Below are 57,671 nucleotides of genomic sequence, written 5' to 3' on the forward strand. Positions count from 1 at the left end.
AAGGCATTGTGATTATTTTCTGACAAACTAGTGGCATTTGTTCTTAGTCTTTGAAATGCCAACGGAAAATCGAGCTTATTTTTTGCAAAAACAGGGTTTACTGATGCATTAAATGCGTTTGCATTGCCTGCTAATTGAATATAACTACTTGCCTGATAATCGTTTTCTGGTGTAATACGAATAGGTGTTGGTGCGTTTTGAGGATCTGCATACCAAGCATTACTGCCATTTGCATGTCCTATTTGAGCATATTGTGTAGCATTACGTAAGTTTAAAATTCCTGTATTGTAATTTACTTTACCATCTACCAACAAACCCAATGCATTGCCATTTACTTGATAACAACCACAATCTTGCAAAGCCAATTCGTAATCACCATTAATCGTAACATCGCCACCTGCAGCCAAACTTCCGTTTGTAGTGCCTTGACTTAAGGTTACATCATGCTCTACAAAAACCGTAAAACATTCAGCAGGAGTAATAGGACTGTAAGGGTTTGTACAAACTTGAGCTAGTATAGTATCATCTAAACTTGTACCTATTGTTTGGCTAATACCTACTGCCACTAAAGGGATTCCATTGGCGTTTACCCCACCTTTTAATCTTCCATTAGCATCTGTAACTGTAAAATTATGACTCCCTTCTAACGCATCAGGACAGCCATCATTATCAGAATCAGTATCAAATTGATTAGGTATCGCATCATTATCTGCATCTTTTGCAAAAGGATAGGTACACAATTCGTTTACAAATCGTATACGTTGACTATTTCTTTGTCCTCCTGTAGAAGCTGTAAACCCAAAATGCGCATTGGTTTCTCCGTTAAAAACATTTGCAATCAAATCGTCTGTATAATTGGTAATTTGTGTTCCATCAAAAGAATAGCTCAAGGTTTTTGTGCTTGCCACCCAGCTAAAGTTAACCAAATGCCAGTTGCCATCTTCTATATTTCCTAAATCGGTTGCTGATGTTAAACCTTGCCAAGTGCTCGTACTTTTTATTTGTGTGTGATCGTTAACCAATTCTCCGTAATTACTGTAAGTATCAAACTCTATAGAAATACCGTTTTTAATATGTTTTGCACCTATACCTTGCCCATTTATACCCACAGTATGAATACCATCTGGGTCTGTATGAAAAACAATAGCAATACCATCAGCACCAATATCTTTAGTACCAAGATTAATTTCTATAGAAAAATTAAAATCACTTGTAAAATCAACCTTACCAAAAGACATACTAGAACCTGCTTGATTGTTAACATCAGGGGTAAGTTCTATTTCATTTGAATTTACAAAAGTTGCATCGCCAGCAATGGTAAACAAATCACTTAATGAGTTGTTGTTTAATCCGTTTTCAACGCAATCTAAAATACCATCATTGTCATCATCTAAATCTATGGCATTTTGAATTCCATCGCCATCGCAATCTGTAGCACTTACACATTGTGCGTTTGATGAAAAAATATTCATCAGTATAAATATAAGTAAAACAATAGCACTTTTTAAAAAATTAGTGTCGAAGTTTTTGGAAGGTTGTTGCAAGGTTTTCATAATTAAATATTTGAGGGTATTTTTAAAACTACCTAGTTTAAAGGGCGTTAACTACATCAAAGGTAAAAATCTAACCGTCCTTTTTAATCTTTGCTTCGAGCATCGTAAAATTAGTTAAGCTGAATGGTAATTATCTTTCGTTTTAATTGGCTTAGTACATTTCAACGATACTAATTGGGTAAGATGAACTGCATTTAACGTTACTAAAACTGTATTTTTTTGCGTATCATGACATGATATTGATGGCTATACTTTAAAAACCTGACTTATAACGATTGGCTTATGTTAAAATCATTAAAAAAAAACTGCCAAAGCGCTTTAACGTGATAGCTGACATTTGGTCAACTCGTTTAGAACATTAAAAAATTTAATTTTTTAGCTACAACTTATTAGTATCTTTGTGGCTGATTTGCTTTAAAATGAGATTACACAGAAATTTAACGTTTGCAGTAATAGACAGCATACGAGACATATTTAATGAAGGCGTTTATGCAGATAAAGCTGTAGAAAAAGCTTTAAAACGAGACAAACGCTGGGGGGCTAGAGACCGAAAGTTTGTTGCAGAAACCATTTACGAAATTACGAGATGGAATAGGCTTTACGCAGAAATTGCAGAGGTTAAAACTCCTTACCAAAGAGATGATATTTGGCGTATTTTTTCGGTATGGTGTATTTTAAGAGGTATTGCCTTACCTGATTGGAATCAAATCGGAGATGTACCTGTACGTAGAATTAAAGGTCGTTTTGATGAGCTATCAAAAATAAGAAAATACAGAGAATCGATACCAGATTGGATGGATGCGCTTTGTGTATCTGAATTGGGTGAAACCATTTGGACCAAAGAAATTGCTGCTTTAAATGAACAAGCCAAAGTTATTCTTAGAACCAATACCTTAAATATTTCTAGAGAAATTCTTCAGAAAAAACTAAGATCAGAAAATGTAATTACCGAAATTTTACCCAAGCATCCAGATGCTTTAATTTTACCAGAAAGAGCCAACGTGTTTAAAACAGAAGCTTTTCATAACGGATATTTTGAAGTGCAAGACGCTTCATCTCAATTAGTAGCAGCGTATTGCGATGTAAAACCAGGGATGAAAGTGGTAGATGCTTGTGCTGGTGCTGGTGGTAAAACGTTGCATTTATCTGCCTTAATGGAAAATAAAGGGCAAATTATTGCCATGGACATTTACGAAAGTAAATTAAAAAAATTAAAGGTTAGAGCGCGACGCAACAAAGCACATAATATTGATATGCGCGTTATCGATTCTACAAAACCAATAAAAAAACTGTATGGAAAAGCTGATCGTGTTTTAATAGATGCGCCTTGTTCTGGATTGGGGGTTATTCGTAGAAACCCAGATTCTAAATGGAAATTACAACCAGAATTTATCGACAACATTAAAAAAGTACAGCAAGATGTTTTACAACAATATTCTAAAATGGTAAAATCGGGTGGTAAAATGGTCTATGCTACTTGTTCTATTTTGCCTTCCGAAAATCAAGAACAAGTTGATAAATTCTTAACATCGGAATCAGGAAAAGAATTTACTTTTGTAAAAGATAAAAAAGTATTGGCTCATAAATCTGGTTTCGACGGATTTTATATGGCACTTTTAGAAAAAAAGTAATTTTACAGACTTGCTATTTGTAAAATTTAAAAATGCTTGAAAAAGAAACTGTAAAAAAAACAATTTATGTACAAAAAAATTACGTTTCTACTTACCTTAACTTTCACAACATTTTTATACAGCCAACAAGCCTATTATAATGATGTTAATTTAAACCTCACAGGACTAGCTTTAAAAGAAGCTTTGGCCACAAAAATTATTAGTACACACACTCAATTTTTGTTTTACGACCAAGTTTGGGATGCTAGTAAAGTTACAGACGTTAATCCAAACAATACGCAAGAAGTATTGTTAATTTATGGTTTTGAAAACGGTTCTGATGGTGATGTTACCAATGATAGAACAAGAGGAATTGATAATAATGGTGGCAGTTCTGGCAATTGGAATAGAGAACATGTGTATTCGCAATCTTTAGGAACTCCAGCACTTTCCGATTCTGGGCCAGGTTCTGATGCCCACCATTTAAGACCTGCAGATGCGCAACGAAACTCTTCTAGAAATAATAGAAAATTTACAGAGGGTACAGGAAATTCTGGTGCGCAAGCAAATGCTGGTTGGTATCCTGGTGATGAATGGAAAGGTGATGTAGCCAGAATGATGATGTATATGTATGTACGTTATGATGATAGGTGTTTGCCTACCAACATCGGTATTGGCGATAACTCCTCTACTCCAGATGACATGATTGATTTATTTCTAAAATGGAATGCAGAAGATCCTGTTTCTGATTTTGAAAAACAAAGAAATACGTATCATGAAAACACAACCAATCTAAATGCACAAGGAAATCGTAATCCGTTTATAGACAACCCCATTTTAGCCACAAGAATTTGGGGAGGTACAAAAGCAGAAGATACTTGGGGTATTTACACTAGTTCAGATACAGAAGCGCCTACTGCTCCAACAAACTTATCAGCAACCAATGTTACTACTTTTTCTGTAGATTTATCTTGGGATGCTGCAACTGATAACATTGCAGTAACTAGTTATGATGTTTATGTTGATGGCAATTTAGTTACGGTAACTTCAAATACATCTGTTACTATATCTAACTTAACATCGAATACGAATTATAGTTTTACAGTTTTAGCGAAAGACATTGTAAATAATTCATCTGACTTTAGTACAGCATTAAATGTTTCTACTTTAGCTGATAACGAAGCACCTACAGTACCTACAAACATTACAATAAGCAACGAAACTGAAACTACTTTTATCGTTTCTTGGTCTGCATCAACAGATAATACAAAAGTAGATGTATATAAGGTTTATATTGATGATGTTTTTGTAGATGCTATCGAAAACGAAATGTTTACAGCTACAAATTTAACACCTTCTACAACATATAAAGTTCAGGTTTTGGCGGTTGATGAAGTTGGCAATGAATCAAATTTATCGAACGTAGTTAACGCATCTACAACAAATGGTAGTGCCGCAGCAAACGAATTGTTTTTCTCTGAATACGTAGAAGGCTCTAGTAACAATAAAGCATTAGAAATTGTAAATTTAACACCAAACGACATAGATTTAAGTTCTTATAGTATAAAAAGACAATCAAATGGAGGTATAAACGGCAATGGATGGGAAGAAATAGGCGTACTTACTTTAACTGACTATACAATTCTATCTAATACTACTTTTGTTATTGTTAATGAAAAAGCAAATGAGGAATTGATATCAAAAGCAGACCACATTCAACCAAATGCAAGCGAGACAAATTGGGGAGCTCCAATACATTTTAATGGTGATGATCCCGTAGGTTTATTTAAAGATAATGTTTTAATAGATGTTATTGGAACCTACAACAGTGGTGGTGGTAATTTTGCAAAAGACAAAACCATCCGCAGAAAAAGTGGTGTTTCTCAACCAAATACTACTTTCGATTTAGATAATGAATGGGATGTTTACGCCAAAGACAATGTAGAAAATATTGGTTTGCACAGTGCAATTGTACTTTCTACAAATCAGTTTTATTTAGAAGGCATTAAGTTTTATCCTAACCCTGTAAGTGATATCATCCATATTCAGAATTCTTCTAACACAAAAATTTATAATTTAAAAATTATTGATACGTTGGGCAAAGAAGTAATCTCCGTACCAAATCCTTCTAAAGAAATTAACATACAACATCTTTCTAAAGGAATTTATATTATTAAATTTGCCCTTGATAACTCTTATTATTCCTCTAAATTTATCAAAAAATAAATGAATCTAAAATTATTTATTGTTCTTAACATTTCCTCTATTTTTTACGCTTATTCTCAAGCACCAACTGATTATTACAATACTGCAACAGCAAGTGGCTACACTTTAAAAACACAACTAAAAAACATCATTTCTAATGGGCATATTGATCAAGGTTATGGTGCTTTGTATGATGCTTACGAAACCTCAGATACCGATAGTTTTTATGAAAACGACAATTCGGTTTTAGACATGTATTCAGAAAACCCTAATGGCACAGATTCTTACAACTATCAACATGGCTCTAGAAATTGTGGAAACTACAATTCAGAGAATGATTGTTACAATAGAGAGCATATTTTTCCGCAAGGTTTTTTTAATAGTCAAAGTCCGATGAAAACAGATATACATCATGTAGTACCTTCTGATGGCTATGTAAATGGGCGAAGAAGTAATTATCCTTTTGGTGAAGTTGCCAATGCAAGTTGGACATCTAACAATGGTTCTAAAGTTGGTTCTAATACTTTTGGTTCTTTTACTGGAACTGTTTTTGAACCTATTGATGAATTTAAGGGTGATATTGCAAGAATGCTATTTTATTTTGCTACACGATATGAAGATGAAGTAACACATAGTTCTTGGGATAACCCTAATTCTTCCAATAGCAATCCTTTAAATGGAACAAACAATCAAGTATATGAAGACTGGTATCTTAAACTATTGTACAAGTGGCATACTAATGACCCTGTAAGCAACAGAGAAATTGTTAGAAATGATGAAGCTTTTAAATTTCAAGGAAACAGAAACCCGTTTATAGATCATCCAGAATTTGTATCTCAAATTTGGGGTAATATATTATCTACAAACAATATAGCTTTGTTAACGCATGTGAAAATTTATCCAAATCCATCCTCAACAAAAAAAATAACGATTAACATACCTCATGGATTAGAAATCACTTCCGTTAAGTTGTATTCTATAATTGGCTCTAAAATTTACGAGGCTAAAAACCCTACTTTACATCATCAAAAGATTGCAATTACAGATTTAAAAAGTGGGGTGTATTTATTAAAAGTGAATAGTAACTCTGCTAATCTTACTAAAAAAGTAATCATCAATTAGTAATGTTGATAACGTTCTTAAAAAACTCTCAAATTTTGAGAGTTTTTTTTTGCTTCAAATTAAAATCAAAAAAGTAAATTTGCATTTTTACAACAATTTGCAAACACCACTTATAATGATTCATTTCTTTGGAAACAAAAACAGTACAGTATTTGCTGTTCAAACCACAAAAGAATTATCTACAGAAACTATTTCTAGATTAACTTGGTTATTTGGGAATCAACCTAAAATAAATGCAGCGTCTTTAGACGCTTTTTTTATTGGCCCAAGAGCTGCAATGATTACTCCTTGGAGTACAAATGCTGTAGAAATAACCCAAAACATGGGCATTTCTGGCATTATAAGAATTGAAGAATTTATTTCAGTTTCTGAAGAATTCACTGATTTCGATCCTATGATTTCGGAAAAATTCAACAAATTAGATCAAGAATCATTTACAATTGACATTCAACCAGAAGCCATTTTAGAGATTGATGATATTGCAGCTTATAATAATCAAGAAGGTTTGTCTTTAAGTGATGAAGAAGTTGCTTATTTAGAAAGTGTTGCAACAAAAATCGGAAGAAAATTAACAGATTCTGAAGTTTTTGGTTTTAGCCAAGTAAACTCAGAACACTGTAGACATAAAATATTTAACGGAACTTTTGTAATTGATGGAGAAGAAATGCCAACTTCTTTATTTAAATTGATAAAAGAAACCTCTCAAAAAAATCCAAACGAAATTGTTTCTGCATACAAAGACAATGTTGCTTTTATAAAAGGACCAAAAGTGGAACAGTTTGCACCTAAAACAGCAGACAAACCAGACTTTTACGAAACTAAAGAATTTGAATCTGTAATTTCATTAAAGGCAGAAACACATAATTTCCCTACAACTGTAGAGCCTTTTAATGGCGCTGCAACTGGTTCTGGAGGAGAAATTAGAGATAGATTGGCTGGTGGAAAAGGTTCTTTACCTTTAGCAGGTACAGCTGTTTATATGACTTCGTATTCTAGATTAGAAGAAAACAGACCTTGGGAACAAAAATTTGAAGCAAGAGATTGGTTGTACCAAACTCCTATGGATATTTTAATTAAAGCATCTAATGGAGCCTCAGATTTTGGAAACAAATTCGGGCAACCTTTAATTGTTGGTTCTGTTTTAACTTTTGAGCACGAAGAAAATGCTGCTTCTAGTGATGCTGCTGCAAGAAAATTAGGTTTCGATAAAGTAATAATGCAAGCTGGAGGAATTGGATATGGAAAAGCAGCACAAGCATTAAAAGACACCCCTAAAGAAGGTGATAAAATTGTAATTCTGGGTGGAGAAAACTATAGAATTGGAATGGGTGGTGCTGCAGTTTCTTCTGCTGATACAGGAGAATTTGCATCAGGAATTGAGTTAAATGCAGTACAACGTTCTAACCCAGAAATGCAAAAACGTGCTGCAAATGCTGTTCGTGGAATGGTAGAAAGTGATGAAAACTTTATTGTTTCTATTCACGATCATGGTGCAGGTGGACACTTAAATTGTTTGTCTGAATTGGTAGAAGATACAGGTGGTAACATCGATTTAGATAAATTACCAGTTGGAGATCCTACCCTATCAGCAAAAGAAATTATTGGTAATGAATCTCAAGAAAGAATGGGATTAGTTATAGCTGACAAACATCTAGAAACTTTACATAAAATTGCAGATAGAGAACGTTCTCCTATTTACGATGTTGGTGAAGTTACAGGTAATGATCGTTTTACTTTTGAGTCTAAAACTACTGGCGAAAAACCAATGGATTTGGCTTTAGAGGATATGTTTGGTTCATCACCAAAAACAATAATGACAGATAAAACTGTCATCAGAAAATATAAAAACCCGCGTTATAAAACCAAGAATTTAAGAATCTATTTAGAGCAGGTTTTACAGTTAGAGGCTGTGGCTTGTAAAGATTGGTTAACAAATAAAGTAGACAGATGTGTGGGGGGTAAAGTTGCCAAACAACAATGTGTTGGGCCTTTGCAAATTCCGTTAAATAACGTTGGTGTAATGGCCTTAGATTATAATGGAAAAGAAGGAATTGCTACTTCAATTGGTCACGCTCCTATCTCTGCATTAATCAATCCAGAAGCTGGAAGTAGAAATGCAATTACTGAGAGTTTAACCAACATTATTTGGGCGCCTTTAAAAGATAATTTAGATTCAATTTCTTTATCAGCAAATTGGATGTGGCCTTGTAAAAATGAAGGTGAAGATGCACGTTTATACAAAGCTGTTAAAGCAGTTTCAGAGTTTTCTATTGATTTAGGAATCAACGTTCCAACAGGGAAAGATTCGTTATCTATGAAACAAAAATATCCTGATGGAGATGTAATTTCTCCAGGAACTGTAATTATTTCTGCAGCAGGAAACTGTAACGAAATAACTAAAGTTGTTGAACCAGTTTTACAAGTTGATGGAGGAAATATTTACTATATCAACATTTCTCAAGACGAATATAAATTAGGAGGTAGTTCTTTTAACCAAGCTTTAAACGCAATTGGTAACGAAACTCCAGACGTTACAAATACGGCATTTGTAAAGAATAGTTTTAATACAATTCAAGGATTAATAAAAGCTGATAAAATTACTGCTGGTCATGATGTTGCTTCTGGAGGATTGATTACAACATTACTAGAAATGTGTTTTGCTGATGTAAATTTAGGAGCGGATTTTGATATCTCTTCTTTACATGAAGAAGATTCTATAAAAGTATTGTTCTCAGAAAATGCAGGAATTGTTTTTCAAGCAGATGCTTCTGTAGAAACAATTTTATCAGAAAATAACATTGAATTTTTTACTATTGGAACTGCAAATAATTCAGGAACTATAAACATCAAAAACAATGAAGATGATTTCTCTTTTGATGTTGCAGAACTGAGAGATGTTTGGTACAAAACTTCTTTTTTATTAGATCAAAAACAAACTGCTAATAATTTAGCTCAAGATCGTTTTGATAATTATAAAAATCAGCCTTTAACCTATAAATTCCCTAAGAATTTTACGGGTAAATTAGAAGATATTGTTGATTCTTGTCATTCTGAGCGAAGTGAAACGAAGTCGAAGAATCTCAACAAAAATGAGATTTCTCCACAAGGTCGAAATGACAAGCAAAACGTTCGCCCAAAAGCTGCAATCATCAGAGAAAAAGGTTCTAACTCAGAACGTGAAATGGCAAATGCCATGTATTTAGCTGGTTTTGATGTAAAAGATGTTCATATGACCGATTTAATTTCTGGTCGTGAAACTTTAGAAGACATTCAGTTTATTGGTGCTGTTGGAGGTTTTTCGAATTCGGATGTTTTAGGCTCTGCAAAAGGTTGGGCTGGTGCTTTTAAATACAACGAAAAAGCAAATACGGCATTAAAAAACTTCTTTAAAAGAGAAGATACTTTGTCTGTTGGTATTTGTAATGGTTGTCAACTTTGGATGGAATTAGACCTAATCAATCCAGAACACGAAATTCATGGAAAAATGGTACATAATGATTCTCAAAAGCACGAAAGTTCTTTTACATCCGTAAAAATTCAAGAGAACAATTCTGTAATGCTATCTTCTTTAGCAGGTACAGAATTAGGAGTTTGGATTTCTCATGGAGAAGGAAAATTCAGTTTACCAGAAACTGAAGAAAACTATAATATTGTAGCAAAATATGGTTATGAAGGGTATCCTAATAATCCAAATGGTTCTGATTATAATACTGCAATGCTATGCGATAAAACTGGTAGACATTTAGTTACAATGCCACATATTGAGCGTTCTACTTTTCAGTGGAATTGGGCAAACTACCCAGCCAACAGAAAAGATGAAGTTACGCCTTGGTTAGAAGCATTTGTTAATGCACGACTTTGGCTTGAAAATAAATATTAGGTAAGTAACTAAACCTCTAACAAAACGTACATTTCGTCTACAAATACCTATATTTCAGCGATATTGGCTGATTATTATGTTCATATTTCAATATATTTAGATTGCATAATCCCCTATAGACATGGATTTTAAATATTTTGATATAAATGACAAAAATAATTTGGTTAACAAGTTATATGAACTTTCTTGTTCTAAAGAAGACTTACCCTTTACATCTATTATTTTACCTCTAGGCTTTTCAAGAATATCCTATATTTCTAACAACCAGAAAATTTCAATATTTAAAAGCGCTGAAGAAGAATACGAAGGCTTAATAATAACAGGACAGCATTATCGTGCTTACGATATTATCATGAAATCTGAAGGGGTAATTTATGGTATAGAATTTCATCCTACAGCATTATACAAGATTTTTAAAACAGACATATCAACTCTAACAAATAAGCACCTCAACTTATGTTTATTTGACAAAAAAAAGTCTAAAAAGTTTATGGATATTTTTTTACAGTCTAATGGTAATGAAAAGGTGTTTATTGATAATACTTTAGAATTTTTAAATAGCTTAACGTTAACACAGGATAAAGATATTGAACAAATAGACAAAGCTGTTGACTTTATTTTTGAGAAAGAGGGCATGTTGCAAATAAGTGATTTATTAAAAGTGATTCCTTTTAGTCAAAAAACACTGGAAACTAAATTCAAAAAAATTATTGGTTTTACACCAGGAAAATACATCAGATTGATTCGTTTTAGTTCTTTAATGAGAAAATATGAGGCTCACAATACAGAAGTTAAAGCTTTAATGTATGATTATAATTACTATGATGAATCTCACTTTAAAAAAGAATTTAAACGGTTTTTAAACAAAACCCCCAGTGCCTTTTTTAGAGAAGACTACCCACGCATTAAAAAATATTTAAAATAATATGCTATCAACAGTAAAATTGGCATCTAATTGATTTTTAAAGTGCTATCTTTGAAAGAATCATAAAAAAAACACTATTAATTTTAATAAATATAATTTTTTTTACAAAAATAACAGTATCTGTAAAATGAAAACTTTGTTTGAAAACTTACGATTTTTTACCTTTTTAATTCTGTTTTATAATACTATTTTTGTAGTGTAATTATATAAGTTTTGGGGGAAACTAATAATTAATTTAGAGAGCTAATTTTATATTAGCTCTTTTTTTTTTTAGAAATGTGTCACATTTGTATTTTTAAATTGTCTTTATTACAACACTTAAATTTACAAAATGAAATCTAAAATTATATTCGCAACTTGTTTTTTTTTAACGCTTAGTTTTTTTGCTCAAAAAACAATTGAAGCCTCAGATGTAATGAAAAACATTAAAGAAGGTAAAGATATCTCTTACCAAAACACCACAATTGTTGGTACTTTAGACTTTACTTACATGGATGAAACTTTGGAAAAACTACCTAAAAAAAAGAAAAATAGTTGGTGGAATAACAATACTAGTAATCTTATAAAAAAAGTGATTAAAGCGAATATCTCTTTTACAAATTGTGTTTTTAAAGACGATGTTTTAGCATATATACCCGATGAAGATTCTGGTTATACATTTACGGCTGATTTTGATAATAACATCATTTTTAAGCACTGTACTTTTCAAGGAAAAGCAATGTTTAAATACTCTCATTTTAAAGAATACACCGATTTTACGGGTACTATTTTTAATGATGATAACACGTTTAAAAGGGCTGAGTTTAAAAAAGCTATAAGTTTTAAAAGCACAAAATTTACTGAAAGAGCTACATTTAAATATGCAAAATTTAGCAAAAATGTAAGCTTTGCAAATTCAATTTTTGAAGATTCAGCCGTGTTTAAATATACAAAATTTAATAATGGTGTTTCTTTTAACCATGCTAATTTTGAAGAGGATTTGAATATTAAATATATGGAAGTTTTAGGTGAATTCGATATTACAAAAATGAATGTTGGTTATGATATTGACTCTAAATACACCAAAATTAATGGTAAAAGCTTTAACAAATATCTTTTAATAAGTAAAAACTGATTGCATTTAAAGCCTATACTTTAAAGATAAATTTTATGTTGTGTAACTCGTTTTAACTTTTTTGGTACAATTACTTACTAGCAAATAATTTTACATCATTTCCAGAAACCTGTTTTTCTCCCAAAATAATTAAGCGTTCAACAACATTTCTTAATTCACGTATATTTCCTGTCCAATCATATTTCTGAAGCAATTGAATTGCATCGTCAGAAAATGTTTTTTTAGGCATGCCTTGTTCTTCAGATATTTTTGTGGCAAAGAAGTTTACTAATAAAGGAATATCTTCTCTTCTATCATTTAACGCAGGTACTTTAATTAAAATTACTGCCAATCTATGATATAAATCCTCTCTAAATCTTCCTTCTGCAATTTCTGTTTTCAAATTTTTATTTGTTGCAGCTATCACTCTTACATTTACTTTAATATCCTTATCAGAACCTACACGAGATATTCTATTTTCTTGTAAAGCACGCAACACTTTTGCCTGTGCAGAAAGACTCATATCACCTATTTCATCTAAAAAAATAGTACCCCCATTTGCCGCTTCAAATTTTCCAGCTCTGTCCTTATTTGCGCCTGTAAATGAACCTTTTACGTGACCAAATAATTCGCTTTCTATCAATTCTGATGGAATTGCAGCACAATTCACCTCAATCATTGGTGCTTTTACTCTATCTGATTTTTCGTGTAACCAATGTGCCACCAACTCTTTACCTGTTCCATTTGGTCCAGTAATTAAAACTCTAGCATCTGTAGCTGCAACTTTTTCTATAATTTCTTTAATGTGATTGATGCTCTCACTCTCACCAATCATTTCGTAATTTTTGCTTACTTTTTTCTTGAGTCTTTTATTTTCTACCACCAATACTTTTCTGTCTAAAGCATTACGAACCGTATTTAATAAACGATTTAAATCTGGTGGTTTAGAAATATAATCAAAAGCACCTAAACGCATTGTGTTTACAGCTGTATCTAAATCTCCATGACCAGAAATCATAACAATAGGCACCTCTGGTTTAATTTTTTTAGCCTTTTCTAAAACCTCAACACCATCCATCTTAGGCATTTTTATGTCGCACAACACTAAGTCGTAATCATTGTTTTTAATCATTTCAATACCCAACAACCCATCTTCTGCTTGTTCTACGTTATAGGTATCATTTTCCTCAGAAATAATTTTAGTTAATACTCTTCTAATTGCAGCTTCGTCTTCTATGATTAAAATTTTACTCATTTTTTAAATTTAAAAATTCAAACGTTTTAAAGTTTACTATTCAGGGTTGGTATTCACTTAAAAACCTTAAAACTATACGTGATTATTTTTTCTTTTCTTTTTTTATTTGTGCTCAAAAAGATGTACATCTCTTTGTGGAAATGGTATTGTGATATTATTTTCTCTAAATGCTTTATCAATTTCAAAGCGGATATTACTTTGTGTAAAACGTGCTTCAAAACTATTATTTAATGTAAATACTACTCTAAAGTTTAAAGAACTATCTGCAAAATCAGTAAACAACACTGTTGGTTCAGGTTTTGTTAACACTGCTGGTTGTGCTTTTGCAATGTCTAGTAAAATTTTCTTTACCAACACAACATCAGAACCATACGCTACTCCAACATCAACAACTTCTCTTGTTTCTGTTCCATTTTCTGTCCAATTGAATAAAATATTAGTAAGATATAAATGATTTGGTATCACTAAAACTTTATTATCTATAGTTACAGCTCTTGTTGTTCTTAACCGTATATCCAAAACCCTGCCAACTTTTCCTTCAAGTTCAATAATATCACCTACATGTACAGATTGATCTACTAAAATAAAAATACCCGATAAAATATCTTGAAAAAGGGTTTGTAGTGCCAAACCTACACCAATTAACAAAGCTGCAGAAGCCGCAAATACTGCTGTTACATCTACCCCAGAGGTATTCATGGTGATTAAAAAAATAACCAAAAACACAAACCACCTTACGTAACCAAAAACTGTTGCAAATTTCTGCTTGTCGTTAGCGGGCATTTTTCTGGTGATAAACTTTCTAATCAGTTTTAATACATAAGAAGTTACCAATAATGCAACCACAACAAAGATTAATCCTCTTACTGTGATTCCTATTTCTTGACTAAAAACAAATTTATAATCTAAAATAGATGTGGCTTCATCTACAATTGTGTCTTTAACAGCATTAATTGTGTCTTGCATTTATCCTTTGTATTTTAACCACTTGTATAAATCTTTGTAACTTGGTTTTTTTCCGTACATCAAAATTCCTACTCTGTAAATTTTAGCTGCCAACCACACCATAAAAATAAATGTTAGCACTAACAATGTCATAGAAATTGCCAATTCGTACCAAGAAACTCCGAAAGGTACTCGCATTAACATCACTATAGGGCTTGTTAATGGTATGTATGAAAATGCCACCGAAATTGGTCCATGTGGATCATTAATTACTGTTGCAAAACCAACATATACTCCTAATATTAAAGGTATCATAATTGGTAACATAAATTGCTGTGTATCTGTTTCATTATCAACAGCTGCTCCCACTGCTGCAAATAAGGAACTGTATAACATATACCCTCCTAAAAAGTAAAAAATGAATAATAAAAACATTTTTAAAATAGGTAACCTTAAAATTTCTTGAATAACCAATTGCATTTTATCGCCTCCAGCAGCCTGTTTTGCAGCCTCTAATTGTTCTGCTGGCAATTTAGCGGTTTGCATTTCTACAATATCAATTCCAAAAATAGAAGAAGCTACAGTTGCAATAATAAATATTAAAAAACCCCAAATTAAAAATTGTAACAAACCTGCAGAAGCATTACCAATAATTTTACCTAGCATCAACTGAAAAGGTTTTACTGATGATACTATAACCTCTATAATTCTACTTGTTTTTTCTTCTATTACACTTCGCATTACAGAAGATCCGTAAATAATTACAAACATCATTAATAAATACCCAGCAATGGCACCAACTCCTATTTTTAAACCATTGATTAATTTAGATGATTTTTCGCCAGAAAAGTTATACATTTTAATATCAGACTGAATTTTTGATGCGTTAATTTTATCGACATCAATACCAAAATTATTCAATTTTTGATTTCTTATTTTGCGTTCAATCTTATTTTCAAGTGTGTTCATTACAGATAAACCCGGAGAATCTTTAGAGTAAAACTCAATAGATTTTGCCAAAATCTCTAAACTATCTTGTTTCGGAATAATTAAAGCTCCATAATGGTTTCCTTCTTCTACTTTTTGTTTGGTTTCTGCTACTCCTAAAGCTGTAAAATCTTGATAATGTATGGTTTTTGTGTTTTTAAAATCTTCTTTAGAGAACAAGCCTGAATGGTCTACATAAACAATTTCTTTTACTTTTTCGTCATTTTTTTTCATCAAAAAATAAACCAAAGCCCCCATTCCTACCATGATTAATGGACTTAAAAAAGTCATCACTATAAACGATTTATTACGAACCTTTGCAATAAATTCTCTTTGTATTATTAGTTTTAACTTGCTCATTGCTTAATTGTTTTTATGTACGGCTTGAATAAAAATATCGTTTGCACTTGGTATCAATTCTACAAAATGTTGCACTTCTCCTCTACTGGTTAAAAAAGACAACAAATCGTTGGCAGAATTTGTTTCATTTAGTTTTACATTGATCGTCATTTCATTACCAAGTAATTTAAAATCCGCAGCAAAAACCTCGAAACTTTCTTTTAATTGTGCTTTAACTTCATTCGGATTTGCTGTATTTAAGCCCACTTGAAACGTATTGGTTCTAAACTCACGTTTAATATCTGCCAATTTACCATCAAGTATTTTATTCGATTTGTTGATTAAAGCAATTTCATCGCACATTTCTTCTACAGATTCCATTCTGTGTGTAGAAAAAATAATTGTAGCACCTTCATCTCTCAACTGTAAAATTTCTTTGGCAATTAATTGTGCGTTTATAGGATCGAAACCCGAAAAAGGTTCATCGAAAATTAATAATTTAGGATTGTGCATTACAGTTACAATAAACTGTACTTTTTGTGCCATTCCTTTAGAAAGTTCTTCAATTTTTTTACCCCACCAAGCAGAAATATCAAATTTATCGAACCAATACTTTAACCGTTTTTTGGCTTCTGATTTAGACAATCCTTTTAATTGAGCTAAATACAAAGCTTGCTCACCAACTTTCATAGATTTATACAACCCTCTTTCTTCTGGTAAATAACCAATATCTGCTGTATGTTTTGGTGCTAAAGATTCTCCATCTAACACAACAGAGCCTGCATCTGCCATCGTTATTTGATTAATTATCCTTATTAATGATGTTTTTCCTGCACCATTTGGACCTAACAACCCATACACACTGCCTTTTGGAATGTGAATGGACACATCGTTTAAAGCTATAAAATCTCCATATTTTTTTGAAACATTATTAATTTCTAGTAAGTTACTCATTGGTTTTTTGGTTATTTTCTAATATCAACAAATTTAACTATTTAACAATAACACAAAAAAAAACTCTCAATTAATTTGAGAGTTTTTAATTTAGATAAAATTTATATTATACTTTTTTCTTATATTCTAAGTAATACAAATAAACCATATAAAAAAATAAAAGGAATAAAACTGTTAGTGAAAACACACTAACAGTTTCAAAACCTTTATTTACGAAACCTGCTACTCTTGTTGCTAGATATGCAAGTATTACATATTTAGTTACCTTATTTATTTTTTCTTGTTTGATCATATTTTCCTATTAAACATTATCTAAATTATCACAACCATTTAAACACTCTACTAAAGCAATTGCGGCAATAATATCAGCAATCGGTGCCGGACCATCAGATACAACCATTAAAGTAAAAATGCTATAACAAGCTACTTTACACCAAGGTCCTTTTGCATCTGACTCACTAACTAAACTGTAAAAAACTTCTCCATCAACATTTTTATTATCTAGAGTATTATTTTTTACCATTTTATATTCATACTCAACGTTATTGATATCTATAACATAAAACTTTTTAGAATTAATAGAAAATTTAATGCTACTTATTTCATTATCTATCTCTAAGGTATGAGGAATCTATAGCAGCAATTTCTATAAAGTTTTCAGTTGTAGATTTACTTTGATCTAAATTTAATTTAGAAGCCACTAAATCATATTCACTTAAAGTCTCTGTTTTTGTATCAAATATATTAACTTTATTTGATTGGCTTTGATTTTCTAATATAACACTATCTTTTTCGCAAGCAAAAGCTAAAAATAAAATAGCAACAATCGAGAAAACTCCAAAATTTTTAATTTTTTTCATAATATTTTTTTTTAAGATTAGATGCAATAATAATAACAATAACAAAATAAAAAAGTAAATATTTCAAATGAAAGCTTAAAATATTTCTTGAATCTTAATATATTAACAGATATATAGAATTATTTTCAACAATTTAAATTTACACATAAAATGTTAAAAATTACTATGCATGCATAACTTTTTTTAATTTACTATGCATGCATAGTAATATTTTAATATCTTTGGCATAATGGATAAAAGTATTTCAATTGATCATCAATTAAGAGCCACTTGGCAAGCGGTTGCTAAAATGTATAATGAACAAGCTGCAAAACATGATAGTACTATGGCTACCGCTTTTGTTTTATTAACTATTGATAAAGTAAATGGAACACCATCTACAGCGTTAGGCCCGTTAATGGGTATGGAACCTACAAGCCTATCTAGAATCTTAAAAAATATGGAAGAAAAAGGAGCTATTAGTAGAGAAAAAAATCCGGATGATGGAAGAAGCGTAATTATTAAATTGACAGATTATGGAAAGGAAATGCGTAAAATTTCTAAAGGACACGTTTATCAGTTTAACAATATTGTTAGAGAACATGTCAATCAAAACGAATTGGATTCATTTTTTAAAGTGATGAACACAATAAACACATTAATTACTGAAAAGAAAATTTTTGACACAATTGATGAAGATAAATAAAAAGTACAAAAAACTATAAACAAATGACAAGAAGAATTAAAAAAGTAGCAATCATAGGATCCGGAATTATGGGTTCTGGTATTGCATGTCACTTTGCTAATATTGGTGTTGAAGTTCTTTTATTGGATATTGTTCCAAGAGAATTAAACGACAAAGAAAAAGCAAAAGGACTCACATTAGAAGATAAAGTAGTTCGTAATCGTTTGGTAAATGATGCTTTAGCCACTTCTTTAAAATCGAAACCATCTCCTATTTATAGTCAACAATTTGCAAGTAGAATTACTACTGGTAATTTAGAAGATGATATTGCAAAAGTAGCAGATGTAGATTGGATTATGGAAGTTGTTGTAGAACGATTAGACATTAAAAAAATCGTTTTCGAAAAATTAGAGAAATATAGAACTCCTGGTACTATTATTTCTTCAAATACTTCTGGAATTCCGATTCAATTTATGAACGAAGGCAGAAGCGAAGATTTTCAGCAACATTTTGCAGTAACTCACTTTTTTAATCCACCAAGATATTTAAAACTTTTTGAAGTTGTTCCAGGACCAAATTGTAAACAAGAAGTTACAGATTTCTTAATGATGTATGGTGACAAGTTTTTAGGTAAAACGTCAGTTTTAGCAAAAGATACTCCTGCATTTATTGGAAATAGAATTGGTATTTTCGGAATTCAATCTTTATTTCATCAAGTAAAAGAATTAGGTTTAACTGTAGAGGAAGTAGATAAATTAACAGGCCCTGTAATTGGTCGTCCAAAATCGGCTACATTTAGAACTGTAGATGTTGTTGGGCTAGATACTTTGGTACACGTTGCTAATGGTATTTATGAAAATTGTCCTAATGATGAAGCGCATGAGTTGTTTAAATTGCCAGGTTTCATCAACACAATGATGGAAAACAAATGGTTAGGAAGCAAAACTGGTCAAGGATTTTACAAAAAAGTAAAAAATGCTGATGGTAAAAGTGAAATCTTAACCTTAGACTTAGACACCTTAGAATATCGTTCTAAAAAACGTGCAAAATTTGCCACTTTAGAACTTACGAAAACGATTGATAAACCAATTGATCGATTTAAAGTTTTAGTAGGTGGTAAAGATAAAGCTGGCGAGTTTTACAGAAAGAACTTTGCTGCAATGTTTGCTTATGTACAAAATAGAATTCCAGAAATTTCTGATGAGCTTTATAAGATTGATGATGCCATGAAAGCTGGGTTTGGTTGGGAAAATGGTCCTTTCGAAATTTGGGATGCTGTTGGTGTAGAAAAAGGAATCGAATTAATGAAAGCAGAAGGACATGAACCTGCAACTTGGGTAACAGAAATGTTAGCTACTGGTTCTACCTCTTTTTATTCTGTTAAAGAAGGTGCTACTTATTTCTATGATATTCCTGCTAAATCTCAAACTAAAAAACCAGGTCAGGATTCTTTTATCATTCTAGATAATATTAGAAAATCAAACGAAGTTTGGAAAAACTCTGGAGCTGTAATTGAAGATTTAGGAGATGGAATTTTAAATCTAGAATTCCAATCGAAAATGAATACTATTGGTGGTGATGTTTTAGCTGCAATTAATAAAGCAATTGATTTAGCAGAGAAAAATCACCAAGGATTAATTATTGGTAATCAAGCTGCAAACTTTTCTGTAGGTGCCAATATTGGTATGATTTTTATGATGGCTGTAGAGCAAGAATATGATGAATTAAATTATGCCATTAAATATTTTCAAGATACCATGATGCGTATGCGTTATTCTGCAATACCTACAATTTCTGCTCCTCATGGAATGGCTTTAGGTGGTGGTTGCGAAATATCACTACATGCAGATAAAGTTGTTGCAGCAGCAGAAACTTATATAGGTTTGGTAGAATTTGGAGTTGGTGTAATTCCTGGTGGTGGTGGTTCTAAAGAAATGGCGTTAAGAGCATCAGATTTGTTTCATAAAGGTGATGTTCAATTGAATGTTTTACAAGAACATTTCTTAACCATTGGTATGGCAAAAGTTGCAACTTCTGCTTACGAAGCTTTCGATTTAGGTTTATTACAAAAAGGAAAAGATGTAGTTGTTGTTAATAAAGACAGACAAATTGCACAAGCTAAAAAGCATGCCTTATTAATGGCAGATGCTGGTTACACACAGCCTGTAAAACGAAATGATGTTTTAGTGTTAGGGAAACAAGCATTAGGAATGTTTTTAGTAGGTACAGATTCTATGGAAGCAAGTAACTATATTTCTGCTCACGATCAGAAAATTGCAAATAAATTGGCTTACGTTATGGCTGGTGGAGATTTATCTGAACCGACAAAAGTATCTGAACAATACTTATTAGATATTGAGCGCGAAGCTTTTTTAAGTTTATGTACAGAACGTAAAACTTTAGAAAGAATTCAGCACATGTTAAAAACGGGTAAACCTTTACGTAACTAAAATCCCATCTAAATCTTCCCAAAGGGAAGACTTAAAATTAGGAATTTATAAAATGAAGTTTAAAATTTAAAAAATAACCCAGACAAATTCCCTTTCCTTTGGAAAGGGTTAGGGATAGGATTATGAAAACAGCATATATAGTAAAAGCATATAGAACAGCAGTTGGTAAAGCACCAAAAGGATTGTTCAGATTTAAAAGAGCTGACGAATTAGCTGCAGAAACCATTCAATATATGATGAATGAACTGCCTAATTTTGATAAAAAAAGAATTGATGATGTAATTGTTGGTAATGCAATGCCAGAAGGTGCTCAAGGTTTAAATATGGCACGTTTAATCTCTTTAATGGGGTTAGATATTGTTGATGTTCCTGGAGTTACTGTAAACCGTTTTTGTTCTTCTGGATTAGAAACAATTGGTATGGCTGTTGCTAAAATTCAATCTGGAATGGCAGATTGTATTATTGCAGGTGGAGCAGAAAGTATGAGCTCTGTACCAATGACAGGTTTTAAACCCGAATTAAATTATGATACAGTTGCAGCTGGTCATGAAGAATATTATTGGGGAATGGGTAATACAGCAGAAGCTGTTGCCAACGAATTTAATGTATCTAGAAAAGACCAAGATGAATTCGCTTTAAACTCGCATTTAAAAGCATTAAGAGCTTTAGAAGAAAACAGATTTCAAGACCAAATTGTACCTATAGAAGTAGAACAAACTTTTATTGATGCAAAAGGTAAAAAAGCAACCAAAAAATATACAGTTAATAAAGACGAAGGTCCTAGAAAAGGATCGAATATAGAAGGTTTAGCAAGATTGCGTCCTGTTTTTGCAGCTGGTGGAAGTGTAACTGCTGGTAACTCATCTCAAATGAGTGATGGTGCTGCCTTTGCTTTGGTGATGAGCGAAGAAATGGTGAAAGAGTTAAATCTAGAACCTATAGCAAGAATGGTAAGTTATGCTGCTGCAGGTGTACCTCCAAGAATTATGGGAATTGGCCCAGTTGCTGCAATTCCGAAAGCATTAAAACAAGCAGGTTTACAACAAAATGATGTTGAATTGATAGAGTTAAATGAGGCTTTTGCTTCTCAATCTTTAGCTGTAATTCGCGAGTTAGGCTTAAACCCTGATATCATCAACGTAAATGGTGGAGCTATTGCATTAGGTCATCCTTTAGGTTGTACAGGGGCAAAATTATCTGTGCAATTGTTTGATGAAATGCGCAAAAGAGAAATGAATAATAAATACGGAATGGTTACCATGTGCGTAGGAACAGGACAAGGTGCTGCAGGTATTTTTGAATTTTTAAACTAATCATCCGTAAAAACAACATTAAAATGGAAACTACAAACAAAGACATATTAAGAGGAGGACAATTCCTAGTTAAAGAAACAAATTGTGAAGATGTATTTACTCCAGAAGATTTTTCTGAAGAGCAAGCAATGATGAAAGAGGCTGTAAGTGAATTTACAGACAGAGAAATTGTTGCAAATAGAGATCGTTTTGAAGCTAAAGATTATGCATTAACAGAAGAAGTAATGAAAAAAGCTGGAGAACTTGGCTTTTTAGGTGTTGCTGTTCCTGAAGAATATGGAGGAATGGGAATGGGCTTTGTTTCTACTATGATTACTTGCGAATATATTTCGAGTGGAAATGGTTCTTTAAGTACTGCTTTTGGTGCACATACAGGTATTGGTACAATGCCAATTACATTGTATGGAACTGAAGAACAAAAACAAAAATATGTACCAAAATTAGCTTCTGGTGAGTGGATGGGCGCATATTGTTTAACGGAACCAGGTGCTGGTTCTGATGCCAATTCTGGTAAAACTACTGCTGAATTAACAGAAGATGGTAAATCATACAAAATTAATGGGCAAAAAATGTGGATCTCAAATGCAGGTTTCTGTAATTTGATGATCGTTTTTGCACGTATAGAAGATGATAAAAACATTACTGGATTTATTGTTGAGTATGATGCAGCAAATCCAAATGGAATAACTTTAGGTGAAGAAGAGCATAAACTAGGAATTCGTGCATCATCCACAAGACAAGTATTTTTTAACGATACTGTTGTACCAATAGAAAATATGCTATCTGTTAGAGGTGGTGGATTTAAAATTGCCGTAAACGCATTAAATGTTGGTCGTATTAAATTGGCTGCTGCTTGTATTGATTCTCAAAGAAGAGTGTTAACAACTGCTTTACAATATGCAACAGAGCGTAAACAATTTAAAACGCCTATTGCAGAATTTGGTGCTATAAAAGCCAAATTAGCTGAAATGGCTACCAATTGTTATGCTGGTGAATCTGCTAGTTACAGAGCTGCAAAAGATATTGAAGATAGAATTAACATGAGAATGGCTTCTGGGAATACACATCAAGAAGCAGAATTAAAAGGTGTAGAAGAATATGCAATTGAATGTTCTATTTTAAAAGTTACTGTTTCTGAAGATGTACAAGCATGTGCAGATGAAGGGATCCAAATTTTTGGAGGAATGGGCTTTTCTGAAGAAACACCAATGGAAGCCGCTTGGAGAGATGCAAGAATTGCTCGTATTTACGAAGGTACAAACGAAATAAACAGAATGCTTTCTGTAGGTATGTTAATTAAAAAAGCAATGAAAGGTCATGTAGATTTATTAGGCCCTGCTACTGCTGTTGCTGATGAATTAATGGGAATTCCTTCTTTTGATACACCAGATTATTCTGAACTATTTGCAGAAGAAAAAGAAATGATTGCTAAACTAAAGAAAGTCTTTTTAATGGTTGCTGGTGCTGCCATTCAAAAATATGGACCAGATTTAGAGCAACATCAACAATTATTATTAGCTGCTGCAGAAATTTTGAATGAAATATACATGGCAGAATCTACCTTATTACGTGCAGAAAAAAATGCAAAACGTTTTGGAGAAGATGCACAAGAGGGCCAAATAGCTATGGCAAAACTATACTTATACAATGCCGTAGAAATTATTGCTAAAAACGGTAGAGAAGGTATTGTTTCTTTTGCTGAAGGAGATGAGCAACGCATGCTTTTAATGGGATTAAAACGTTTTACCAAATATGCAAACTACCCAAATGTTATTGCGTTAAGAAATACAATTGCAGAAAAGTTGAAAGCAGAAAATAAGTATTGCTTTTAAATGTGATTTAAATATAACTTCTCTTGGCCAAATTTAGCCATACGAACTTTAAGTGGAGAAATCTCAGGTTTCGACTAGATTTCTCCATTTCTGTTAAAATGACATTCACTTTTAAATCATAAAATAAGAATCTAGTTCATAAATAATTGCTCTTAAGCCGAACTCAGGTTTTTAAGTTTTAATTTAAAATAAGTCCAATCACCATTTTTTTACACATAAAACTTAAAAAAGTTTTAAAGTTTTAGTTGTTTGTTAAAAAAGACCATTTTAATTAATGGTCTTTTTGTTATATTTGTAATTCGATTCCCCAATTTTTTTAACAAAAAATACTACAACTATGAAATTAAAGCTATTTTTGGTTGTTGCCTTTTTGATGATTCTAGGGAGCTGTAAAAAACCAAAACCTATCAATATTAATAGTGATGAGCTATTAGAAAACATAAAAACACTCTCTGACGATGTTTACCAAGGGAGAGCTTTTTCTAAACCTGGAAGCAAAAAAGCTCAAGAATTTATTGTTAGTAAATTTGCAGAATTAGGCATTCGCCCTGCTGTAAATAGTAATTATCTTCAAGAGTTTTCTCATACATTTAAAGGCAAAGCTAGACATGAAGTTTTTCCAATGATAACCCCCAAACCTTTAGATGATTACTCTAACGTACCAGATACAACTGCTACTGGTGCCAATATTATTGCATTGCTTAAAGGACAAACAAATAAAGATTTTATAATTACTGCACATTACGATCATTTAGGCGTAAGAGAAGGTAAAATTTATAATGGTGCAGATGATAATGCTTCTGGAACTGCTGCATTATTTACAATAGCTGAATATTTTAAAGAAAACCCAACGCAACATAATTTAATTTTTGCGGCTGTAGATGCAGAAGAAATTGGTTCTTTAGGAGCTGAATATTTTCTAAAAAATTACACCAACAAAGCAAATATTGCCTTAAATATTAATTTAGATATGATTGCTCATAGCGATTATGATCCAGAGTTATTTGCGTCTGGTCTGTATCATCACCCAAATTTAAGAAGCCCTTTAGAAGATATTTATTCAGAAAAAATTATGCTTCTTTTTGGTCATGATGACCCCGAAAATAAAGAACAATCCGACTGGACTTTCTCTTCAGATCATAGAGTTTTTCATAAAGAAAAAATTCCTTTCATTTATTTTGGGGTACCAGACCATAAAGATTATCATAGACATACAGATACTTATGGCACTATAAACGAAGCATTTTATATTGAAGCTGTAAAAGTTATTATTCAGGCTATAGAAAATTTTGATAAAGAACTGGCCAAATAATTAAACCTGGTTTTAGAATATCATAAGAGGTTGTCTTAAAAGTTTATGAAGCTATCTTTTTAACTGAAGTTGAAAAACTTATATTGATTTACAATTGATAAGATTTTTTCATATTGGTTAAAATAACAAGCTTTAGTACTTTTAAAATAGCCTCTTTTCTTTTTTTAACAATGTAAATATTGATAGAAATATAAGTTTTTCTTAATTTCGAATCATAAATTCTGATTTTACACAATAATTATGAAAAAAACCTTACTCTTTTTATTGATTTTAACTTTTGTAATTCCTACAGAAATAGAAGCTCAAAAGAAAAAATCAAAAAAAAACAAAACCGAACAACCTACAAAACAAGCCAAAAAGAGTAAAACACCAAAATACTCAGACTTTGTAAAAGCTGCAACAAAAACCGATGACGGTCTTTTTAAAGTGCATCATAATAAGAGTTCATTTTTATATGAAATTCCTAAAAATAAATTGGGTAAAGAAATGCTCTTGGTAACCCGAATTAAAGAAATACCCGCTGGTTTGGGAGGTGGCTATGTAAATGCTGGATCTAAAATAAATACGCAGGTAATAGTCTGGGAAAAATTTCAGAATAAAATCTTATTAAAAGTAAAATCGTACAATGCTGTCGCAAATGATTCGCTACCTATTTATCAATCGGTAAAAGTAAACAACTTAGAACCCATTATTTATGCTTTTGATATAAAAACTCAAAATGTAGATTCTACAGCGGTTTTAGTTGATGTTACCAAATTTTTCTCATCAGATGTAAAAGCAATTACAGCTTTACCATCATATTATCGAAAAAGGTATAAAGTAAGAAGGTTAGATGCCTCAAGAAGCTTTATCAACTCTATAAAAAGTTATCCAAAAAATATTGAGGTCGTACAAGATTTTACTTTTGATGCAGATGAACCACCTAGTAATACTAGAACAAATACCATTACAATTCGTGTAAACCAATCTATGATAGTATTGCCAGAAGATAAAATGATGCCTAGATTGTACGACAAAAGAGTGGGCTATTTTTCTATTGGTAATGTAGATTATAGTTCTGAAGCCTTAAAAGCAGACGATAAAAGATATATTAGACGTTGGCGTTTAGAACCTAAAGATTTAGAAGCATACTATCGTGGCGAATTAGTAGAGCCTATAAAACCAATTGTATACTACCTAGATCCTGGTACACCTGTTAAATTAAGAAAATACATAAAACAAGGTGTAGATGATTGGGCTAAAGTTTTTGAAACTGCTGGTTTTAAAAATGCAATTATGGCAAAATACCCACCCACTAAAGAAGAAGATCCAGAATTTAGTATGGAAGATGTACGCTATTCTTCTATAAGATATGTAGCTAGTACAACTAGAAATGCAACAGGACCTAGTGTTTCTGACCCAAGAACTGGAGAAATTATTGAAAGTGATATTATTTGGTATCACAATCATTTACGTTCTTACAGAAACCGATATTTATTAGAAACAGGTGCTGCGAATCCGTCTGCAAGAACCCTAGATACTCCCGATGAAGAAATTGGAGAAATGATGCGAATGGTAATTTCGCATGAAGTTGGCCACGCATTAGGTTTACCACACAATATGGCTGCCAGTTTTGCATATCCTGTAGATTCTTTACGTTCTGGAAAATTTACTCAGAAAATGGGAATTGCAGCCACCATTATGGATTATGCTCGTTATAACTATGTTGCACAACCAGGTGATGAAAACATTAGATTTATTCGCCAACTTGGGCCTTATGATCACTATGCCATTAATTGGGGATATCGTAAAATTAAGGGGGCTACAACTCCTCAAAACGAAGTAAAAATCTTAGACAAATGGATTGAAGATAAAGCAGATAACCCTATTTATAGATTTGGTGCGCAACGTTTTGACCCATCTGCTCAAACTGAAGGTATAGGAAACGACCAAGTAAAAGCCTCTACTTACGGAATAAAAAACTTAAAAATAGTAGCTAAAAATTTACCAGAATGGACATCAGATCAAACCAATAATTACGAAGATTTATCTGAATTATATGGCGAATTATTGGGGGTTTGGAGTAGATATATAGGACATGTATCAGGAAATATTGGTGGTGTTTATGAATACAATAAAAAACCAACTCAAAATGGCATGATATATCAACCTGTATCCAAAGAAAAACAAAAAGAAGCAATGGTTTGGTTACAAAAAAATGCTTTTAAAACACAAGATTGGTTGTTAACACCTGAAATTTTGGCCAATATTGATGAGAGTGGATATACAGCTAGAATGTTAAACTTACAAAACAGACAGTTATATTCTATTTTAAATTCATCAAGATTATCTAGAATGATTGATACTGAAATTATAGACTCTAACACATACAATGTTTTGTATATGATGAGAGATTTACGTTATGGCATTTTCTCTGAGGTAAATTATACTAAAAATGTAGATGTGTTTAGACGAAACCTTCAAAAATCTTATATAGATCGATTAGGAATGCTATTAAATGATAAAAATTCTAAAAATTCAGACATATCTTCTATTGCTAGAGGCGAACTAGAAGCTTTAAACTTTCAGTTAACTATTGCTAAAAATAGAAAAGTAAACAGAATTACAAAATATCATTATAGAGATTGTTTGGCAAAAATTAAACAGATCTTAAATCCTAAATAATTTATAAAAGTTTTTTCTAAAATTTTAAAAAACATTCAATTATACTACTTACAAATATAATTGAATGTTTTTTTATTTAAAATCAATAAATTATCATTTTTATTCAAAAAAATGTAACCTTAATTTAAAAATATTCGTCAAAGCTATAAACAAATAATAAAAACAATTTAAAAATCACAAATTATGGAAGAAATAGCTGTATTAATTATAATTTTTGGAACACTTTTCGGAATCGTTTATTTATTTTTTTCTACAAGAAATAAAGAAAGAATGGCTTTGATTGAAAAAGGTGCAGATGCAAGTATTTTTGTTAAAATACCCTCTAAAAACGCGGCTCCTTTTTGGAAAGTTATTATCTTAAACTTATCACTTTTATCAATGGGTATTGGTTTAGGCGTTTTTATAGCATCAATATTAGATACCTATTCTAATTTAGGTGATCCTGTTTACCCAGCAACCATTTTTTTTATGGCTGGTGTGGGTTTATTTATAGGTTTTAACCTCACTAAAAAATTAGACGAATAGTAGTTAACCACTTTTAATCATCAAATTAAAACCATTTCAATTTTTATTAAAGTGGTTTTTTTCTAGTTAAGAAAGTTAGTATCTTTAAGCAACTTTTTTAACATGCAAAAAGAAAAGCAAACTTCAACTTTTAAAGAACTTTTAGATAAGTTGCAGCAAGAAAGTTGGCAACTAGAACTACTAATTTCGGGTTTTGCCATTTTGGGTTTATTTTCTGCTACAGATAATTTATACTTAAAATTTAAAATTGCACAGCATAACAATCATTTAACAGAAAGTTTAGTATGGTTTGCAGTATCTATTTCTTGTTGGATTTTAATTGCAAATCTTTTAATTCATGTAATTTTAAGAGGGCTTTGGATTGGAGCACTAGGCTTGCGCTATGTTTCTGGAGATATTGATTATGAAGAACTAAATTACTCCTCAAAATTTACTAAATATCTCAAAAAAAAAATTGGCTCATTTGATAACTATATCGCTACTTTAGAAGATTATTGTAGTATTGTTTTTGCTGTTTCATTTTTGTTTATCTTCTATTTTTTGGCAAGTTTCCTCTGTGTAATTACTTTACTCGTTATTACAGTAGTCTTTTTAGATAATGATTTTGATGGCATTTGGGAAAATATATTTGAGTTTATAGGTATTGGTCTTATTTTTATTACCCTAGTTGGAATGCTTTTCACTTTTATAGATTTTATAACACAAGGGTTTTTAAAACGTAAAAAATGGACTAGCAAAATTTACTTTCCTATTTACAGGGTATTCAATATCGTAACATTATCATTCTTATACAGACCTTTGGTATACAACTTTTTAGACAATAAGTTTGGTAAACGTTTAAGTTTTATATTGGTTCCTGTTTATATTGGAATATTATACCTAAGTTCATTTAAATATACAGATTCCAACTATTTAAATATTGATAGAAGATCATCAGAATTTGTAGCGAACTCAAATAATTATGAAGACTCAATTCTAAAAGAAAACGATTTTATAAACAGAGCAACCATTCAATCTAAAGTCATTACAGATAATTATCTAAAAATTTTTATTGTTTTTAATGATAATTTAGAAGAACGATTATTTGATTATAACCCAAGTTTAAGGCCCAAAAACGATAGAAGAGGTTTAAGTTCTGGTGTGGTTTTTAACAACAATTACGATATTAGTTTTAGACAATTAGATAGCTTAAGAAAAGCCTATTATTATACTTTTAATGAGGTATACCTCACTAAAATAAATGACACATATTATAAAACCCACTATGTGGCTTCATCTAGTAAAAACAAAAAATTAGGTTTTGAAACTTATGTTGCTATAGATAGTTTAAAAGAAGGTAAGCACCTTTTAAAAATAAATAGAAAATACATTAATAACAAAAAAGACACCGTTTTACGAAACGTAGTTCAAATACCATTCTGGAAATTCAATAAATAAACAAATGAAAAACATTACACTATTACTTTTACTAGTTACAAGCATAACTTTTTCTCAAACCGATCAAAAAATTTATGATATTATCAACGCTGTTTCTGAAGATAGAATTAAAGCAGATGTTAAAACCTTAACTGAATTTGGTACACGAAATACGTTTTCAGATACCATTTCTGATACTCGCGGAATTGGTGCTGCAAGAAGATGGATAAAATCTGAATTCGATAAAATTTCTAACACTTGTAACAATTGTTTAAACGTTTTTTATCAAAAAGATTTGGTAACCAAAGAAATGGGAAAAAGAGTTCCTCATGATGCTTACGTTGTAAATGTTGTAGCCATTCAAAAAGGCACAAAATACCCAAATAAATATATTATTATGAGTGGTGATATTGATTCGCGTGCAAGCAACACAATGGATTTTAAAACAGACGCTCCTGGTGCAAACGACAACGCTTCTGGAATGGCTGGAACCATAGAAGCTGCAAGAGTTTTAAGTAAATATAAATTTGAAAGTAGCATTGTTTATGTTGGTTTATCTGGTGAAGAACAAGGGCTTTTTGGTGGCGCTGGTTTGGCAAAATACGCGAAAGAAAAAGGTTGGGATATTGTTGGTATTTTAAATAATGATATGATTGGAAATATCGAAGGCGTAGATGGTGTAATTGATAATAGAGCTTTTAGAATTTTTAGTGAACCTGTACCAGCTAACGAAACCGAAAGAGAGCGCAGAATGCGTCGTTTTTATGGTGGAGAGGTTGATGGTATTTCTCGTCAATTGGCTAGATATGTGTATAAAACTACGAAAACGTATATGCCAGAAATGAATCCGATGATGATTTATAGATTAGATAGATTTGGACGTGGAGGACATCATAGACCTTTTAACGACTTAGGTTTTGCTGGAATCAGAATTATGGAAGCGCACGAAAATTACACACAACAACATCAAGATATTAGAACTGAAAATGGTATTAATTATGGTGATACTTTTGAGCATGTAAATTTTCCTTATGCTAAAAAATTAACTGCGGTTAACGCAATAAATTTGGCTTCATTGGCTTGGGCTCCTACAGCTCCAAAAGAAGTTGCTATTGGTGGTATTGTTCAAGCATCAGCTAAATTAAAATGGAGTAAAGTAGATGGTGCTAAAGGGTATAAGATTTATTGGAGAGACACAACCTCTCCTACTTGGGATAATTTTAGATATGTAAAAACTACAGAATTTACTTTAGATGGTATTGTTATTGATAATTACTTTTTCGGAGTTGCTGCTGTAGGTGAAAATGGACACGAAAGTGTTGTTGTTTTTCCGAATAAAGCGTTTCGTTAATTATAAATTTATTTTCTAATGAAATCTTACTGGGGTTTTGCAATTATGATGTTTTTTGCTTGTAAAAGTGCACAAGAAAAAATCATAAAACCATCTTACATCAATTTTAAAATAAAGAAAAACACTTTAATTGTTAGTGCAAAAAATCCACTTTCTTGCCCAACATTTATCACTTTTAATAAAGATATTTTAGATACTGTAATTAATATAAATCCGTTAGAAGAAAAAATAATTTTAACTTTAAAAGATAGCTTACTAGATACTTTAAAGGTTTTAAAAAACTACAAACCTAGAATGAAATATGGTAGTTATCCGTTTATACAATATGATACTACTTTTAATTATGGTTTACCTTTTGGTAAAGGTAAACGCTATAAAATAATGCAAGGTCATTTTGGTAAATTTTCCCATAATTCTAATTTTTCTAAGTATGCAATAGATTTTAAAATGAAAGTTGGGCAACCTATTTGTGCAATACGCGATGGTATTGTTGTGAATATTAAAGAAGACTCTAATGAAGGAGGAAAAAGTAAAAAATATTACGATAAAGCCAACTATATATTATTATTCCATAAAGATGGTACTTTTTCACAATATGTACATTTAAAACAAAATGGTGTTGTTGTAGAAAAACAAGATTCTGTAAAAAAGGGGCAAATAATTGGCTATTCTGGAAATACAGGATTTTCTACAGCACCACATTTGCATTTTGGGGTATTTAAACCAACCATAAATGGGTTTGTTTCTATACCATATATTTTAGATTCTATACCTTCACATAAATATAAAAAAGGTAAATATGCGCTTAATAATTAAATTAGTCTTTTAAAAAATTACTAATTTCCTCTTCTGTAATCATTGGGTTTGCTCCAGCATTTTTAGCTACTAAAGCTCCAACTGCACAGGCAAAATTTAATGCTTTTTGAGGGTTTTCTTTAGCCAATAATTTATGAATTAAAGAAGCTAAAAAAGAATCACCAGAGCCAACAGTATCAACTACTTTTATTAAAAAACCGCTATTGTAATACAGGTTACCTTCAAACAATAAAACTGCTCCGTGCTCACCTTTTGTTACACAAATTGTTTTTGTTTTTGTTGTTGATGCTATAAAATGTAAGTTTTGTTCTAAATTATGATAAGGAGATCCTAAATCTGCGCCAATTTCATACAATTCTTCATCATTAAATTTAATAAAGTCTGCTTTTTTCATTAGCTGTAATAATGTGGCGATATCATAAAAAGGTTTTCGAATATTTACATCAAATATTTTATATGATGCTACTTCTAAAAGCTGATTTAATGTGTTTTTAGAAACTTGATCTCTAGCAGCTAAACTACCAAATACAAAAGCATTAGAATGTTTTACCACTTCTAACGCTTTTGTTGTAAGTTTTATCTTATCCCATGCTTTTGGGTATTCAATTGTATAGCTTGCTGCTCCTTTCTTATTTAAAGTTACGGCTACTTTTCCTGTTTCAAAATCATCTAAAATTTGAATATTATCGGTGCTTATATGTTGTTTATCTAGGTAATCTAAAATGGGTTTTCCTAAAACATCATTACCTATAGCACTTATTAAAGTTACATCATTAGAAAAAGATTGTAAACGAGATGCCACATTTAAAGGTGCTCCACCAATTTTTTTTTGAGATGGAAAAACATCCCATAGAACTTCGCCAAAAGAAACAAATTTATTCATTATTAGTAAATATTCGATTCTGAAGTTCTCTGGTTTATAGAACTTCTAAAAACATTTAACATACGTTTAGCAATACCTGTCCAACCAAAATTACGTCTTGCAAAACGAGCACCTTCTACAGACATTTCGTTTCGTAATTGAGGGTATAATAAAGGCATTGCCATCATTGCACCAAATTCTTTAGGTCTGTGGGGGTCTGCAAATAATGCCTGATTTCCAAAATCAATCAAATCGCACAAACCACCATGAACAGTAACTACGCTTGGTGTTCCGCAAGCCATAGCTTCAATAGCAACCATTCCAAAAGGTTCGTATCTAGATGGCATTGCAAAAATACTTGCAGAACGATATACATTGGCTAAATCTTCATCAGCAATATAATTTTTCCACTTAATTTTATCCATTACTCCAATTTCAGCTGCAGCTTGTTTTAACTTTTCTATACCTTCTCTATCTTGTTTAGAATCTCCACCAATGGCAGCAACTAACCTTGCTTCTGGGCATAATTCAAAAAGTGTTGGCAACGAATTTATTAACAAATCATAGCCTTTATTGTGCGCCATTCTACCTAGGGCCAATACATCTGTAGGTTGAATGTCGTATTTTAAACGAATTTTATCGTTTTCTTTAGAGGGCACAGGAAAAAAACGATTTTCGTCTATTCCTGGCGGAATCATACTACAATTTTTTGGTAAAACATCGTATTGTTGTACTAACAAATCTACCTGTGGCAAAGTGGTTGCAATTACAAAATTACACATTTGGTATACAAAGTACTCTTTTCTAATTCTTTCTTTAAAACGATAGGTCTTTTCCATCTCTTTTTCGTCCATATCACTCCCCATAGTATGCTGTTTCCACCATCCTAAAGAGTGTGGTGTATGCACATGGCAAATACCTAATTCTTCTGCAATTTTTTGACCAGCCCAACCTGCATCCCAGTAGTGAGAATAGACAACATCATATTTTTTGTTTTCTTTTTTTATGGCAGCCAAGGTATTGGTTACAAATTTTTTAAGATGATCGTGCATGTCTTCTTTTCTGATGAATTTTTTACCACCAAAAGGGATTCTCCAAACATCATAATTTTCATTTACATGATCGTATTCTGGTTGGTCTTCGAATTGGCGCGTAACCAAATCTACTCGTTTACCTAATCTACTAAATCGTTCAGCTAATTCGAGAACATATACTACTTGACCTCCTGTATCTGGTTTTCCTAATTCTGCATTTGCAGCAACGTACCCGTGCAAAGAGATCATTAATATTGATTTCATAATTTTATTTTTTTGTTTTCGTTAATTTTAATTCGTGACAAGCAGAGATATATTGTGCTGCAGACCAAGCTTGGTAAGCTTTACCCATTGGTTTACCTGTTACACCATGTGCCCACTCTGTAAACTCCCACTCGTTATTAATACCTTCTTTATTAATTAAAGCCAATTTATGTAATTCGGAAATTGCTACATCTTTAAAGCCTAATTTGTTTACAAATTTTACCCAAAAACCGCCTACAAAGGGCCAAATACCTCCATTATGATAATGGTTGGGTAAATTCAATAGGTTTACGGTGTAATAAGGACGCCAGTCTGGGTCTCCAGGACTTACAACTGGATACACATTAGAAACTGGAAATGGATCGTTTACACCAACACCAAGCATAAATTTAAACGTTTGGTGTGCTTTTTCAGCATCTATAGTACCATGTAAAAATGCTAGAACATTTCCAAAAACATCGCATCTCCAACTAAAATCGAAAGGTGTAGTTTGCGCTATAAGATAAGAGGTATCACCTAAAGTAAATTGTTTTTCTGCAAATGAAACTGATTGAAATAACTGTTGTTTTGTTGAAGGCCAAAAATTATCTACAATTTCTTTTTTTATTACTTGAGACCACCTTATATACTCCCCTGCCTCTTCATGATTTCCTAACATTTCCATCAATCTACCAAAACATACATTGGCTCTATACCAAAGTATTTCATCATACAAAATATTATAACTTCTACCAAAAAGATCTGTCCAATCACCAGCTTCTGGAATTTCTAACAGTGCATCGTTATTGCTGTCATGAGCTCCTAACCAACGCATTGTTTCTTTAATATCATTAATATATGCTCTTAAAAAATCAAAATCTTTTGTAACATTAATATATTCGTAAAAAGCAATAACTACCCAAATACCACTATCTATTGAGCAAATACCACCAACACCTGAATAATCTGGCTCGTTATTTTTTATGCGAACATTGGATGGAATTTGACCATTTCTTGATATATGCTCTAAGAGTGTTTCTAATGTTTTACGCTGGCATTTATGAATTTCTTCATCATGTACTAAAGGCAATGACCCAATTACAGTTATTGCACCATCTCTTGCCCAAACACTGTAATAATTTTCATCTGTACCATGAGCTATATTATCTTCAATAGAGCAGGCTGAAAAACCTAATGGTGTAATGTTTTTCTTTAATGCCTCAATTGCTTTTTTATAGCCTTCTTGAATTAATGCTATTTTTTCATCATCATCTTCTAATGCAATCATATCTAATTCTTTCTGTATGAAAAAATCATCTGAATGATCTACAATAGTTTCCTCTTTAGCATCTTTTGGTAAAATATCAAAATAAATTAATCCTTCAATAATACCATCTCCTTTTTCTTTTTCTGAGTGGTATACATTTTTATATTTTGTGTAATCGTATAACTCTTTATGGGCATTGGCAACTACAATTCCGTTTACATTTGGTAAATCAAACATTGCAGAATCATTTCCACTATCGCCAGCAACTATAACTTGATTTGAGTTTAAATCTAATTGATTAATTAACCATTGTAGGGCATTACCTTTATTGGCGTATTTGGGCAAAATATCTAAAAATTTATTGCCAGAGTATACCATATTTAAATCCATCCCTTCATTTACAAACTTATGAGAGATATTATCTAAAAGTTCTGTAGATGCATCATATAAAAAATAACTTCGTTTGTAGGAATGTTGAAATTTTGAAGGTTGCTCACTTATGGGATGTGCAATTGATTGAATTACTTTTTCAACGGCGCTAATATCCCAACCATCTTCTAAAATATCGTTAAACTCTTTTTCTGTTGAAGATTCTTTGTAATTATAAATATGCGTACCAACACCAGAGATAATGTAATCTGGTTCTGGTAGTACTTTTTTTTGTATTAAATCTAAAACATCTTCTATTAATCTACCTGTGTTAAAAGTTAGTAAAACATCTGTTTCTTTGCCATATTTTTCCCAAACTTTTCTGAAATTACTTTTAAATGTATAAAAATCGATTAGGGTGTTATCGATATCAAAAGAGAGTAATTTTATAGGTTTACTTTGCTGGTTGTTTTCGATCATTTTATTTTTTAGATTGTTTAGAATTCTCTAATTTAAATATTTTTAAAGAGGTTACGAAACATTACTCCTTTTATATTTTTACTATTAAGGATATTATAAAATTTTGAATTGATAAATATTGGATTGAAAATTATTACTCGTTAGATTCTAATATTTATAATTAGTATAAATGCTAATTATTTATTAATAAGATAAAACAATAGCTTTTTACCTAAAATTAATAGTATTACTTTTATATTTGTAATACAAACTACTAATCATGAGAAAAACATTATATATATTGCTTATTTTGGCCTATCAAGTTTCTTTTTCTCAAGTTGAAAAAGCTGAAACTTTAAATGAAAAACTTTTTGAAAATACATTAAGTGAACGTTCATTTACAGTGAGCGAAGTACCTGTTAGCCTATTTCCTGAAATTATTACATTAGAATTAAAGGATATTAAAAACAACTCAGAAGGTAAATTTTCTTTAAACGATAACAACAAAAAATATTTTGTTATTAAACAAAACGAAACATCAATATTTGAGAAAACCACTAACTCAATTAAAAAAACAGAACTTACCAACAACTTGTCTGCCAACGTAAAAAAAGAGTTTGTAGATACTGTAATTCGTAAAAAAATTGCAGAAGAAATAGAAAAATATATGCAAATTAATGAAGCTTTGACTTATGGAGATAGAAATATTAAGTTTTATAAAGAGTATATAATATCAGAAAATAAGCTTATTGTGAATAAAGTTTTAACGCCTGAAATTGAATTGCAAATTGGGAAAGACATTTACCCTTATTTGAATAAAATATTAAAAACAGAGTTAGACAAAACATTACAAAACAGTTTAAATCTGTTTGTTATAAATTTTTAAAGTATGATTTATTTATTATTTTTGGTTGATTGATAAATTGGCGTCTTGATTTTATTGAGATGCCAATTTTTTTTTTGATGCAAAATATATTTTTTATTTAAGTATCAAAATTCGTTCTGAATTAATAGCAACCCATTGCTAAAGTTTATTTTGATAAAAATTAGCTTCAATTTTATCAACATTTTTAATTGTTGTCTTTACCCAATTATAATACAAATCTTCTTTTTCTTCTTCAGATAATTGCCAATTTATATTAGAATTTCTCAATTTTGTTGTAACATCTTGTAAAAGTATAGCAACTGCAACAGATATATTTAAACTTTCGGTAAACCCAACCATAGGTATTTTTAAAAAGCCATTTGCGTTATTTTTAACATACTCAGATATTCCATCTGCTTCAGAACCAAAAATAAAAGCTGTTTTTTTAGTGATATCAAAATCTTGTAATAAAGTATCTGTGTGAGGTGTTGTAGCAATTATTTGGTACCCCTTATTTTGTAAAGAATTCAAACAAATTTGTGTATTATTTCCATCAGATTTATACCTGTAAGAGGTAATCCATTTTTGTGAGCCTTTGGCTACATATCTAGAAATTCTATTTACAAACTTATTTTCAATGGCATGTACATCTTGAACACCAAAAATATCGCAAGTTCTTACTACAGCACTGGCATTGTGTGGTTGATAAATATCTTCTAGCACTGTTGTAAAATGGCGTGTTCTATGCTCTAAAACTCTTTTAAATGTGTCTTTTCTTTTTTGTGTTAGAAACGTTTCGAAATATTCTAAAAGTTTTTTATCAATCATAAATACAAACTTATGATTTTATTCTTATTTTTATTTAAAATGATTTAAGATTAAATGTAAACTGATGAAAAAAATAGTAGTATTAACAGGTGCAGGAGTTTCTGCCGAAAGTGGAATAAAAACTTTTAGAGATGCTGATGGTTTATGGGAAGGACATGATGTAATGGAGGTTGCAACACCAGAAGGTTTTGATAAAAATCCTGAATTAGTTTTAGATTTTTACAATCAACGTAGAAAGCAATTATTACATGTAAAACCCAATAAAGCGCATTATAATTTGGCTGCATTAGAAACCTATTATGATGTTGAAATTATTACACAAAATGTAGATAATTTACACGAAAAATCGGGCAGTACAAAGGTTACTCATTTACATGGAGAGCTCTTAAAAGTAAGAAGTTCTATAGATGAAACTTACGTGTTAGATTGGCATAAAGACCTTCTTTTGGGCGATTTGTGCAAGCATAAAAGTCAATTAAGACCTCATATTGTTTGGTTTGGAGAAATGGTACCTATGCTAGATTATGCTATTACCATTACCCAAAAAGCTGATATTTTAGTTGTTATTGGTACATCTATGCAAGTGTATCCTGCTGCAAGTTTAATAGATTACATACAGCAAGACACTCCTATTTATTTTATAGATCCAAATCCGACTGTGTCTGAAAACGATTTTAATAATTTAAAAATCATTAAAGATTTGGCCAGTTCTGGTACAGATAAATTAATTAGTATTTTAAAGCAAAATTTTAATTAACTTGCTTGTTGAAAATGATCGTAAATTTCTTTACAACCTCCACCCACAACGTAAAATTGTTTTTCTTTAGTTGAAGCTAATTTTAATAATTGTTCTATGGCATAAAGACCTTGTTTGTCGATTTCTATAGCCTCATCAATATTTAAAATTATTCTATTTTTTTTGTTAATTTTTTTGGTAAAATAGTTTAACAATTTAGATGCATTTGATGTAACAACCTTACCTTTAACATGATAACTACTTTTTTTTCTTGAAATTTTGAGAGACATAATATATGAGTTTAGTTAATAATTCTTGTTTTTCTTCTGCCTATTTCTGAAATAAACAAAATCTCAGCAAAGTGAATTAATTTAAAAACTGTAGAACCAAAACTCCAATTAACTGATTCAAGAAGTGAAATTTTTTGGTATTCTTGCTTTGTATGTTTTGATTTTTCAAACGATTCATAATCTAACTCTCCTAACGTATTTATATTTAGAGTAGCTATGATTGTACACATTAAAATAATTAGAAAATTTTTCATGGTATTTTGCTATACCATAAAATTAGATATTACTTTTTAAAAAAAAATTAAAATTCGCTTTATACACTTTAGCTAACGATGAATGCGTGTTTTACAGCGTTTAATTTAATAATTTACAATAAATCTAATCGTTTCATAAGCTCTGGTCTGTTAGATCTACTTACAGGAACAACATCTTTTTTAATTAAAACACTGTTATCTTCTATGTCTATAATCTTTTTTACATTAATGATGTAAGAACGATGTACTTTTAAAAATAGAGAATCTGGTAACTTTTCTTTAATTTTTTTTAAAGTAGAGTGTACAACGTAATCTTTATCTTCAGTTTTAATATGTATATAATCTCCTTTTGCTTTAATCAAATAAATCTTAGACAAATCTATCTTAATCAATCTTCTATCAATATTTACATAAAAATCATTTTTAATTTCATTTTCTTGCACTTTATTAATAGCTTCTTTGTGATGATTTAAATTTAAATTTTGTGCTTTTCTAATGGCTTTTTCAAAACGTGGTAATTCTATCGGTTTTAATAAGTAATCTACAATAAATTCATATTCAAAAGCTTCAATGGCAAATTTAGGATCTGATGTAGTAAAAATTACTTTGCACGGATCTTTTAGCGTTTTTATAAAATCTAAACCACTAAAATTAGGCATGTGTATATCTAAGAATATAAGATCTACTTCATTTTCATTTAAATATTTTATTGCTTCTATAGCACCAGAAAATTCTTCTACGAGATTTAATGATTTGACTTCATTACATAGAGTTTGAATAATAACTCTTGCCATTTTCTCGTCATCTATAACAATACAGTTCATAGAGTTAGCTGTCTAAATAGTTTTTAAATACTGAGAAATCGCTGATAGATTTTTTTCGAAATTTTCTTTTTGAACTGCGTTTAATTGATGTTCTCTTAAATTTTCCTCAAACTCATTAGCTTTTTCGTAATTTTTATGAAGACCCAAAATACTAAATTTATGTTTAATTCGATGAACATTTGCTTCAATTTCTTTAAAATTTTCTTCTTCAATACTTTTAAAGTACGCTTTTATTTCATCAGGAAACTCAGATTTTATCACATCAATTAACGTTTTTTTTATTGATGCGTCTCCTCTAGCTAATTGTTCTATGTAAACTAAGTTAGGCTTTTCCAAATTTATTTTTTTAATGTAAATGTAAATGTAGTGGATTTATTTGGTTCTGATTCTAAACAAATTTTACCATTGTAAGCCTCTACTATTTTTTTTACAATAGATAAGCCTATGCCCGTAGATTTATAATTGTTTTCTAGTTTTTGAAATGCAATAAAAATTTTATCAAAATACTTTTTATCAATTCCCTTTCCATTATCTGTTACTATAAATTTCCAAAAATCAACATCATTTTCAAAGCCTATGTTAACAAAACCATCACTGCCTTTATTGTTAAATTTAATTCCGTTATCTATTAAATGATAAAAAAGTAACTCGATTCGTTGGTGATCGCCATAAATAATGGGTAAGTTTTCTGGATATGTAATTTCTATATCTTCAGGATTATCAATGGTGAGTAGTAAATCGTCTAAGAGAACATTAAGATCTATTTCATAACGTTTTTTCTCGACTTTACCAATGGTAGAATATTGTAAGATACCCTTAATAAGTGTATCCATTTTTTCTACATTTTCTATAATTAAGTTTACAATTTCTCTTCCTCCTTCTCCTAAATCATCAAAATAATCTTCTTTTATCCATGCTATTAATGCATCTATACTTTGCAAAGGCGACTTTAAATCGTGCGAAACCATGTGTGCATAATCATTAAGTTCTTGATTTTGCTTTTCTAAACTACGAACCAATTTATCTTTTTCTTTATTAATTTCGATAATATCTTTGGTTTGATTGTCTATAAAATCTACTAATTTTAAAGAATCTGAATTTTCTATATTTTTTACTTCGTCTAGATTATAAAATTTTAACGTATTAATTACATTATTTAATTTAGAAATTACTTTTTTTTGCGATTCAGTTTCTTCTCTTAACTTTTCGTTAAATTGAAAAAGTTCTTCTGAGCTAATTGAAGCTGCCCTTTGTAACATGGCAAATTGCTCATCGGAATTATTATACGATTTATTTACGGCATCTAAAAACTGTTCTAAGTCTGGACTAGAATGCAATTCTTTAGGCAGGTATTTTCTTAATTGTCTTTTTAATAGAGAATTCATTATTCGCTAATTAAGGTAATGGCAATCGTTTGGTTATGAAGTTGGCAATTTCTCTCGTCATTAAAGGGTGCTATTTCTCCGTAAGAATAAAAACCACATACTGTAACTTCTTTACCAATTACTTCTATAACCTCTTCTACCTCTTCTTCTACTCTTTGATCTAAAACTAATTTTCTACCAATACAACTTACCAAAATTGCTAAATTTGGTTTGTTCTCTCTGTATTTTAAGGCTTTTAAAGCACCAACTTCTGCCGCATTTACAATACTATCTACATTAGTCATCATTAGTTGTACTCTAGATCCCTCTTTAATATCACCTGCTAAAATCATAGAGTTTTTATCTTCATTGATATTTAAAATTGTTCTAACAATAGACTTTCTTTCATCAGAAGATTTTACTTTTAAAGGATATAGAAGTGCTGCACTTGGCAATTCTTTTGATTTTTCTCCTAAGTATTTTTTATACAGGTCTAAGGCAGGCTTGTTATCTAATTCATAAAGTATGTTAGATTCTGATTTTGTAACAACACGTTCTGGCCCAAAAGGTGTCCAACCTCCATTAGTTGCAAATGATACTTCTAAGGTATCTCCATAAAAACCAACAACAACAATTTCGCCTTCTTTTGGTTTTTGATTGTATGAAGCTAAGGTGGTTTCAAATCTAGCCCCATCACCACATAATGCACCTGTAATTAATGTATTGTGCTCTGTAGCCGTATTCATACCAATGGTTAATTGGCTGCCGTTAACAAAACTTCCTTCAGAAACGGCTAAAACATACTTTAAATTTTCTTGAGGCAATTGCTGAATTAATTCTCTGCCTATAAGGTTACTATCTATCTCGTTATCAGCATTTAAAACATTAGCTGTTTTAATTGTAAAACTACTTTTTTCAAACTCAATAGCTGTTATCGTAATAGATTCATCATCTACAGAATGAGAAGTTATATCTCCAGAAGTAGAACCAAAAACAAAATGACCATCATTAAAAACTGTTCTTATTTCTTTATAAATATTTTCATCTTGTAACATATATCTGTTACCAAATACTAAAACTAAAGGTTCTTTAAGTAAAATTGGTTCTGATAAATATTTTAGCTTTTCATTTCGAACTTTTTTTAATTGAACAGTTTTCATTTTCTTTATTTTTTGAGGGTGAAAATAAATATTATATAAGCCTCAACTTGGTTTTTTGTTGATTTCATAAATGTACTTGACATAAATTTACAATCTTTTTTACAATTTATAAGCTTATACTTGAAAAAAATTTCCTATTCTTTCTAAGGATTTTTCCTGTAATAATGTATTAATCGATTTATTTTAATATTATTACTCAAGAAATATCACATTAAAACCCTGATATATAAAGCTATATATTTTTATTGATTAAAAACCTAACCTCTGTACCATCTTCACTAATTTTTTTCATTGTAATATTTGCAGAGGCATTAAAATGGGAAAAAGTTTTATACATTAAACCTAAGCCAAAATGATGCATTGCTCTAGACGATTTATAAAGCATAACTAATGAGTTCTTTTCTTTTTTTTCTACAATAAAAGTGGGTAACTCTGCTTTTGGATACATTTTTTGAACCTCAACATGAATATGATTTTCGATAGAAGATAGCATTTGAATTGGCCCCTTATAAGTTGCTAAAAGATTACCGTAGTTGATTTGTAAAACAGAAAAAAAATGTTCTCCAAAAGCTAAAAGTAAATCATCTACAGGAATTGAAGTATTACTGCTAAGGCTTTGTAATAATTGCAACATTTCTACGAAATTGTATGTTCCAAGTGGTTTGTATGTACCTTTAGAAGATAATTTTGATTCAGAAATAATTTTATCTAACATTTCTAAACCAAACTTACTTTCAACTAATTCTAAAAATTCGGTAAATACAATGCCTTTCATTTACAATTTTCTCAGTTCATTTACACTCCAATAGGCTAAAACCGTTTCAATTTTTTTAACATAATCTTCATATTTTAAGGGCTTTAATATATAACCAGACATACCTGTTCTATAACATTCTAATAAATCTTTTTGATTGCTAGATGTTGTTAATATAATTGTTGGTATGTGTTTCAAGTCGTCATTTGCCTTTATAATTTTCAGAAATTCAATTCCGTTAATTTTCGGCATATTTAAGTCTAATAAAATAATATCTGGAATATTAGATTTGTCTTCTAGAATTTTTAGCGCATCTTCCCCGTTTTTAGCTTCTTGAAGAGTATGCTTTAATTTTAATAATGAAATGGTTCTTTTCATTTTCATTATTTCTATTAAATTATCTTCTACCAATAAAACTTTTAAACTTTTTTCCATATGTAAGTATACATGAGTTAAGGGATAAAATAAGTGTAAAAATAGAGTTAACCTGAGCAATTATACCTGCACCGCGTTAAAACGTATAAAAGCTAGGTTAAAATGCACAAAAGTATCGATAAACTGTTTTTGAAAAAAAGGGCGTAATTTATCCTATTAATCTAGTAAAGTATTCATAAATTTCACCCTTAGAAATAACACTTCCTTTTTCTATTAAATCAAAAATTTCTTTATTTCTATTATTCGAGTAAGCTTTAGATCCTCTAAAAATATCTACAGAATTGTCCATTGGATTTTTCATTAACCATTCAAAACCTTTTTGCTCTAAAAGATTAATATCCCAATTAATTTTAATAGCAATTCTATGCATTTCTTTTTCATCACATTTAAACAAATTTGCCGAAGTTTTAGAAAAATGTTCTACGTATTTTGTTTTGGTTAGTACATCATCCCAAACAATATCAGAAAAAATATCCATTTCTTCTTCAGCTACCTTTGGTTTTTCCTTTTTTATGAGATTCCACTCGTTTACATCAATACTTTGTGAAGCTAAAAATTTAGCAAATTCTTTATGTAAACTTTCAAATTGTTCTTTGGTTAGTTGTCGGTATTTCATAACGAATAATTATCTTATATAAAAACGAGCTTATTATACTTTACTCTTGTAGCATGATTTGTAAATATCTTCATAAACTGGTAAGATATTTGCTAAAGAAAATCTTTTTGTATGCTCTCTTGCATTTAGTTTAAAACATTCTAAAATATCATCGTCTTTAAGAATTGTAATTGCATTTTTAGCCATGTCATCAACATCGCCTAGATTGCTTAAGAACCCTGTTTCTCCATGTAGATTAACCTCTGGCAAACCTCCTGTATTGGTTGATATTACAGCTGTTTTAGCTGCCATAGCTTCTAAAGCTGCTAAACCAAAACTTTCTGTTTTAGACGGCAATAAAAAAACATCTGAATAACATAAAATCTTGTCAATTTCCGTACTATTTCCTAAAAAGAAAACCTTGTTTTTAATTCCTAATTTTTTAGTTAAAGCTTCTGCCTTTTTTCTGTCGGGTCCTTCTCCAATCATTAATAATTTAGAGGGTATTTCTTTTTGTACTTTATAAAAAATCTTAATTACATCCTCTACTCTTTTTACGGGTCTAAAGTTACTAATATGGGTTAAAATACGTTCATGATTTTGTGCTAAAGCCTCTCTTTTACATTCTTCTCCTTCTACTTTGGCGTACTTTTCAACATCAATAAAATTGTAAATCACTTTAATTTTTTTATCAATATTAAAGAGATTATTAGTTGTTTCTTTTAAATTGTTTGAAACCGCAGTTACTACATCTGAGTTGTTAATGCTAAATTCTACAGCTGTTTTATATGTTGGATGACTACCTACTAAAGTGATATCTGTACCATGTAAAGTTGTTACCACTCTTACAGATATTCCTTTTTCTTTTAGCATTTGTTTTGCCATGTACGCTGCATAAGCATGAGGTATAGCATAATGTACATGTAGCACTTCTAGTTCATATTTTTTAACAACTTCAACCATTTTTGTAGACAAGGCAAGCTCATAAGGTTGATATTGAAATAAAGGATATTCTTCAATTACCACTTGATGAAAATGAAGATGATGAGATAAAAAATCTAAACGAACTGGTTGATTATATGTGATAAAATGCACCTCGTGACCATTATCTGCTAAAGCCATTCCTAATTCTGTTGCTACAACTCCACTACCACCAAAGGTTGGATAACAGACTATACCTATTTTCATAAATGATTAAGTTGATTTTTTTTGTTTAGTTGTAAAGATAAAAGTATTCTTACAGTAAAATTCTAAATAAAAACATAAAAAAACCTACAACGAATTGTAGGCTTGTATATTATATTAAATATTAATAAAGTAAAGTTTTAGTAATCTCCTAAAGTAACAGGGTTTTGAGCTAAAGCGTTTTCTAATTGCTCGTCACTTGGTGCTTTACCATGCCAAGCATGCGTATGCATCATAAAATCTACACCATTACCCATCATTGTTTCTAATAAAATACAAACTGGTTTTCCTTTACCTGTTAATGATTTTGCTTCAGCTAAACCAGCTAAAATAGCATCAATATCATTACCTTCTTTAACTTCAATTACATCCCAACCAAAAGCTTCGAATTTGGCTTTAATGCTTCCCATTGGTAAAACATCATCTGTGGCACCATCAATTTGCTTTCCATTTAAATCGATAGTTGCAATTAAATTATCAACTTTTTTTGCTGATGCATACATAATTGCTTCCCAGTTTTGTCCTTCTTGCAACTCTCCATCACCATGTAAAGTATACACTAATTTGTCATCACCATTTAATTTTTTAGCTTCTGCAGCACCTAAAGCAACAGACATTCCTTGACCTAAAGAACCTGATGCAATTCTAATACCAGGTAAACCTTCGTGTGTTGTTGGATGTCCTTGTAAACGTGAATCGATTAATCTAAATGTGTTTAGTTCTTCTACAGGAAAAAAGCCACTATGTGCCAAAACACTATAATAAACTGGAGAAATATGACCATTAGATAGAAAAAATAAATCTTCGTTTTTACCATCCATAGTAAAATCTGTAGAATAATCCATTACTTCTTGATACAAACAAGTAAAAAACTCAGCACAGCCTAAAGAGCCACCTGGATGACCAGAATTTACTTTATGAACCATTCTTAATATATCTCTACGTACTTGTTGTGTAAAATCTTGTAATTGTTGTGTTGTAGGCATTGTATTCTTTTAATTTGAAAACAAAAATACAAAAGTGATTGAATTCGTAGAGAATTAAATTTAATATTTATTTAAAATTTATAAAATAACTGTTAAAAGCGTAAATCTTACAACTTTATTAAAACAAATTTTAACAATGCTTTTTATAAAAAAACAGGTTTAAAGCCTTCTTATTGCATTAAAGAGTTGAATAAAAAAGAAGCTGTTTAAAGTTTTTTTATAATTCCCTAAAAAAATTAATTTATGTTTTTTGCTTCTTCTTTTTAGCTGCAGGAAATAAAACATTGTTTAAAATTAAACGATAACCAGGTGATGTTGGATGCAAATCTAATTCCGTTTTTGGATCTCCTACTCTATGCGTATAATCTTCTGGATCATGCCCCCCATAAAAGGTAAACATTCCTTTGCCTTTTGTACCATGAATGTATCTTGCCTCTCTATTTGTTTTATTTTCACCTAAAACCAAAACATTCGATTTTACGGTATTTCTATCAAAAGAAGTGGTTTGTCCCATAAAACCTTTTACCAATATTGTATGATTTTGCGTTAACATGGTAGGCACAGGATCCCATTTTGCTGAGAATTCTATCAAAGAAAAATAATCTGACGTTTTTGGTATTCTGCGTTTACGTGTCATATCTATTGAAGAAAACTCGTATTTAGTCGGACTTCTTTCTAATTCAAAATTGGTAAAAGCAAAAGTTTTATTAAAATTGATTTTTTCTTGATAGTTAAGAGTTGTTGCATCTCCATCAAACATGGCTTCTGCAATATCTACACCTTCTGCAGCCAAAGCAATATCAAAACTATCTGTTGCAGAACACATTGCAAACATAAAACCACCACCAATTACATAATCTCTAATTTTTTTAGTGACTGCTAATTTTTCTTCAGATACTTTATTGAAACCCAATTCTGTGGCTAATTTTTCTGCATCTTTTTTACCTTGAATGTACCAAGGTGCAGTTCTGAATGAACCATAAAATTTACCATATTGACCTGTAAAATCTTCATGATGCAAATGCAACCATTCGTATAATAGTAATTTATCTGATAAAACTTCTTTATCATACACTACATCAAAAGGAATTTCTGCGTAAGTTAACACCATAGTTACAGCATCATCCCAAGGCATTTTATCTTTGGGTGAATACACTGCAATTTTAGGCGCTTTTTCTAAAGTAACTGCTTCTTGATTTGATGAAGGTGAAGAAATTTCTTGCAAAATTAATTGTGCTCTAGCATCAGAAATTATTTGATATGATACTCCTCTAATTTTACATTCATTCTCAATAACCTTGTTATTTTCTATTAAAAAAGCGCCTCCATCATAATTTAATAACCATTTTGATTTTAAGCCAACTTCTAAACCAAAATAAACAATTCCGTAAGCTTTTAAATGATTTTTTTGATTATCATGATTCATAGGCACATAAATAAATGATGCCCAAGTTGCTGTTGAGAATAAAAAAAATAAAAATAAAAACAAGTATTTTTTCATATCAAAAACTAAAATACACAATTACTTTAAAGCAATTGTGTATTTCTGTTATTTAATGTTGATTAACGACTAAAATGGCACGTCATCCCCATCATCACCAAAAGCATCTTTTGGCTCAATTCTTTGATTTATAGTGTTATCATCATCAAAAGGATTGTTCATAGACGATTGAAATTCTGAACTAAAACCTTCTTCTAAATCTGAGAATTTTGCTAAATGCCCAGTAAATTTTAAACGAATATTATCCAAACCACCATTTCTGTGTTTTGCCACAATAAATTCTCCTTGTCCTTCACAAGGTGTATGTTCATCATCATCCCATTCTGTCATTCCATAATATTCTGGTCTAAAAATGAAACTTACAATATCTGCATCTTGCTCAATGGCACCAGATTCACGTAAATCGGATAAAAGTGGTCTTTTAGATCCTCCACGAGTTTCAACAGCACGTGATAACTGCGAAAGTGCAATTACAGGTACAGATAATTCTTTGGCTAAGGCTTTTAAGTTTCTAGAAATTGTTGAAATTTCTTGTTCTCTGTTTCCACCACCTTTTCCATTTCCTCCTGCTGTCATCAATTGTAAATAATCAATTACAATAATTCTAACATTGTGCTGAGAAACTAAACGTCTTGCTTTTGCACGTAAATCGAAAATAGATAAAGAAGGAGTGTCATCAATAAAAATAGGCGCATCAGACAAACGTTTTACTTTAACATTTAGTTGTTCCCATTCATGTGGTTCTAAATTACCTTTTCTTAATTTTTCTGATGTTAATCCTGTTTCTGAAGAAATCATCCTAGTAATTAATTGCACAGAAGACATCTCTAAAGAAAATACTGCAACTGCATGATTAAAATCAATGGCCATATTTTTTGCCATAGAAATTACAAATGCCGTTTTTCCCATACCTGGACGTGCTGCAATAATAATTAAATCTGATGGTTGCCAACCAGAAGTTAAGGCATCTAACTTGGTAAAACCAGTTGCCAAACCAGACATACCTTCTTGATTTCCAATTTCTTGGATTTTCTTTAAAGCTTGTTTTACAAGTGAGCCTGCATCTTCTGAACTCTTTTTTAAGTTACCCTGTGTTACTTCGAATAATTTACCTTCGGCTTCGTCTAACAAATCGAAAACATCTGTAGATTCGTCATAAGAACTTTCTATAATCTCTGAGGATATCGAAATTAATTTACGCTGAATGTATTTTTGTAGAATGATTCTTGCGTGGAACTCAATGTGTGCAGAAGAAGCTACTTTTTGAGTTAAACGAATTAAAAAGAAATCGCCACCAACCATTTCTAGTTTACCATTCTTTTTTAACAAGTTAGAAACGGTTAATAAATCAATGGGTTGAGAGTTTTGAAACAATTCATAAATTGCAGCATAAATTTCTTGATGTCTAGCATCATAAAAAGCATCAGAATGTAAAATATCAATTACATCATCTATCCCTTTTTTATCAATCATCATTGCACCTAAAACAGCTTCTTCTAACTCAACTGCTTGAGGTGGAATTTTACCTTTTTCGAGGCTAATAATTTTAGATTTATCAATCTTTTTTCCTGCTATCGTATTCGTTTTTTCCATTACTACAAATGTACTTTTTTACAGATTATAATGTAATATTTTAACAATTTTCTTTTTGAACAAAATTTGAATATAAATTGTTATTAGTGTGTTAATAACTAATTTGCATTTAATTTGTTTCACTATTTTTACATCCATGAAATGGAATAAAAAACACCTAATTCTTACATTTTCTTTACCATTACAAATGCTTTTGATGCAATGGGTTGCTAAAAATCCGGCTATGATTGAAAAGTATTATTCTAATGGCATTTATCCCTATATATCTTCATTTTTTAGAATACTTTTGGGTTGGATTCCTTTTTCTGTTGGCGATTTATTAATTGCTTTTGGTGTATTTCTAATTTTTCGATTTTTGTTTTTATTGATAAAAAATCGATTCAAAAATTTTATTCCAAAAATAATTCACTTTACAGCCATTTTATCCGTAATTTATTTCTGTTTTTATCTTTTCTGGGGATTAAATTATTACAGAGAACCTTTGGCAAAAAACCTGAATTATAAGCAACAAAAATATACTACAGAACAACTTGCAAAAGTTACCAAACATATCATTAAAAAACTGAATGAATATCAATTTAAAATCACACAAAATGATACTTTAAAAGTTGATAATCCTTATCAACCAATAGAAATGTATCAATTAGCCATTAATGGTTATAATAATTTAGCCGTCGATTTTCCGCAATTAAAATATCAATTTTCATCCGTAAAAAGTTCATCAATGAGTTTATTACAAACTTATAATGGTACTTCTGGTTATTTAAATCCGTTAACTGGCGAGGCTCAAGTAAATGATAAAATACCAAAAACAAGTTATCCTACTACAACTTGTCATGAAATGGCGCATCAAATTGGTTTTGCTGCCGAAAATGAAGCCAATTTTGTTGGTTTTTTAGCTGCCAATTATAATAATGATGTGTATTTTAAATATGCTAGTTATAGAATGGCTTTTGGCTATTGTATTTCAGAAATTAGAAAACGAGATCCTGAACTATCCAAAGAACTTTGGCAAACTGTACATAAAGGAATTATTAAAGATTTTAACAACAGTTATTTATTTTGGCAAGCTTATAAAAATCCTTTTGAACCACTTGTTAAAAAAGGATATAATGCCTATTTAAAAGCCAACAAACAAGCCAAAGGCGTAGAATCTTACAACTATGTTGTAGATCTTTTAATCTCTTATTTTGAGTATGCAAAGGTGAATTCGTTTTCTTAAAACTTTGTTAAAAATATTATGCTTTAACATTTTACAAAATGCTTATCAATAAATTTAGCCTAAATTCAAATTACACACACATGAAAAAACTATTATCCTTACTCTTTTTCCTGTCGCTTTCAGTCATGCAAGCACAAGATTATTTCCCTACGGATGCAGGAGTAAAAACAACTGAAAATTCAACCTTTGCATTTACCAATGCAACAATTTATGTAACTCCAACAGAGGTTATAAAAAAAGGTACTTTACTAATTAAAGACGGTAAAGTTTTAGCCGTTGGTAAATCTGTAAAAATCCCAAAAGGTACACAAACCACAGATTTAGCCGGTAAAACAATTTACCCTTCTTTTATTGATATTTATTCTGATTTTGGTGTAGCAAAGCCTAAAAGACAACGCAGTTCATCTAGAGTTACACAGTATGCAGCTACTCGCGAAGGGTATTACTGGAATGATCATATTAGGCCAGAAACTAATCCTATTAAAGATTTTAAGTTTGACAGCAAAAAAGCCAAAGACTTAATTAATGCTGGTTTTGGAGCCGTAAATACGCACATGCACGATGGTATTATCCGTGGAAATGGACTTTTAGTTGCCTTAAACCCAAATTCTTCTGATGCTTACAGAATTTTAGACACCAAGTCCGCACAATACTTATCTTTTTCAAAAAGTGTAAAATCAAGACAAGCCTATCCTGGCTCTAGAATGGGTGCTATGGCTTTATTGCGTCAAGTATATTTAGATGCAGATTGGTACGCAAAAGGAAATATGCAAAATAAAGATATGGCTTTAGAAGCTTTAAATGATAATAAAAACTTAGTTCAGATTTTTGAAACTGGCAATCATTTAGACGCAATTAGAGCAGATAAAGTTGGGGATGAATTTTCTATTCAATACACCATTGTAGGTTCTGGTGATGAATATGAACGTGTAAGCGATATCAAAGCAACTAATGCTAACTTTATTATTCCTATTGACTTTAGTAGTGCATATGATGTTTCTAATCCGCTTTTAGCACAACAAATTTCTTTGCAAGATATGCGTAAATGGAATCAAGAGCCTTCTAACTTGAGTGTTCTTGCTAAAAACGGAGTAAATTTTGCATTAACAACGCATAAATTAAAATCAGTAAAATCTTTTCATAAAAACTTACAAAAAGCCATTAAATACGGTTTTGATAAAGAAAAAGCCTTAGCTGCATTAACTACAATTCCTGCAAATATTATAGGAAATTCTTCTATCGGAAATTTAAAAACAGGAAGTTATGCCAACTTTATTATAACTTCTGGTGATGTTTTTGATGCTAAAACTACCATGTACGAAAACTGGGTACAAGGTGCTAAAAATGTAATTAATGATATGAATATCAAAGACATTACAGGTACTTATTTATTGTCTGTAAATGATAAAAATTACGAACTAAGTATTTCTGGAAAAGGCGCTAAACAAACTGGAACAATTACACGAGATAGTGCAAAAGTAAAATCTAAATTTTCATTCAAAAACGACTGGGTTTCCATCACTTTAAACGAAGAAACTGGTTACACTAGAATGATGGGGAAAGTAATTAATGAAGCTGGTATTATTCAAGGAACTGCTTACGATAGCAAAGGGAATGAAACTCCTTGGTCTGCTGGCAAAAAGGTGAAAAAAAGTAAGAAGAAAGAAAAATCAAAAAAGACAAAGAAAGCTGATGAAGCTGTAACTGTTTTGCCTGTTAGTTACCCAAATATTGGTTTTGGAAACTACACACAACCCAAAACTGAAACTATTTTAATTAAAAACGTTACGCTTTGGACTAGCGAAGATGAAGGTATTTTAAAAAATACAGATGTTATATTAGAAGATGGTAAAATTGCTAAAATTGGTAAAAATTTAAAAGCAAGAAAAGCAACCATAATAGACGGAACAGGAAAGCATTTAACTGCTGGTATTGTAGACGAACATTCTCATATTGCTGCATCTGCCATTAATGAGTGGGCGCAAAACTCATCTGCAGAAGTAACTATTGAAGATGTAATAGACCCAACAGATATTAACATTTATAGAAACATTTCTGGAGGCACAACTTCTTCACAAATTTTACACGGTTCTGCAAATCCTATTGGGGGTCGTTCTGCAATCATCAAATTAAAATGGGGAGAAAATGCAGAAAATATGATATACGATAACACACCTAAATTTATAAAATTTGCGTTAGGTGAAAATGTAAAACAATCTAGAAGTCCAAATGGTACACGTTTTCCACAAACAAGAATGGGAGTTGAACAAATGTTTGTAGATTATTTTACAAGAGCTAGAGAGTACGAAGCTAAAAAGAAAAGCGGAAAACCATACCGAAAAGACATAGAAATGGAAACGCTAGTTGAAATTTTAAATGGAGAGCGTTTTATTTCTTGTCACTCTTACGTGCAATCAGAAATTAACATGTTAATGAAAGTTGCAGAAAAATTCGATTTTAAAGTAAACACTTTTACCCATATTTTAGAAGGATATAAAGTGGCTGATAAAATGGCTGAACATGGAGTTGGTGGTTCTACTTTTTCTGATTGGTGGGCATACAAATACGAAGTAAATGATGCTATACCTTACAATGCTGCAATTATGCACAATGCTGGTGTTACAGTTGCTATTAATTCAGATGATAGAGAAATGTCTAGACGTTTAAATCAAGAAGCAGCTAAAACCATGAAATATGGAGGAATGTCTGAATTAGAAGCTTGGAAAACCGTAACTATAAATCCTGCTAAATTATTACATATTGATGATAAAGTAGGAAGTATAAAAGTAGGAAAAGACGCTGATGTTGTACTGTGGACAGATCACCCAATGTCTATTTACACTAAAGTTGAAAAGACAATTATAGACGGAAAAGTATTTTTTGACAGATCAGAAGACCTAAAAAAACGAAAAGCAATCAAAGAAGAAAAAAGTACATTAATCAATATGATGTTGAAAGAAAAAATGGGTGGAGGCAAAACCAAAGCGCCAATGATTAGAAAAGACAGAAACTTTGAATGTGATACGTTAGAAGAACTTAAAAGCTAAAAATGATGAAAAAAATAATATATAGTTTACTATTTTTCCTTGTATTAGGAAACGTAAACGCACAACAAACGCCTGCTAACAAACAAAGCACTGCCATTTCTATAGAAGGAGCAACTGCACACCTAGGAAACGGAAAAATCATTGAAAACTCATTAATTATGTTTAATGAGGGTAAAATTACTTTTGTAGGTTCTGCAATGGCAAAAATTGCAAGACAAGGAGCTGTAATTGACGCAAAAAATCATCATGTTTACCCTGGTTTTATTGCTGCAAATGCATCTTTAGGATTGGTAGAAATTGATGCCGTAAAAGCTAGTGATGATGAAGATGAAATAGGAACCAATAACCCACACATTAGAAGTTTAATTGCTTATAATGCCGAGAGTAAAGTGGTGGAATCTATGCGTCCTAATGGAGTTTTAATGGCACAAATTACACCTAGAGGTGGTACTTTTTCAGGTACTTCATCAATTGTACAATTAGATGCTTGGAATTGGGAAGATGCTGCCATTAAGGTTGACGATGCTATTCACATGAATTGGCCTGGAAGTTTTACGAGTGGCAGATGGTGGTTAGGAGAAGATCCTGCTTTAAAAGCAGATCCTAAATATCCTGCAAACATCGATAAAATTAAAGCTTATTTTATGGATGCTAAAAATTATTTAGCGAGTACTAAAACCAAAAAACACCTCCCTTATGAAGCTACAAAAGGTTTATTTGATGGTTCTCAAAGGCTATTTATTCATGTTAGTGGACAAAGAGAAATTACAGATGCTGTAACCATATCTAAAGATTTAGGAATTAAAAATATCGTAATAGTACATGGTGATGGTGCAGAAAGTATTGCTGATTTTTTAGTAAAAAATAATGTTCCAATAGTTTTAGATAGACCGCATAGAAACCCTAATTCAGAAGATGATGCGTATGATTACACCTATACTATAGCCAAAGTTTTAACAGACAAAGGTGTTGTTGTTAGTTTAGGTATGGAAGGCCAAATGGAACGAATGAATACAAGAAATTTACCTTTTTATGCGGGTACTTTTGCTGCGCATGGCTTAGATAAAGAAGTAGCTTTGCAATTGCTAACTTCTAATACTGCAAAAATTTTAGGTATCGATGATAAGGTGGGTACACTAGAAGTTGGTAAAGATGCCACTTTATTTATCTCAAAAGGCGATGCTTTAGACATGAGAGGAAATCAATTAATAAAAGCATATATTCAAGGTAGAGATATCAGTTTAGAAACTCACCAAACCAAACTTTGGAAAAGATATTCTAACAAATACAAAACTAAATAATAAATACTAAAAATAATGAAAAAGGCTCGCAATTGCGAGCCTTTTTCATTGTAATTAAATACTGTTTCGTTTTTCTTTTTTAGCTACTTTTTCTTTATCAAACAAAATTCAAATAATAATAAAGACACTATTTAACCACAATGTAAATGTCTAACTTTATTCTATTTTATACAATACCTACTATTAGGTATATTTGCAATAATGAAAGAAATTACTAGCATTCAAAATAGTTACATTAAAAACCTTCTTAAATTACAAGAAAAATCTAAAGAGCGTAAAAAACAAGGCCTATTTTTAATTGAGGGTAAACGTGAAATTTCTTTAGCACATCTAGAAAATTATGAGTTTGATACGGTTTTATTTTGTGTAGATTTAATATCAGAACAAGAAATCACAAAACTTTTTTATAATGATATTAATTTGATAAAAATATCAAAAGAAGTTTATCAAAAATTAGCTTATAGAACATCTACAGAAGGACTTATAGCCGTAGTAAAAACCAAAGATTTTTCTTTAAAAAATATCGGTTTTAAAAATTCAAACCCTTTAATTTTAGTAGCTGAAGGCATTGAAAAACCTGGAAATATTGGAGCTTTATTAAGAACTGCTGATGCTGCAAATGTAGATGCCGTTTTTATAGCCAATCCAAAATCAGACCTGTATAACTCTAATGTTATTCGGTCTAGCGTGGGTTGTTTATTTACTAATAATATTGCAGTAGAAACATCAGAAAAAATCATCACTTTTTTAAAAGAAAACAATATTAATATTTATAGTGCTACTTTGCAAAACTCAAATGAATATCATAAAGAAAACTACAAAAAAGCATCAGCTATTGTGGTAGGTACAGAAGCCACTGGGTTATCAGAAATTTGGCGTAAAAATGCCACACAGAACATAAACATACCCATGCAAGGTAAAATTGATTCTATGAATGTGTCTGTTGCAGCAGCAATTGTTATATTTGAAGCCAAGAGACAACGAAATTTTAAATAACAAGAAATGAAAATACTAGGTTTTGACATAGGAGGCTCAGGCATTAAAGCTGCAATTGTAGATACAAAAACAGGTGAACTGATCTCTGAAAGGCATAGAATTGCGACACCCAAACCTGCAACACCCGAAGCTGTTACTAAAGTTGTTCAAGAAATGGTAGAACATTTTAATTGGAAAAAGGCTGTAGGTTGTAGTTTTCCTACCACAATTGTAGATGGGCAGTGCATTCATTCTGGTAATTTAAGTGAAAAATGGTTAAATATTAAGGTTGATAAATTGTTTAAAAAAGCAACCAAACTCCCATTTTATGTTAGTAATGATGCTGATTTGGCGGGTTTATCTGAGGTAAGTTTAGGGGCAGGTAAAGATGAAAAAGGAGTAACCATTGTAATTACAATTGGAACAGGAATTGGTTCTGGCTTGTTTTATAACGGAAAACTTATTCCTAATTTAGAATTGGGTAAAATGTTACATACTGATGGAAAAATCATCGAATATTATACTGCTGATTCTGTAAGAAAAAAACAAGATTTATCTTTAAAAGAATGGGCTTTACGTTTAGATGAATTACTCAATTACGTTCGCATTGTATATTCGCCAAGTTTAATAATTTTAGGGGGCGGAATCAGTAAAAAATTTGATCAATTTAAAGAGTATTTAACAACAGACGTAAACGTTAAAGTTGCCGAATTTAGAAATAATGCAGGTATAATTGGTGCTGCCATGTATGCACATAAACGAATTAAAGATTAATGCAACCAACCACTTTATTTTACACCTTAATAGCAATCATTATTGTCAGTTTTATCATCGATAAAATTTTAGATGCCTTAAACACAAAACATTTTGACGATAAAATTCCTGAAAAGCTGGCAGATGTTTACAATGCTGATGAATACAAAAAATCGCAGGCATATAAAAAAACAAATGCTAAATTCTCTAACCTAACTTCTACGTTTTCCATAATATTAACATTAATTTTCTTTTTTGCTGATGGTTTTAAACATGTTGATGATTTTGCCAGAAATTATACAGATAATTCCATTTTAGTTGCTTTAATTTTCTTTGGGGTTATTATGTTGGGGTCAGATATTTTAACAACTCCTTTTTCGTACTACAAAACTTTTGTCATTGAAGAAAAGTTTGGTTTTAATAAATCAACCAAAAAAACATTTTGGTTAGATAAAATAAAAGGATGGTTAATGTCTGCAATTATTGGCGGTGGAATTTTAGCACTCATCATTTGGTTTTATGAAGTTGCAGGTGCAAATTTCTGGGTTTATGCTTGGGTTTTAGTAGCCATTTTTTCGTTGTTTATGAATATGTTTTATGCAAAATTGATTGTTCCTCTATTTAATAAACAAACTCCTTTAGAAGAAGGTGAATTAAAATCTGCGATTGAAAAATATGCACAAAAAGTAGGATTTACA

Annotated in this window: 48 protein-coding genes (2 of these 48 cut by a window edge); 24 read left to right on the plus strand and 24 right to left on the minus strand. The window is 30.8% G+C overall.

What is annotated here, in order from left to right; all coding sequences use genetic code 11:
• A protein-coding gene (locus ACW9UN_RS06595) for a collagen-binding domain-containing protein (protein ID WP_459485047.1) crosses the window boundary here: on the minus strand, positions 1 to 1,472 show its 5' portion. Its footprint begins 2,695 nt before the window's first position; 1,472 of the gene's 4,167 nt are visible here — the first part of the coding sequence; the start codon lies at positions 1,470 to 1,472; its stop codon lies beyond the left edge, outside the window.
• A 500-nt stretch (positions 1,473 to 1,972) separates the two neighbouring features.
• Between ACW9UN_RS06595 and ACW9UN_RS06600 the strand changes: the two genes are divergently transcribed.
• The 6 genes from ACW9UN_RS06600 (at position 1,973) to ACW9UN_RS06625 (ending at position 12,409) form a co-directional block, all read left to right on the plus strand.
• Entirely contained in the window at positions 1,973 to 3,184 is a 1,212-nt protein-coding gene (locus ACW9UN_RS06600) for an RsmB/NOP family class I SAM-dependent RNA methyltransferase (RefSeq protein WP_459485049.1), read from the plus strand.
• A gap of 66 nt (positions 3,185 to 3,250) precedes the next feature.
• Entirely contained in the window at positions 3,251 to 5,389 is a 2,139-nt protein-coding gene (locus ACW9UN_RS06605; protein WP_459485051.1) for an endonuclease, read from the plus strand.
• On the plus strand, positions 5,390 to 6,490 hold the full coding sequence (locus ACW9UN_RS06610) for an endonuclease (protein WP_459485053.1): 1,101 nt from the start codon (positions 5,390 to 5,392) through the stop codon (positions 6,488 to 6,490).
• Positions 6,491 to 6,605: 115 nt separating this feature from the next.
• Positions 6,606 to 10,370, plus strand: a complete 3,765-nt coding sequence (gene purL / locus ACW9UN_RS06615; RefSeq protein WP_459485055.1) for a phosphoribosylformylglycinamidine synthase — start codon at positions 6,606 to 6,608, stop codon at positions 10,368 to 10,370.
• Between the two features lie 121 nt (positions 10,371 to 10,491).
• Positions 10,492 to 11,295 (plus strand): helix-turn-helix domain-containing protein, encoded by an 804-nt coding sequence (locus tag ACW9UN_RS06620; protein ID WP_459485056.1) that lies wholly within the window; start codon positions 10,492 to 10,494, stop codon positions 11,293 to 11,295.
• A 331-nt stretch (positions 11,296 to 11,626) separates the two neighbouring features.
• On the plus strand, positions 11,627 to 12,409 hold the full coding sequence (locus tag ACW9UN_RS06625) for a pentapeptide repeat-containing protein (protein WP_459485058.1): 783 nt from the start codon (positions 11,627 to 11,629) through the stop codon (positions 12,407 to 12,409).
• 70 nt (positions 12,410 to 12,479) lie between these two features.
• On the opposite strand, the gene ACW9UN_RS06630 is transcribed toward ACW9UN_RS06625, so the two are convergent.
• The 6 genes from ACW9UN_RS06630 to ACW9UN_RS06655 all read right to left on the minus strand — a co-directional run bounded on the left by ACW9UN_RS06630 (position 12,480) and on the right by ACW9UN_RS06655 (position 17,728).
• Positions 12,480 to 13,643, minus strand: coding sequence for a sigma-54-dependent transcriptional regulator (locus tag ACW9UN_RS06630; protein WP_459485060.1), 1,164 nt, complete (start codon positions 13,641 to 13,643; stop codon positions 12,480 to 12,482).
• Positions 13,644 to 13,745: 102 nt separating this feature from the next.
• The gene (locus ACW9UN_RS06635) at positions 13,746 to 14,609 is read right to left on the minus strand and encodes a mechanosensitive ion channel family protein (protein WP_459485062.1); all 864 of its coding nucleotides are present in this window, start codon (positions 14,607 to 14,609) and stop codon (positions 13,746 to 13,748) included.
• Positions 14,610 to 15,935: an ABC transporter permease gene (locus tag ACW9UN_RS06640; RefSeq protein ID WP_459485064.1), complete on the minus strand. Its 1,326-nt coding sequence runs from the start codon at positions 15,933 to 15,935 to the stop codon at positions 14,610 to 14,612.
• Positions 15,936 to 15,938: 3 nt separating this feature from the next.
• Positions 15,939 to 16,868, minus strand: a complete 930-nt coding sequence (locus ACW9UN_RS06645; RefSeq protein ID WP_459485066.1) for an ABC transporter ATP-binding protein — start codon at positions 16,866 to 16,868, stop codon at positions 15,939 to 15,941.
• A gap of 301 nt (positions 16,869 to 17,169) precedes the next feature.
• Positions 17,170 to 17,391, minus strand: coding sequence for a hypothetical protein (locus ACW9UN_RS06650; protein WP_459485068.1), 222 nt, complete (start codon positions 17,389 to 17,391; stop codon positions 17,170 to 17,172).
• Positions 17,392 to 17,473: 82 nt separating this feature from the next.
• A complete protein-coding gene (locus ACW9UN_RS06655) occupies positions 17,474 to 17,728 on the minus strand; it encodes a hypothetical protein (protein WP_459485070.1) in 255 nt (84 codons plus the stop codon).
• A 229-nt stretch (positions 17,729 to 17,957) separates the two neighbouring features.
• Between ACW9UN_RS06655 and ACW9UN_RS06660 the strand changes: the two genes are divergently transcribed.
• From ACW9UN_RS06660 to ACW9UN_RS06705, 10 genes are all read left to right on the plus strand, one after another.
• Positions 17,958 to 18,413 (plus strand): MarR family winged helix-turn-helix transcriptional regulator, encoded by a 456-nt coding sequence (locus ACW9UN_RS06660; RefSeq protein ID WP_459485072.1) that lies wholly within the window; start codon positions 17,958 to 17,960, stop codon positions 18,411 to 18,413.
• 23 nt (positions 18,414 to 18,436) lie between these two features.
• The gene (locus ACW9UN_RS06665) at positions 18,437 to 20,842 is read left to right on the plus strand and encodes a 3-hydroxyacyl-CoA dehydrogenase/enoyl-CoA hydratase family protein (RefSeq protein WP_459485074.1); all 2,406 of its coding nucleotides are present in this window, start codon (positions 18,437 to 18,439) and stop codon (positions 20,840 to 20,842) included.
• 122 nt (positions 20,843 to 20,964) lie between these two features.
• Entirely contained in the window at positions 20,965 to 22,155 is a 1,191-nt protein-coding gene (locus ACW9UN_RS06670; RefSeq protein WP_459485076.1) for an acetyl-CoA C-acyltransferase, read from the plus strand.
• Between the two features lie 23 nt (positions 22,156 to 22,178).
• Complete coding sequence (locus tag ACW9UN_RS06675) at positions 22,179 to 23,987, plus strand: acyl-CoA dehydrogenase FadE (protein ID WP_459485078.1); 1,809 nt, start codon at positions 22,179 to 22,181, stop codon at positions 23,985 to 23,987.
• Positions 23,988 to 24,324: 337 nt separating this feature from the next.
• Positions 24,325 to 25,299 (plus strand): M20/M25/M40 family metallo-hydrolase, encoded by a 975-nt coding sequence (locus ACW9UN_RS06680; protein WP_459485079.1) that lies wholly within the window; start codon positions 24,325 to 24,327, stop codon positions 25,297 to 25,299.
• Between the two features lie 240 nt (positions 25,300 to 25,539).
• Positions 25,540 to 27,963, plus strand: a complete 2,424-nt coding sequence (locus ACW9UN_RS06685; protein ID WP_459485081.1) for a zinc-dependent metalloprotease — start codon at positions 25,540 to 25,542, stop codon at positions 27,961 to 27,963.
• Between the two features lie 183 nt (positions 27,964 to 28,146).
• The gene (locus ACW9UN_RS06690; RefSeq protein ID WP_459485083.1) at positions 28,147 to 28,488 is read left to right on the plus strand and encodes a DUF6249 domain-containing protein; all 342 of its coding nucleotides are present in this window, start codon (positions 28,147 to 28,149) and stop codon (positions 28,486 to 28,488) included.
• 102 nt (positions 28,489 to 28,590) lie between these two features.
• Positions 28,591 to 29,925, plus strand: a complete 1,335-nt coding sequence (locus ACW9UN_RS06695) for a hypothetical protein (protein WP_459485084.1) — start codon at positions 28,591 to 28,593, stop codon at positions 29,923 to 29,925.
• A gap of 4 nt (positions 29,926 to 29,929) precedes the next feature.
• Entirely contained in the window at positions 29,930 to 31,255 is a 1,326-nt protein-coding gene (locus ACW9UN_RS06700) for a M28 family peptidase (protein ID WP_459485086.1), read from the plus strand.
• An 18-nt stretch (positions 31,256 to 31,273) separates the two neighbouring features.
• On the plus strand, positions 31,274 to 32,071 hold the full coding sequence (locus ACW9UN_RS06705; protein ID WP_459485089.1) for a M23 family metallopeptidase: 798 nt from the start codon (positions 31,274 to 31,276) through the stop codon (positions 32,069 to 32,071).
• 1 nt (position 32,072) lies between these two features.
• Here the strand turns inward: ACW9UN_RS06705 and ACW9UN_RS06710 are convergent, their stop codons facing one another.
• From ACW9UN_RS06710 to ACW9UN_RS06720, 3 genes are read right to left on the minus strand one after another with little or no spacing between them, the layout of a single operon-like run.
• Positions 32,073 to 32,954, minus strand: coding sequence for a carbohydrate kinase family protein (locus tag ACW9UN_RS06710; protein ID WP_459485091.1), 882 nt, complete (start codon positions 32,952 to 32,954; stop codon positions 32,073 to 32,075).
• A gap of 2 nt (positions 32,955 to 32,956) precedes the next feature.
• Positions 32,957 to 34,231 (minus strand): glycosyltransferase, encoded by a 1,275-nt coding sequence (locus ACW9UN_RS06715; RefSeq protein WP_459485093.1) that lies wholly within the window; start codon positions 34,229 to 34,231, stop codon positions 32,957 to 32,959.
• A gap of 4 nt (positions 34,232 to 34,235) precedes the next feature.
• Entirely contained in the window at positions 34,236 to 36,326 is a 2,091-nt protein-coding gene (locus tag ACW9UN_RS06720) for an HAD-IIB family hydrolase (protein ID WP_459485095.1), read from the minus strand.
• Positions 36,327 to 36,585: 259 nt separating this feature from the next.
• Between ACW9UN_RS06720 and ACW9UN_RS06725 the strand changes: the two genes are divergently transcribed.
• Positions 36,586 to 37,191 (plus strand): hypothetical protein, encoded by a 606-nt coding sequence (locus ACW9UN_RS06725; RefSeq protein WP_459485097.1) that lies wholly within the window; start codon positions 36,586 to 36,588, stop codon positions 37,189 to 37,191.
• Positions 37,192 to 37,329: 138 nt separating this feature from the next.
• On the opposite strand, the gene ACW9UN_RS06730 is transcribed toward ACW9UN_RS06725, so the two are convergent.
• Positions 37,330 to 37,998 carry a TrmH family RNA methyltransferase gene (locus ACW9UN_RS06730; protein WP_459485099.1) on the minus strand — a complete coding sequence of 223 codons (669 nt, stop codon included), beginning with the start codon at positions 37,996 to 37,998 and terminating at the stop codon, positions 37,330 to 37,332.
• A gap of 64 nt (positions 37,999 to 38,062) precedes the next feature.
• On the opposite strand from ACW9UN_RS06730, the gene ACW9UN_RS06735 reads away from it, so the two are divergent.
• On the plus strand, positions 38,063 to 38,755 hold the full coding sequence (locus ACW9UN_RS06735) for an SIR2 family NAD-dependent protein deacylase (protein WP_459485101.1): 693 nt from the start codon (positions 38,063 to 38,065) through the stop codon (positions 38,753 to 38,755).
• Here the strand turns inward: ACW9UN_RS06735 and ACW9UN_RS06740 are convergent.
• From ACW9UN_RS06740 to dnaB, 13 genes are all read right to left on the minus strand, one after another.
• Positions 38,752 to 39,024 carry an STAS domain-containing protein gene (locus ACW9UN_RS06740; protein ID WP_459485103.1) on the minus strand — a complete coding sequence of 91 codons (273 nt, stop codon included), beginning with the start codon at positions 39,022 to 39,024 and terminating at the stop codon, positions 38,752 to 38,754. The two genes, ACW9UN_RS06735 and ACW9UN_RS06740, sit on opposite strands and share 4 nt — an antisense overlap.
• A gap of 11 nt (positions 39,025 to 39,035) precedes the next feature.
• Entirely contained in the window at positions 39,036 to 39,278 is a 243-nt protein-coding gene (locus ACW9UN_RS06745; RefSeq protein ID WP_459485105.1) for a hypothetical protein, read from the minus strand.
• A gap of 113 nt (positions 39,279 to 39,391) precedes the next feature.
• Entirely contained in the window at positions 39,392 to 40,102 is a 711-nt protein-coding gene (locus ACW9UN_RS06750) for a LytR/AlgR family response regulator transcription factor (RefSeq protein ID WP_459485107.1), read from the minus strand.
• A 12-nt stretch (positions 40,103 to 40,114) separates the two neighbouring features.
• Complete coding sequence (locus ACW9UN_RS06755) at positions 40,115 to 40,438, minus strand: Hpt domain-containing protein (protein ID WP_459485110.1); 324 nt, start codon at positions 40,436 to 40,438, stop codon at positions 40,115 to 40,117.
• Between the two features lie 2 nt (positions 40,439 to 40,440).
• Positions 40,441 to 41,487, minus strand: a complete 1,047-nt coding sequence (locus tag ACW9UN_RS06760; RefSeq protein ID WP_459485113.1) for a sensor histidine kinase — start codon at positions 41,485 to 41,487, stop codon at positions 40,441 to 40,443.
• Positions 41,487 to 42,626 (minus strand): FIST signal transduction protein, encoded by a 1,140-nt coding sequence (locus ACW9UN_RS06765; RefSeq protein WP_459485115.1) that lies wholly within the window; start codon positions 42,624 to 42,626, stop codon positions 41,487 to 41,489. The genes ACW9UN_RS06760 and ACW9UN_RS06765 overlap by 1 nt, the downstream gene beginning before the upstream one ends.
• A gap of 232 nt (positions 42,627 to 42,858) precedes the next feature.
• Positions 42,859 to 43,401 carry a heme NO-binding domain-containing protein gene (locus ACW9UN_RS06770; protein WP_459485118.1) on the minus strand — a complete coding sequence of 181 codons (543 nt, stop codon included), beginning with the start codon at positions 43,399 to 43,401 and terminating at the stop codon, positions 42,859 to 42,861.
• Positions 43,402 to 43,815 (minus strand): response regulator, encoded by a 414-nt coding sequence (locus ACW9UN_RS06775; protein ID WP_459485120.1) that lies wholly within the window; start codon positions 43,813 to 43,815, stop codon positions 43,402 to 43,404. It lies immediately after the preceding gene.
• 148 nt (positions 43,816 to 43,963) lie between these two features.
• Positions 43,964 to 44,431, minus strand: a complete 468-nt coding sequence (locus ACW9UN_RS06780) for a DUF6495 family protein (RefSeq protein WP_459485123.1) — start codon at positions 44,429 to 44,431, stop codon at positions 43,964 to 43,966.
• Positions 44,432 to 44,464: 33 nt separating this feature from the next.
• Positions 44,465 to 45,598, minus strand: coding sequence for an N-acetyl-alpha-D-glucosaminyl L-malate synthase BshA (bshA, locus tag ACW9UN_RS06785; RefSeq protein ID WP_459485125.1), 1,134 nt, complete (start codon positions 45,596 to 45,598; stop codon positions 44,465 to 44,467).
• Positions 45,599 to 45,735: 137 nt separating this feature from the next.
• Positions 45,736 to 46,581 (minus strand): transketolase, encoded by an 846-nt coding sequence (locus ACW9UN_RS06790; protein WP_459485127.1) that lies wholly within the window; start codon positions 46,579 to 46,581, stop codon positions 45,736 to 45,738.
• A gap of 241 nt (positions 46,582 to 46,822) precedes the next feature.
• Positions 46,823 to 48,007: an asparagine synthetase B gene (locus tag ACW9UN_RS06795; RefSeq protein WP_459485405.1), complete on the minus strand. Its 1,185-nt coding sequence runs from the start codon at positions 48,005 to 48,007 to the stop codon at positions 46,823 to 46,825.
• 144 nt (positions 48,008 to 48,151) lie between these two features.
• Positions 48,152 to 49,675, minus strand: a complete 1,524-nt coding sequence (gene dnaB / locus ACW9UN_RS06800) for a replicative DNA helicase (RefSeq protein WP_459485128.1) — start codon at positions 49,673 to 49,675, stop codon at positions 48,152 to 48,154.
• Between the two features lie 136 nt (positions 49,676 to 49,811).
• Here dnaB and ACW9UN_RS06805 point away from each other — a divergent pair, with 136 nt between their 5' ends.
• The 6 genes from ACW9UN_RS06805 to ACW9UN_RS06830 all read left to right on the plus strand — a co-directional run.
• Positions 49,812 to 50,897 carry a DUF3810 domain-containing protein gene (locus tag ACW9UN_RS06805; protein ID WP_459485130.1) on the plus strand — a complete coding sequence of 362 codons (1,086 nt, stop codon included), beginning with the start codon at positions 49,812 to 49,814 and terminating at the stop codon, positions 50,895 to 50,897.
• 80 nt (positions 50,898 to 50,977) lie between these two features.
• Positions 50,978 to 53,944 (plus strand): amidohydrolase family protein, encoded by a 2,967-nt coding sequence (locus ACW9UN_RS06810; protein WP_459485131.1) that lies wholly within the window; start codon positions 50,978 to 50,980, stop codon positions 53,942 to 53,944.
• Between the two features lie 5 nt (positions 53,945 to 53,949).
• The gene (locus tag ACW9UN_RS06815) at positions 53,950 to 55,245 is read left to right on the plus strand and encodes an amidohydrolase family protein (RefSeq protein ID WP_459485133.1); all 1,296 of its coding nucleotides are present in this window, start codon (positions 53,950 to 53,952) and stop codon (positions 55,243 to 55,245) included.
• 201 nt (positions 55,246 to 55,446) lie between these two features.
• Positions 55,447 to 56,241 (plus strand): TrmH family RNA methyltransferase, encoded by a 795-nt coding sequence (locus ACW9UN_RS06820; protein ID WP_459485136.1) that lies wholly within the window; start codon positions 55,447 to 55,449, stop codon positions 56,239 to 56,241.
• Between the two features lie 6 nt (positions 56,242 to 56,247).
• Positions 56,248 to 56,994: a polyphosphate--glucose phosphotransferase gene (gene ppgK, locus ACW9UN_RS06825; RefSeq protein WP_459485138.1), complete on the plus strand. Its 747-nt coding sequence runs from the start codon at positions 56,248 to 56,250 to the stop codon at positions 56,992 to 56,994.
• Positions 56,994 to 57,671: the 5' portion of a M48 family metallopeptidase gene (locus tag ACW9UN_RS06830; RefSeq protein WP_459485140.1), read on the plus strand. It continues 555 nt past the right edge of the window; 678 of the gene's 1,233 nt are visible here — the first part of the coding sequence; its start codon is at positions 56,994 to 56,996; its stop codon lies off the right edge, out of view. Before ppgK ends, ACW9UN_RS06830 begins: the two co-directional genes overlap by 1 nt.

Source organism: Polaribacter litoreus, from assembly GCF_054584775.1.

What these genes read in the sequence shown, in the direction of transcription:
- ACW9UN_RS06600 (WP_459485049.1), top strand. Translation starts at nt 1,973, where the DNA reads ATGAGATTACACAGAAATTTAACGTTTGCAGTAATAGACAGCATACGA.
- ACW9UN_RS06605 (WP_459485051.1), top strand. Translation starts at nt 3,251, where the DNA reads ATGTACAAAAAAATTACGTTTCTACTTACCTTAACTTTCACAACATTT.
- ACW9UN_RS06610 (WP_459485053.1), top strand. Translation starts at nt 5,390, where the DNA reads ATGAATCTAAAATTATTTATTGTTCTTAACATTTCCTCTATTTTTTAC.
- purL (WP_459485055.1), top strand. Translation starts at nt 6,606, where the DNA reads ATGATTCATTTCTTTGGAAACAAAAACAGTACAGTATTTGCTGTTCAA.
- ACW9UN_RS06620 (WP_459485056.1), top strand. Translation starts at nt 10,492, where the DNA reads ATGGATTTTAAATATTTTGATATAAATGACAAAAATAATTTGGTTAAC.
- ACW9UN_RS06625 (WP_459485058.1), top strand. Translation starts at nt 11,627, where the DNA reads ATGAAATCTAAAATTATATTCGCAACTTGTTTTTTTTTAACGCTTAGT.
- ACW9UN_RS06630 (WP_459485060.1), bottom strand. Translation starts at nt 13,643, where the DNA reads ATGAGTAAAATTTTAATCATAGAAGACGAAGCTGCAATTAGAAGAGTA.
- ACW9UN_RS06635 (WP_459485062.1), bottom strand. Translation starts at nt 14,609, where the DNA reads ATGCAAGACACAATTAATGCTGTTAAAGACACAATTGTAGATGAAGCC.
- ACW9UN_RS06640 (WP_459485064.1), bottom strand. Translation starts at nt 15,935, where the DNA reads ATGAGCAAGTTAAAACTAATAATACAAAGAGAATTTATTGCAAAGGTT.
- ACW9UN_RS06645 (WP_459485066.1), bottom strand. Translation starts at nt 16,868, where the DNA reads ATGAGTAACTTACTAGAAATTAATAATGTTTCAAAAAAATATGGAGAT.
- ACW9UN_RS06650 (WP_459485068.1), bottom strand. Translation starts at nt 17,391, where the DNA reads ATGGTAAAAAATAATACTCTAGATAATAAAAATGTTGATGGAGAAGTT.
- ACW9UN_RS06655 (WP_459485070.1), bottom strand. Translation starts at nt 17,728, where the DNA reads ATGAAAAAAATTAAAAATTTTGGAGTTTTCTCGATTGTTGCTATTTTA.
- ACW9UN_RS06660 (WP_459485072.1), top strand. Translation starts at nt 17,958, where the DNA reads ATGGATAAAAGTATTTCAATTGATCATCAATTAAGAGCCACTTGGCAA.
- ACW9UN_RS06665 (WP_459485074.1), top strand. Translation starts at nt 18,437, where the DNA reads ATGACAAGAAGAATTAAAAAAGTAGCAATCATAGGATCCGGAATTATG.
- ACW9UN_RS06670 (WP_459485076.1), top strand. Translation starts at nt 20,965, where the DNA reads ATGAAAACAGCATATATAGTAAAAGCATATAGAACAGCAGTTGGTAAA.
- ACW9UN_RS06675 (WP_459485078.1), top strand. Translation starts at nt 22,179, where the DNA reads ATGGAAACTACAAACAAAGACATATTAAGAGGAGGACAATTCCTAGTT.
- ACW9UN_RS06680 (WP_459485079.1), top strand. Translation starts at nt 24,325, where the DNA reads ATGAAATTAAAGCTATTTTTGGTTGTTGCCTTTTTGATGATTCTAGGG.
- ACW9UN_RS06685 (WP_459485081.1), top strand. Translation starts at nt 25,540, where the DNA reads ATGAAAAAAACCTTACTCTTTTTATTGATTTTAACTTTTGTAATTCCT.
- ACW9UN_RS06690 (WP_459485083.1), top strand. Translation starts at nt 28,147, where the DNA reads ATGGAAGAAATAGCTGTATTAATTATAATTTTTGGAACACTTTTCGGA.
- ACW9UN_RS06695 (WP_459485084.1), top strand. Translation starts at nt 28,591, where the DNA reads ATGCAAAAAGAAAAGCAAACTTCAACTTTTAAAGAACTTTTAGATAAG.
- ACW9UN_RS06700 (WP_459485086.1), top strand. Translation starts at nt 29,930, where the DNA reads ATGAAAAACATTACACTATTACTTTTACTAGTTACAAGCATAACTTTT.
- ACW9UN_RS06705 (WP_459485089.1), top strand. Translation starts at nt 31,274, where the DNA reads ATGAAATCTTACTGGGGTTTTGCAATTATGATGTTTTTTGCTTGTAAA.
- ACW9UN_RS06710 (WP_459485091.1), bottom strand. Translation starts at nt 32,954, where the DNA reads ATGAATAAATTTGTTTCTTTTGGCGAAGTTCTATGGGATGTTTTTCCA.
- ACW9UN_RS06715 (WP_459485093.1), bottom strand. Translation starts at nt 34,231, where the DNA reads ATGAAATCAATATTAATGATCTCTTTGCACGGGTACGTTGCTGCAAAT.
- ACW9UN_RS06720 (WP_459485095.1), bottom strand. Translation starts at nt 36,326, where the DNA reads ATGATCGAAAACAACCAGCAAAGTAAACCTATAAAATTACTCTCTTTT.
- ACW9UN_RS06725 (WP_459485097.1), top strand. Translation starts at nt 36,586, where the DNA reads ATGAGAAAAACATTATATATATTGCTTATTTTGGCCTATCAAGTTTCT.
- ACW9UN_RS06730 (WP_459485099.1), bottom strand. Translation starts at nt 37,998, where the DNA reads ATGATTGATAAAAAACTTTTAGAATATTTCGAAACGTTTCTAACACAA.
- ACW9UN_RS06735 (WP_459485101.1), top strand. Translation starts at nt 38,063, where the DNA reads ATGAAAAAAATAGTAGTATTAACAGGTGCAGGAGTTTCTGCCGAAAGT.
- ACW9UN_RS06740 (WP_459485103.1), bottom strand. Translation starts at nt 39,024, where the DNA reads ATGTCTCTCAAAATTTCAAGAAAAAAAAGTAGTTATCATGTTAAAGGT.
- ACW9UN_RS06745 (WP_459485105.1), bottom strand. Translation starts at nt 39,278, where the DNA reads ATGAAAAATTTTCTAATTATTTTAATGTGTACAATCATAGCTACTCTA.
- ACW9UN_RS06750 (WP_459485107.1), bottom strand. Translation starts at nt 40,102, where the DNA reads ATGAACTGTATTGTTATAGATGACGAGAAAATGGCAAGAGTTATTATT.
- ACW9UN_RS06760 (WP_459485113.1), bottom strand. Translation starts at nt 41,487, where the DNA reads ATGAATTCTCTATTAAAAAGACAATTAAGAAAATACCTGCCTAAAGAA.
- ACW9UN_RS06765 (WP_459485115.1), bottom strand. Translation starts at nt 42,626, where the DNA reads ATGAAAACTGTTCAATTAAAAAAAGTTCGAAATGAAAAGCTAAAATAT.
- ACW9UN_RS06770 (WP_459485118.1), bottom strand. Translation starts at nt 43,401, where the DNA reads ATGAAAGGCATTGTATTTACCGAATTTTTAGAATTAGTTGAAAGTAAG.
- ACW9UN_RS06775 (WP_459485120.1), bottom strand. Translation starts at nt 43,815, where the DNA reads ATGGAAAAAAGTTTAAAAGTTTTATTGGTAGAAGATAATTTAATAGAA.
- ACW9UN_RS06780 (WP_459485123.1), bottom strand. Translation starts at nt 44,431, where the DNA reads ATGAAATACCGACAACTAACCAAAGAACAATTTGAAAGTTTACATAAA.
- bshA (WP_459485125.1), bottom strand. Translation starts at nt 45,598, where the DNA reads ATGAAAATAGGTATAGTCTGTTATCCAACCTTTGGTGGTAGTGGAGTT.
- ACW9UN_RS06790 (WP_459485127.1), bottom strand. Translation starts at nt 46,581, where the DNA reads ATGCCTACAACACAACAATTACAAGATTTTACACAACAAGTACGTAGA.
- ACW9UN_RS06795 (WP_459485405.1), bottom strand. Translation starts at nt 48,007, where the DNA reads ATGAATCATGATAATCAAAAAAATCATTTAAAAGCTTACGGAATTGTT.
- dnaB (WP_459485128.1), bottom strand. Translation starts at nt 49,675, where the DNA reads ATGGAAAAAACGAATACGATAGCAGGAAAAAAGATTGATAAATCTAAA.
- ACW9UN_RS06805 (WP_459485130.1), top strand. Translation starts at nt 49,812, where the DNA reads ATGAAATGGAATAAAAAACACCTAATTCTTACATTTTCTTTACCATTA.
- ACW9UN_RS06810 (WP_459485131.1), top strand. Translation starts at nt 50,978, where the DNA reads ATGAAAAAACTATTATCCTTACTCTTTTTCCTGTCGCTTTCAGTCATG.
- ACW9UN_RS06815 (WP_459485133.1), top strand. Translation starts at nt 53,950, where the DNA reads ATGAAAAAAATAATATATAGTTTACTATTTTTCCTTGTATTAGGAAAC.
- ACW9UN_RS06820 (WP_459485136.1), top strand. Translation starts at nt 55,447, where the DNA reads ATGAAAGAAATTACTAGCATTCAAAATAGTTACATTAAAAACCTTCTT.
- ppgK (WP_459485138.1), top strand. Translation starts at nt 56,248, where the DNA reads ATGAAAATACTAGGTTTTGACATAGGAGGCTCAGGCATTAAAGCTGCA.